This window comes from Parabacteroides sp. PH5-46, from assembly GCF_029892785.1.
Lineage (GTDB): Bacteria > Bacteroidota > Bacteroidia > Bacteroidales > Tannerellaceae > DFXE01.
Map to the genome: position 1 here is coordinate 1 of NZ_JARXXA010000005.1, position 57671 is coordinate 57671.

At 41.3% G+C, this 57671-nt stretch carries 47 protein-coding genes, 1 tRNA gene and 1 pseudogene; 28 read left to right on the forward strand and 21 right to left on the reverse strand.

Annotation, left to right across the window (positions count from 1 at the left end; translation table 11 throughout):
* Positions 1-91 precede the first annotated feature (91 nt).
* The 4 genes and pseudogenes from M2470_RS06300 to M2470_RS06315 all read left to right on the forward strand — a co-directional run.
* Positions 92-439: pseudogene (locus M2470_RS06300) on the forward strand (aquaporin); the annotation flags it as partial.
* Between the two features lie 187 nt (positions 440-626).
* Positions 627-2684, forward strand: a complete 2058-nt coding sequence (locus M2470_RS06305) for an acetate--CoA ligase (RefSeq protein ID WP_280744199.1) — start codon at positions 627-629, stop codon at positions 2682-2684.
* 43 nt (positions 2685-2727) lie between these two features.
* A complete protein-coding gene (locus tag M2470_RS06310; protein ID WP_280744200.1) occupies positions 2728-3060 on the forward strand; it encodes a hypothetical protein in 333 nt (110 codons plus the stop codon).
* Positions 3061-3106: 46 nt separating this feature from the next.
* On the forward strand, positions 3107-3781 hold the full coding sequence (locus M2470_RS06315; protein ID WP_280744201.1) for an OmpA family protein: 675 nt from the start codon (positions 3107-3109) through the stop codon (positions 3779-3781).
* 60 nt (positions 3782-3841) lie between these two features.
* Here M2470_RS06315 and M2470_RS06320 read toward each other — a convergent pair whose 3' ends face one another.
* The 3 genes from M2470_RS06320 to M2470_RS06330 all read right to left on the reverse strand — a co-directional run bounded on the left by M2470_RS06320 (position 3842) and on the right by M2470_RS06330 (position 7082).
* Entirely contained in the window at positions 3842-4690 is an 849-nt protein-coding gene (locus tag M2470_RS06320; RefSeq protein WP_280744202.1) for a hypothetical protein, read from the reverse strand.
* 127 nt (positions 4691-4817) lie between these two features.
* Complete coding sequence (locus M2470_RS06325) at positions 4818-5189, reverse strand: DUF3244 domain-containing protein (protein WP_280744203.1); 372 nt, start codon at positions 5187-5189, stop codon at positions 4818-4820.
* Positions 5190-5273: 84 nt separating this feature from the next.
* Positions 5274-7082: a tetratricopeptide repeat protein gene (locus M2470_RS06330; RefSeq protein ID WP_280744204.1), complete on the reverse strand. Its 1809-nt coding sequence runs from the start codon at positions 7080-7082 to the stop codon at positions 5274-5276.
* Between the two features lie 235 nt (positions 7083-7317).
* Here M2470_RS06330 and M2470_RS06335 point away from each other — a divergent pair, with 235 nt between their 5' ends.
* From M2470_RS06335 to galE, 9 genes are all read left to right on the forward strand, one after another.
* A complete protein-coding gene (locus tag M2470_RS06335) occupies positions 7318-8865 on the forward strand; it encodes a DUF3078 domain-containing protein (protein WP_280744205.1) in 1548 nt (515 codons plus the stop codon).
* Positions 8866-8965: 100 nt separating this feature from the next.
* Positions 8966-9400, forward strand: coding sequence for a SoxR reducing system RseC family protein (locus M2470_RS06340; protein ID WP_280744206.1), 435 nt, complete (start codon positions 8966-8968; stop codon positions 9398-9400).
* Positions 9397-10254, forward strand: coding sequence for a Fe-S cluster domain-containing protein (locus tag M2470_RS06345; protein WP_280744208.1), 858 nt, complete (start codon positions 9397-9399; stop codon positions 10252-10254). Before M2470_RS06340 ends, M2470_RS06345 begins: the two co-directional genes overlap by 4 nt.
* 14 nt (positions 10255-10268) lie before the next feature.
* Positions 10269-11600 carry an electron transport complex subunit RsxC gene (gene rsxC, locus M2470_RS06350; RefSeq protein WP_280744209.1) on the forward strand — a complete coding sequence of 444 codons (1332 nt, stop codon included), beginning with the start codon at positions 10269-10271 and terminating at the stop codon, positions 11598-11600.
* A 12-nt stretch (positions 11601-11612) separates the two neighbouring features.
* Complete coding sequence (locus M2470_RS06355) at positions 11613-12572, forward strand: RnfABCDGE type electron transport complex subunit D (RefSeq protein WP_280744210.1); 960 nt, start codon at positions 11613-11615, stop codon at positions 12570-12572.
* A gap of 2 nt (positions 12573-12574) precedes the next feature.
* On the forward strand, positions 12575-13231 hold the full coding sequence (locus tag M2470_RS06360; RefSeq protein ID WP_280744211.1) for an RnfABCDGE type electron transport complex subunit G: 657 nt from the start codon (positions 12575-12577) through the stop codon (positions 13229-13231).
* Complete coding sequence (locus tag M2470_RS06365; protein ID WP_280744212.1) at positions 13224-13808, forward strand: electron transport complex subunit E; 585 nt, start codon at positions 13224-13226, stop codon at positions 13806-13808. Before M2470_RS06360 ends, M2470_RS06365 begins: the two co-directional genes overlap by 8 nt.
* 14 nt (positions 13809-13822) lie before the next feature.
* Positions 13823-14395, forward strand: a complete 573-nt coding sequence (rsxA, locus tag M2470_RS06370; RefSeq protein ID WP_280744213.1) for an electron transport complex subunit RsxA — start codon at positions 13823-13825, stop codon at positions 14393-14395.
* A gap of 20 nt (positions 14396-14415) precedes the next feature.
* Positions 14416-15450, forward strand: coding sequence for a UDP-glucose 4-epimerase GalE (gene galE, locus M2470_RS06375; RefSeq protein ID WP_280744214.1), 1035 nt, complete (start codon positions 14416-14418; stop codon positions 15448-15450).
* An 83-nt stretch (positions 15451-15533) separates the two neighbouring features.
* Here the strand turns inward: galE and M2470_RS06380 are convergent, their stop codons facing one another.
* Complete coding sequence (locus M2470_RS06380) at positions 15534-16169, reverse strand: HAD family phosphatase (protein WP_280744450.1); 636 nt, start codon at positions 16167-16169, stop codon at positions 15534-15536.
* A 433-nt stretch (positions 16170-16602) separates the two neighbouring features.
* On the opposite strand from M2470_RS06380, the gene M2470_RS06385 reads away from it, so the two are divergent.
* A complete protein-coding gene (locus tag M2470_RS06385; RefSeq protein WP_280744215.1) occupies positions 16603-22932 on the forward strand; it encodes a hypothetical protein in 6330 nt (2109 codons plus the stop codon).
* A 20-nt stretch (positions 22933-22952) separates the two neighbouring features.
* Here the strand turns inward: M2470_RS06385 and M2470_RS06390 are convergent, their stop codons facing one another.
* The 5 genes from M2470_RS06390 to M2470_RS06410 form a co-directional block, all read right to left on the reverse strand.
* Entirely contained in the window at positions 22953-24203 is a 1251-nt protein-coding gene (locus tag M2470_RS06390; RefSeq protein ID WP_280744451.1) for a DUF1015 domain-containing protein, read from the reverse strand.
* 16 nt (positions 24204-24219) lie between these two features.
* Positions 24220-24576 (reverse strand): four helix bundle protein, encoded by a 357-nt coding sequence (locus M2470_RS06395; protein ID WP_280744216.1) that lies wholly within the window; start codon positions 24574-24576, stop codon positions 24220-24222.
* Between the two features lie 74 nt (positions 24577-24650).
* Positions 24651-25577, reverse strand: coding sequence for an NAD(P)-dependent oxidoreductase (locus M2470_RS06400; RefSeq protein ID WP_280744217.1), 927 nt, complete (start codon positions 25575-25577; stop codon positions 24651-24653).
* A gap of 2 nt (positions 25578-25579) precedes the next feature.
* Positions 25580-26647: a 3-phosphoserine/phosphohydroxythreonine transaminase gene (gene serC, locus M2470_RS06405; RefSeq protein ID WP_280744218.1), complete on the reverse strand. Its 1068-nt coding sequence runs from the start codon at positions 26645-26647 to the stop codon at positions 25580-25582.
* A 47-nt stretch (positions 26648-26694) separates the two neighbouring features.
* Positions 26695-27969: a replication-associated recombination protein A gene (locus M2470_RS06410; protein WP_280744219.1), complete on the reverse strand. Its 1275-nt coding sequence runs from the start codon at positions 27967-27969 to the stop codon at positions 26695-26697.
* A gap of 452 nt (positions 27970-28421) precedes the next feature.
* Between M2470_RS06410 and M2470_RS06415 the strand changes: the two genes are divergently transcribed.
* From M2470_RS06415 to M2470_RS06480, 14 genes are all read left to right on the forward strand, one after another.
* Positions 28422-30026 (forward strand): DUF6377 domain-containing protein, encoded by a 1605-nt coding sequence (locus M2470_RS06415; protein WP_280744220.1) that lies wholly within the window; start codon positions 28422-28424, stop codon positions 30024-30026.
* Between the two features lie 96 nt (positions 30027-30122).
* Positions 30123-31376 carry a site-specific integrase gene (locus M2470_RS06420; protein ID WP_280744221.1) on the forward strand — a complete coding sequence of 418 codons (1254 nt, stop codon included), beginning with the start codon at positions 30123-30125 and terminating at the stop codon, positions 31374-31376.
* Positions 31377-31983: 607 nt separating this feature from the next.
* Complete coding sequence (locus M2470_RS06425) at positions 31984-33984, forward strand: FISUMP domain-containing protein (RefSeq protein WP_280744222.1); 2001 nt, start codon at positions 31984-31986, stop codon at positions 33982-33984.
* Positions 33985-34023: 39 nt separating this feature from the next.
* Positions 34024-35997: an FISUMP domain-containing protein gene (locus M2470_RS06430; protein ID WP_280744223.1), complete on the forward strand. Its 1974-nt coding sequence runs from the start codon at positions 34024-34026 to the stop codon at positions 35995-35997.
* A gap of 438 nt (positions 35998-36435) precedes the next feature.
* Positions 36436-36966: a DUF5004 domain-containing protein gene (locus M2470_RS06435; protein WP_280744224.1), complete on the forward strand. Its 531-nt coding sequence runs from the start codon at positions 36436-36438 to the stop codon at positions 36964-36966.
* An 8-nt stretch (positions 36967-36974) separates the two neighbouring features.
* The gene (locus M2470_RS06440; protein WP_280744225.1) at positions 36975-38111 is read left to right on the forward strand and encodes a hypothetical protein; all 1137 of its coding nucleotides are present in this window, start codon (positions 36975-36977) and stop codon (positions 38109-38111) included.
* 18 nt (positions 38112-38129) lie between these two features.
* Positions 38130-41060 carry a TonB-dependent receptor gene (locus M2470_RS06445; protein WP_280744226.1) on the forward strand — a complete coding sequence of 977 codons (2931 nt, stop codon included), beginning with the start codon at positions 38130-38132 and terminating at the stop codon, positions 41058-41060.
* Between the two features lie 20 nt (positions 41061-41080).
* On the forward strand, positions 41081-42592 hold the full coding sequence (locus M2470_RS06450; protein ID WP_280744227.1) for a RagB/SusD family nutrient uptake outer membrane protein: 1512 nt from the start codon (positions 41081-41083) through the stop codon (positions 42590-42592).
* A gap of 9 nt (positions 42593-42601) precedes the next feature.
* Positions 42602-43855, forward strand: coding sequence for a glycoside hydrolase family 71/99-like protein (locus M2470_RS06455; RefSeq protein WP_280744228.1), 1254 nt, complete (start codon positions 42602-42604; stop codon positions 43853-43855).
* A 5-nt stretch (positions 43856-43860) separates the two neighbouring features.
* Positions 43861-45864, forward strand: coding sequence for a glycoside hydrolase family 97 protein (locus M2470_RS06460; protein ID WP_280744229.1), 2004 nt, complete (start codon positions 43861-43863; stop codon positions 45862-45864).
* Between the two features lie 128 nt (positions 45865-45992).
* Positions 45993-46502 (forward strand): hypothetical protein, encoded by a 510-nt coding sequence (locus tag M2470_RS06465; protein WP_280744230.1) that lies wholly within the window; start codon positions 45993-45995, stop codon positions 46500-46502.
* A complete protein-coding gene (locus M2470_RS06470; protein WP_280744231.1) occupies positions 46486-47040 on the forward strand; it encodes a PepSY-associated TM helix domain-containing protein in 555 nt (184 codons plus the stop codon). Before M2470_RS06465 ends, M2470_RS06470 begins: the two co-directional genes overlap by 17 nt.
* 70 nt (positions 47041-47110) lie before the next feature.
* Positions 47111-47184, forward strand: a tRNA-Arg gene (locus M2470_RS06475).
* Between the two features lie 177 nt (positions 47185-47361).
* Positions 47362-48498 (forward strand): site-specific integrase, encoded by a 1137-nt coding sequence (locus tag M2470_RS06480; protein ID WP_280744232.1) that lies wholly within the window; start codon positions 47362-47364, stop codon positions 48496-48498.
* A gap of 99 nt (positions 48499-48597) precedes the next feature.
* Here M2470_RS06480 and M2470_RS06485 read toward each other — a convergent pair whose 3' ends face one another.
* The 12 genes from M2470_RS06485 to M2470_RS06540 all read right to left on the reverse strand — a co-directional run bounded on the left by M2470_RS06485 (position 48598) and on the right by M2470_RS06540 (position 57437).
* On the reverse strand, positions 48598-49005 hold the full coding sequence (locus M2470_RS06485; RefSeq protein WP_280744233.1) for a type II toxin-antitoxin system HicB family antitoxin: 408 nt from the start codon (positions 49003-49005) through the stop codon (positions 48598-48600).
* A 22-nt stretch (positions 49006-49027) separates the two neighbouring features.
* Entirely contained in the window at positions 49028-49222 is a 195-nt protein-coding gene (locus tag M2470_RS06490; RefSeq protein ID WP_280744234.1) for a type II toxin-antitoxin system HicA family toxin, read from the reverse strand.
* A gap of 338 nt (positions 49223-49560) precedes the next feature.
* Positions 49561-50019: a hypothetical protein gene (locus M2470_RS06495; protein ID WP_280744235.1), complete on the reverse strand. Its 459-nt coding sequence runs from the start codon at positions 50017-50019 to the stop codon at positions 49561-49563.
* Between the two features lie 23 nt (positions 50020-50042).
* Positions 50043-50450: a structural protein P5 gene (locus M2470_RS06500; protein WP_280744236.1), complete on the reverse strand. Its 408-nt coding sequence runs from the start codon at positions 50448-50450 to the stop codon at positions 50043-50045.
* 17 nt (positions 50451-50467) lie between these two features.
* The gene (locus M2470_RS06505; RefSeq protein WP_280744237.1) at positions 50468-50890 is read right to left on the reverse strand and encodes a hypothetical protein; all 423 of its coding nucleotides are present in this window, start codon (positions 50888-50890) and stop codon (positions 50468-50470) included.
* Entirely contained in the window at positions 50871-51341 is a 471-nt protein-coding gene (locus tag M2470_RS06510) for a hypothetical protein (RefSeq protein ID WP_280744238.1), read from the reverse strand. Before M2470_RS06510 ends, M2470_RS06505 begins: the two co-directional genes overlap by 20 nt.
* Before the next feature lie 41 nt (positions 51342-51382).
* Positions 51383-53845: a hypothetical protein gene (locus M2470_RS06515; RefSeq protein WP_280744239.1), complete on the reverse strand. Its 2463-nt coding sequence runs from the start codon at positions 53843-53845 to the stop codon at positions 51383-51385.
* Between the two features lie 11 nt (positions 53846-53856).
* On the reverse strand, positions 53857-54669 hold the full coding sequence (locus M2470_RS06520) for a hypothetical protein (RefSeq protein ID WP_280744240.1): 813 nt from the start codon (positions 54667-54669) through the stop codon (positions 53857-53859).
* A 255-nt stretch (positions 54670-54924) separates the two neighbouring features.
* Complete coding sequence (locus M2470_RS06525; RefSeq protein WP_280744241.1) at positions 54925-55227, reverse strand: hypothetical protein; 303 nt, start codon at positions 55225-55227, stop codon at positions 54925-54927.
* A 91-nt stretch (positions 55228-55318) separates the two neighbouring features.
* On the reverse strand, positions 55319-55981 hold the full coding sequence (locus M2470_RS06530; RefSeq protein ID WP_280744242.1) for a KilA-N domain-containing protein: 663 nt from the start codon (positions 55979-55981) through the stop codon (positions 55319-55321).
* A 167-nt stretch (positions 55982-56148) separates the two neighbouring features.
* Complete coding sequence (locus M2470_RS06535; RefSeq protein ID WP_348524616.1) at positions 56149-56679, reverse strand: antA/AntB antirepressor family protein; 531 nt, start codon at positions 56677-56679, stop codon at positions 56149-56151.
* Positions 56679-57437 carry a KilA-N domain-containing protein gene (locus M2470_RS06540; protein WP_280744243.1) on the reverse strand — a complete coding sequence of 253 codons (759 nt, stop codon included), beginning with the start codon at positions 57435-57437 and terminating at the stop codon, positions 56679-56681. Before M2470_RS06540 ends, M2470_RS06535 begins: the two co-directional genes overlap by 1 nt.
* Positions 57438-57671 lie beyond the last annotated feature (234 nt).

The following is a 57671-nucleotide window of genomic DNA, read 5'->3' on the forward strand; positions in this document are numbered from 1 at the left end:
AAATACAAACAAAAAATTGCCTATATCATTTTACGGATACAGACAATTTTATTAAGTGAAAAACTTAAAGCCGCTTTTTAAGGGGTGACTAATTAATTTCCTGACTGAGCTGATCGGTACATTTGTACTGATGTTTGTTGTCTTCTATATTACCGGAGGAGAGATTACATGGCATGATACAAACAGCACATTGCCGGTAGGATTAGGCTCGGTTGGCGCTATCCCGGTTGCCTTTACGGTTTGGGTGATAGGCCTGTCTTTAGGAGGGCCTACGGGCTATGCCATCAACCCGGCACGCGATCTGGCGCCTCGCATTATGCATGCCATTTTGCCTATCAAAGGAAAAGGCAGCAGCCATTGGGAATATGCCTGGATACCCGTATTGGCACCCATTGCCGGAGCAGCCATTGCCGCAGCTCTTTACTACGCGCTGAAATAGTTCACAAGCCAATAAAAATAGCTCACGAGCCGATAAAAACAGCTCACGAGCTATTTTTATTAGGACACGTCCCATCGATTGGTTGAAAACGTGCAAAATGTAAACAAAAAAGCCTAAAAACAGCCCAAAAATGGATAATTATACTATATTTGTAGCTCTAATTACCATTTAAAACAGTCAAAACGTTATGATCAATCGAGAATTAATAAATCCGCAAAGTATCGTTGTTGTTGGAGGGTCTAATAATGTACATAAACCGGGTGGTAGAACTGTCAGAAACCTATTGGACGGAAAGTACAAAGGCGAATTATATGTTGTAAACGCCAAAGAAACAGAAGTACAAGGGTTGAAATCATACAAGCACGTAAAAGATATCCCCGAAACAGAGTTGGCCATTATATCCATACCGAACACCGCCTGTCCGGAAGTGATGGAGGTACTGGCAAACGAGAAGAATGTAAAGGCCTTTATCGTAGTATCTGCCGGCTTTGGCGAAGAAACAAAAGAGGGAGCCATCCTGGAAGATAAAATCCTGAAGATAGCTAACGATGCCGGGGCATCACTGATTGGCCCGAACTGCATCGGGGTAATGAACATGAACTACCACGGCGTATTTACACAGCCTATACCTGAATTTCATCCCGACGGAGTAGACTTTATATCCAGTTCCGGAGGTACCGCCTTGTTTATCATGGAATCGGCACTGACTAAAGGTTTGCGCTTCTCATCTGTCTGGACAGTGGGGAACTCCAAGCAAATCGGTGTAGAAGACATCCTGGAATATATGGATCAGCGCTTCGACCCGGTATTCGACTCAAAAATAAAGATGATTTATGTGGAAAGTATTAAAGATCCGGATAAATTACTCTATCACGCCTCTTCCCTGATTCGCAAAGGATGTCGCATAGCAGCCATTAAAGCAGGAAGTACAGAATCCGGCAAGCGAGCTGCCTCTTCTCACACAGGAGCTATGGCCAGTTCAGACTCGGCAGTAGAAGCCTTGTTCCGCAAAGCCGGAATCGTTCGCTGCTTCAGCCGCGAAGAACTGACGACTGTTGCCAGTATCTTTACCCTGAAAGAAGTAAAAGGAAAGAACTGCGCAATTGTTACACACGCCGGAGGACCAGCCGTAATGCTAGCTGACGCCCTATCAAAAGGACGCATCAACGTTCCGGACCTGAACGGTCCGATTGCCGACGAATTAAAAACAAAACTATACCCAGGAGCTGCCGTAGGAAACCCGATCGACATTATCGGCACAGGTACTCCCGAGCATCTGGCAACTGCCATCGACTACTGCGAGAACCACTTTGAGAACATAGACCTGATGATGGTTATCTTCGGAAGCCCGGGGCTGGTTAAACTTTATGACGCATACGAAGTCTTACATAAGAAGATGGAAGAATGTGAGAAACCTATTTTCCCGGTTCTGCCATCTATTGTAACGGCTAGCCCGGAGGTAAAAAGTTTTATAAAGAAAGGACACGTGAATTTCTCGGACGAAGTAACATTAGGTACAGCCCTGTCGCGCGTGATCAACACGCCAACACCGGCCAATGCAGACATTCAGTTATATGGAGTGAATGTACCTGAGATTCGCCGTCTGGTAGAATCACTGCCTGATGGATTCCTGAGTCCGGATGATGTGCGAAAAGTTCTTGCTATGGCCAATATACCAATGGCAGAAGAGATTGCTTCAGCAGACAAGAAAGATCTGATAAACTTTGCCAAAAGGGTAAAATACCCGGTAGTAGCCAAGGTAGTAGGCCCTGTACACAAAAGTGATATAGGTGGAGTAGCCCTGAATATCCAAAGCGAAGAACATCTGGTTTTTGAATATCAGCGAATGATGAAGTTACCAGACGTTACAGCCGTACTAGTGCAGCCGATGCTGAAAGGACAAGAGTTGTTCATCGGCGCAAAATACGAAGACCGTTTTGGTCACATTGTACTCTGCGGTCTGGGAGGTATCTTTGTTGAAGTATTGCAAGACGTATCATACGGCTTGGCTCCGCTTTCTTATGAAGAGTCATTCTCCATGATCCGGTCGCTACGCGGTTATCCGATCATCAAAGGCACGCGCGGACAAAAGGGCATCGACGAGCAGCAGTATGCCGATATCATCGTACGCCTGTCCACCCTATTGCGCTTCTCTCCGGAAATAAAAGAAATAGATATCAATCCGATCGTAGCAACCGAAAGAGGATTATTTGCTGTTGATGCACGAATCAGAATCGAAAAGTAATTGTATATTTGCAGCATATTTATAACCAATAAACAGAGGCTTTATGAGCGAAAAAGAAGATTTGTTTGATTACGACGAAGACGATGCGGTAAGGTTTATTCAAAATTATCTTCCTCTGGATCTGAAAGAAAAGTTCAGTGACGACGATATTGTCTATATACTGGATTTGGTCTACGATTTCTATGAGTCAAAAGGTTATATCAATGATGAAGAGCAAGATGATGACACTGATGTAGAAATAGATGAAGAAGAGTTGATCAATTATGTAGTAAAGAATGCACAGAAAGACGGTATAGGGAAATTTGAGCCCGACGACATCACGTTTATCGTGCAGGGAGAACTGGAATATTGCGATTCACTCAACATATTTGACTAAATTTTGTTATATAGTAAACAACATCGTTTTAAAATTAAGAGAAGTTATGAGAAATTTGAAAGTATTGGCTGTTCTAGCCCTTTGTATGGCCGTATTGTTCTCCGGTTGCGGAGCGAGTAACACAGTTAAAGGAACCGCGATTGGTGTAGGCGGTGGTGCCGCTGTAGGCGCTGGCGTTGGTGCATTAGCAGGTAACACGGCATTAGGTAGTATTATTGGTGCTGCTGTAGGTGGTGCTGCAGGTGCTTTAATTGGTAAAAAGATGGACAACCAGAAAAAAGAACTGGAAGCTGCTATCCCTGAAGCTACTGTTGAGTCAGTAAATGATGGAGAAGCATTAAAAGTTACCTTTGATTCAGGTATCCTGTTTGCTACTAACTCAAGTACCGTTAGCGAAGCTTCAAAAACTGCCTTGCGCAATTTCGGAAGCAGCTTAAAAGGTAATCCTGATACGTATATCAAGGTTATCGGTCACACAGACAACACAGGCCGCGTAGACTATAACCAGACATTGTCTGAAAAACGCGCTCAAAGTGTTTACGATTATCTGATGAACCAAGGCGTTCGTAGCGACCGTATGACATACGAAGGAAAAGGAATTCACGATCCTGTTGCCGACAACAGCACAGCTGAAGGACGTTCTTTGAACCGTCGCGTTGAAATCATGATCATGGCAAACGAAAAAATGATTCAGGAAGCTCAACAAGGAACTCTGAGATAATTTATAATCAAATCTAAAATAGAAAGGCTACTTCAATTATGAGGTGGCCTTTTTTTATTTCTATTCTGAAATTAGTTTAAGCAAATTTTCAGCTAATTTACTTTTATGAACGAGGTATTGGCTCCAGTAATTGTCTTTATTATCTTCAAATGAGATATTTAATTTATATTTAGCATTGATAGGTTGAGGAGCTTTGTTATTTACCTCCCATGAAGGGATCACTAATAGTTTATCTTCAATATCCAGTGTTTTTTTATTGAAAATAAGTCCTATAATATAAAGGCTTTCATGTGCATGGAACGTATTTGCTGAAATTGTCAAATAGGTTTCATTACCCTCTCTGTTTATGCTACGTGACTTGATCTGTAGATATACCGGATGAAATACTCCTTTGTGCATCACGATTAAATCAATCCCATTATCATCTATCACCGGTTTAAATACAGATAACAGCCCTTGCCCCCGGAGGAGGATATACTCTTTAACTCGATCTTCAGCTATATTCCCTTTTACGTAATTAGATATTTTATCAAAACAGGAATCATTATTATCTTCCGTTAGATCCGGATCTTCATTTGTTTCATCAACGATATCAACTTGGTTTTCATAACGAAAAATATTAATATTTCCTTCTTCATCGCAACGGCCTAAATTTATTTTATCATCAATAATTGCCAGCCAAACCATATCATAAACCAAAAGGTCCAGTGTGTCATAAAGATCAGAGAGTCCATACAGCCAATTGCGAGTGGCATTATATTTTATCTTTATTTCTTCCTTTTCAAAATAGACTACTAACTCACTGTTTTCCTTTGGAAAAAAATTGCGTAAACCTATAGGCACATATAATAAGCCATTTTCCCTTTCGAATGGAATAATCTTACGTTTAAAAAAATCATCAAACTCCATAATCACTCTCTCTAACAGATAGATTCAGCAAATTTATAATTCATTAGTAGATTAACAAATAAAATACACCCGAAAAACAGAAAAACAACTGTTCTCGGGTGTAAGTCTTCTATCAAAACCTAAAAAATTACGGCCCAACGCTAAATCGTCCTGTCAAATAGCCGTAAAAATGACTAATTACTATTGTGTAATCCCGTGGTTGATCATCTAAATATATAGGATGAGTATATCCAGGCGCATTAGACGATATGCAATCCTGATACACAATATTTCCATTACTGTCTGACACCACAATCGTCAGATTTTGCAAAGGATCTGCCATATAAACAGACAATACATTATCAAAAAGATAAATCCTCGGACGAACCGGGTCTATAGAACGAGTTCTATTATCCCCCCACTCACCTTCAACTGGTATATCTTTTTCTTTTTCATCCGCCAGTAAGGTCATAGGAAATAACATGAGGAATAATACCAATACACGAACAAAACTTTTCATATTGAATTAATTATGTTTAATCAGCAAAGTAAAAAGATTAAATTTGAATTTATACACAAATCAAAGTGACAAAAAGTGACAAATTTAAAAATGATTTGTTTTCTGCCATTCAAACATATCAGACAGGAAACTGTCAAGATCTTTAGCGCTTCCCTTTTTTCCAGTGAGTCTTTCATATAGTCGCTCTTTTCGCTTTGAGATAGCAGAGCTTGTTTTATTAAGTAAAAGAGCAATTCGCTTTACTGGTACTCCAATCATGACTAAACAACAAACCTTCAATTTCTCATCATCTATTGTAGGTATAACATTTCTCAAATAAGATACCATATTAGGGTAAATACGATCTATCCATATTTCTAATTGTATCCAGTCATTGCTTGTTATTCTTTCGTTTCCAGAAATAAATAATTGACGAATTGGGCTTTTACGAAATTCTTCATTCCATTTTTTTTGCAAACTCCGCTTTTCTTTATCTTGTTTAATTTCACTATCCAGTATTTTTCGTTGAGCAGCTAATAATTCTCTACTCAACTTATCTGTTTCCTCAGTCAAAGCTTCTTTCAATTTCTGAATCTCCTGTTCTTTGGTTAGAATATACTCTTGACTATGCCTATATTTTTGTTCCCGAATACGTAACTCTTTTTCATTACGCTCCCGTTCAAACTGTCTTTTTCTCCATAAATAGAAAAATAACATAAGTAGAACAGCAAAAGAAGCTATAGTAAATATTCCAAGTCGATAAAACCAAACTGTTTTCCGATACGCTTCCTTTTCATGAAAAGCCCGTTCTTCCTCAATCAATCGATAATCAAAAACACTTTGAATGCGTTGTATATTTTCTGTCTGCTTAATCCTATCTAAAGAATCTTGCAGAGCTCTATATTGTTGATGATAAACTGCATATTGCAACCAATTATGTTTCTGTTCCTCAAGATAAGATAAACTTTGATAAGCACCTGTTTTCGAGTGAATATTTGGAGATTGTATACATAAATTTAGATAATAGTATGCAGAATCTTGTAATCTAATTCTACGATATAAGTCGCCCAAATTAAGATATATAGGAGTCATATCATCTTGGAAAAAGCTCGAATTATAAGCTAATTGAATATATTCTAAAGCCTTATCAAAAACCCCTATCCGTTTATACAAACTCCCTATTTCATTACAAATTGCTACTCTATTTCGTTGTGTCAAAAAAGGCAATGTTTGTTCATAATAAATAATAGCACTATCTAGCTGAGCATTCTTAACATAAATTCGAGCTATATTTTGCAAAGTTCGTCCTGTATTAGTCGAATCTTTAAGATATAAAAAATGTTCTGCTGCTTTCTTTTGAAATATAAGAGCTGTAGGATAAAGATTTTGATAAATGTAAATCAGCCCTAAATTGCTGTAAATCCGTCCCAATAAGGCATGATCTTTTGAGTCTTTGCCGGCTTCTAGTGCTTTTAAATAGTAGTCCTGGGCACGTGGGGAATCGCCTAGATCGTAGCAAATTACGGCGTTATAATACCAGGCTTTCATTAAGCGGGGTTTGTCGTTTGTGTTTTCAAAGTGTTTGACGGCTATCCGGATTAAGGAATCAGACTCATGTTTGACATAGTTTTTGTCTTGCGCCTGTGTGTACAATAAGCACCATAGAGCATATTGTTTGTCAGAAAGTTTTTCTGGAGCTTCTATTCGCTTCAAAATGGCTAGTGCTGTATCGGGCTGCTGTTCCATCAGAACTTCAGCCTTGTCTAATTGAGAATCAATATACTTATCATCATTACAAGCAATGATATAACACAGTATGAATAAGGGTAATATTAACTTTGTAAAAGGTTTCAAGCTTTTTCTTATTTTAATGGACAGGCAAAAATAAGAAAAAATTGTTAAGAAAGAGAACATTAGACTTCGTGTATTCTTTAGAGCATACGAAACTTAATATCTTGAAGTATGCATAGTTTTTTTGAAAAGTATTAATACTTTTTCAGAAAACTATTAATACTTTTCAAAAATCATATGTATAGAAGAGAATGTTAAATTGCAGCTTTTAGGGATGAAAAGATTAGGGCTTGTTATTGTTTTTCCTTATTTTTGCACTTTAAGTATATATCCAGCGATTAATAATCAAGTATTCTTAATGATGATGAAAAGGTATTGTGTAGGTATTGCTTTATATTTATTTGCTACATTCTATTCCGGAGCTCAGGATATTAACTCTTCTCTTGGTAGAACAGGCGAGGCTTCGGCTATTGATACAATCCCGGAAATTATATTTGACGAATCCAGTCTGGATAACGTAATAGACTTAAATAAGCAGTTTGAGAAGCAAAACAAAACCTATTCCATCCCTAAACACAGTAGTAGTTCCAACCTGTTAAGATTCGTAAAGAAAGACGAGCTAAATATCTCTGACGAAGCACTATATTGGGCGAGATTGGTAAGAGATGCATCCAATGCTTTTCACAATTACATGACTTTCAGGGATACAATTATTATCAACGACCTTTTTCTGACTCCTTTGTTCAGAGGTAATATTTTACCAGCCGATTTAACGTTTTATAATAAAGATATAGTCAAACATAAAAGTCCATACGACTTTATGTACAAACCAGACACGACCTTGTTTGCTGACTATTTCAGAAAAAAAGCGATAAATGATTCAACACTCCAGCGTATTGAAATAAACCATCTGGACTATTTCCGCTATTCGGAACGGGATTTGCCAGGAGAAACTGTAGTCACGGAATATATCAGAAAGCCTATCCAGAAAGAAATGCCCATCTTGGTTAAATCTGATGTTAGCTTTGATGATGTAGATGCCCCACAGAAGTTTATTCCCGACAGGCAATACTGGATGTCTTCTTTTGAAAGCGCCCTGCAATTCTCACAAAACTATGTTTCCAAAAACTGGCATAAAGGAGGAAGTAGCAACCTTAATATATATAGCAAAAACTATCTTCGCTATGATTATAAAAAGGATAAAGTACAGATTACCAATGAAGCGGAAATTACCGCCAATATCTATAATGCCCCAAATGATACATTGCGTGATTATAAAATAGGAAATGATATTTTCAAATTCCATAACAATATTGGGTATAAAGCATTCAGCAAATGGTATTATACTCTAGATACTGAGTTTATTACTCAATTATTTACAAATCATGAAGAAAATACACATAAAGTATATTCAGCATTCCTTTCGCCATTCATGTTCAATGCCGGGCTTGGTATGAAATATGATCTGGAGAAGAAATTTACTAAACGTCACAAAAATCTCAAACTAAGTGTCAATCTGGCTCCATTGGCCTATACCTTTAAATATAGTACTAAAAAAGGTCCGGATATGGATTTAGGCAGACATGGATTCGACAAAAAAGACAATCCGGAAGAAGGAGAAAACGCCTATAAAAACGTACAACACATATTCGGTCCGTCTGTACGCGTAGAGATGCTAATGAACTTTAACAGAAACATCTCGTGGCAATCCCGTCTGTATTTCAAAACCAATCTGGACGAAAACTTAATAGAATTTGAAAACACCCTGACATTGGCTATCAGTCGCTTTTTCTCTACTCGTATCTATTTCTATCCAAGGTATGACGATAAGAAAACTGGGAATGAAGACAGAAGTAATTTCCAGTTGAACGAACTCCTGAGTTTCGGATTCAATTACAAATGGTAAGTTAAATATACTTATTGGCTAAATATTATTTGGAAATAATGACATAATTTCCAAATAATACTTACTTTTGCCTTGATTTTGCAATGTCGAGATTACAAACATGAAAGATACAATATGTCATAGCGGGGTAATAGAGAAAATTAGCGATCATACAGTCTTCGTCAAAATTATACAACAATCAGCCTGTGCAGGATGCCATGCCAAATCAATGTGTATGGCTGCCGACAGTAAAGATAAAATCATAGAGATACCTGATACCACAGGTTCTTTCCATGTAAACGAACAAGTTGTTATAAGCGGACAAAGCTCTATGGGGCTTCAGGCTGTTTTCCTGGCCTTTGTACTTCCCCTATTTCTGATCATCTTTGGTATTGCTTTAACAGTTAACATCTACCAAAGTGAGCTTATTGGCGCACTGACAGGTTTATCAATCTTGTTATTTTATTATGGAGTGTTATATATTACACGCGATAAACTAAAAAAGAAATTCATTTTCACCCTTAAAAAACAGAAAACTAATTTATCAATAGCATGATTCTAATCGCCATTATTTCCTTAGGAGGAATCGGAGTTGTAGGCGCGGTTCTTTTGTATGCTGCTTCAAAAAAGTTTGAAGTATATGAAGATCCCCGTATTGCACAGGTTCAGGATGTTTTACCGGCAGCCAACTGCGGAGGTTGCGGGTATCCCGGATGTTCAGGTTTTGCCGCTGCTTGCGTAAAAGCAGAGTCGTTGGATAGTTTATTCTGTCCGGTAGGTGGAGCTGATGTGATGAATAATGTAGCCTCCATATTAGGAAAAGAAGCCAGTACTTCCGACCCGATGGTAGCTGTAGTACGTTGTAATGGAACTTGCGAAGCCCGCCCGCGTACTAACCAATACGATGGAGCCAAAAATTGTGCCATTGCAGCATCCTTGTACGGAGGAGAAACCGGCTGTTCGTATGGCTGCTTCGGATATGGAGATTGTGTTTCGGCCTGTACGTTTGATGCTATTCATATAAATCCGGAAACACTTCTTCCTGAAGTGATTGACGATAAATGTACTGCTTGCGGCGCCTGCGTAAAAGCATGTCCTAAAAACATTATCGAACTGAGGAAAAAAGGACCAAAATCACGCCGTATTTTCGTTAGCTGTATAAACAAAGACAAAGGAGGTATAGCTAAGAAAGCATGCGACAATGCCTGTATAGGATGTAGTAAATGCCAGAAAGAATGTCCGTTTGAAGCGATAACTATCGAAAACAATCTGGCTTATATTGACTACCAGAAATGTCGCTTATGCAGGAAGTGTGTTCCCGTTTGTCCTACCAACGCCATTCACGAACTCAATTTCCCACCCCGTAAGGAAGCTGTCGAGACTAAAGAAACCCAAGAAGAAACAAAATAAAACAAATCTATAATATGCTAAGGACATTTCGAATAGGAGGCATACATCCACCTGAAAACAAACTGTCTGCAGGAAAGAAAATCACGCCTCTTGCTATACCGGAGCAGGTAATTATCCCCTTGAGCCAACATATCGGAGCGCCCGCTCAGGCAGTGGTAAAAAAGGGAGACGTTGTGAAGGTAGGTACCCTAATCGGTAAATCCGGTGGTTTTGTATCTGCCAATATCCACTCTTCCGTATCCGGCAAAGTAAACAAGATTGATAATGCCATAGATGCCAGCGGATACAAACGTTCGGCCATCTATATCGACGTAGAAGGTGACGAATGGGAAGAATCCATTGATCGTAGCAACCAACTGGCAAAAACCTGTGCCCTTTCTGCCAAAGAAATTATCGACAAAATAACAGAAGCCGGTATCGTAGGCATGGGAGGTGCCACATTCCCTACGCAAGTAAAGCTAATGCCCCCTCCCGGAAATAAAGCAGAAGTATTAATCATCAATGCTGCCGAATGCGAGCCCTACCTTACTTCAGACCACTCCCTGATGATGGAAAAAGGAGAAGAGACTCTTTGCGGTATTTCTATCCTGATGAAAGCGATTGAAGTTGACAAGGCTGTTATTGGCATTGAAAAGAATAAACCCGACGCTATCAGCCATTTTGAAAATCTGGCAAAAGAGTATAAAGGTATCGAAGTTATGCCTTTAAAATCAAGATATCCGCAAGGTGGTGAAAAGCAATTGATTGATGCCGTTATTCGCCGTCAGGTGAAAAGCGGATCACTCCCCATATCTGTAGGAGCTGTTGTGCAGAACGTAGGAACAGCCTATGCCGTATACGAAGCTGTACAAAAGAACAAACCTTTGATTGAACGGGTAGTCACTGTTACCGGAAAAAACGTATCCAACGCGTCTAACCTGTTAGTTCGCATTGGTACTCCTATCAGTAAGTTGATTGATGCAGCCGGTGGATTACCAGTAAACACCGGAAAGATCATCGGTGGAGGTCCCATGATGGGGAAAGCACTTATCAGTACGGAAGTCCCGGTAACAAAAGGTAGTTCAGGAATACTACTCCTGTCTGAGGCTGAAGCTGTGCGCAAACCAATGTACAACTGCATCCGCTGTGCCAAGTGTGTAAACGTATGTCCGATGGGATTAAACCCTACCTTATTAATGGATGCGACAGAATTCTCCAACTGGGAATTGGCTGAGAAAAATAATATTGTAGACTGTATCGAATGTGGTTCATGCAGTTATACTTGTCCGGCCAACCGCGTCCTGTTGGATTATATTCGTTTGGGTAAAGGAAAAGTAATGGGTATCATACGTGCCAGAAAGTCTTAAAAACAGCTCTATATGGAAAATAAATTAATTATATCTCCTTCGCCTCACATACACGGGGGCGATAGTATAAGCAAAAATATGTATGGCGTGCTGATCGCCCTCGTTCCAGCCTTTCTGGTATCTTTGTACTACTTTGGGCTGGGAGCCTTGATTGTCACTGCCGTATCGGTGCTATCCTGTGTGATCATCGAATATCTTATTCAAAAATTCCTGCGCAAGCAAGAGCCTACGATCTGGGATGGGTCAGCCATTCTCACAGGTGTTCTTCTAGCGTTTAACCTTCCGTCTAATCTTCCTGTATGGATTGTTATTATCGGTGCATTAGCGGCTATTGGTATCGGAAAAATGCCTTTTGGCGGATTAGGTTCCAACATCTTTAACCCAGCACTGATCGGGCGTGTTTTCCTGCTGATCTCTTTTCCGGCTCAAATGACTACCTGGCCGGTTCCGGAAGCTCTGTCTACGCACTACATGGATGCCGAAACAGGTGCCACCGTTCTTTCCCTGATAAAAGGGGGAACAAACAATCTGCCCTCGTATGCCGACATGGCATTGGGTAACATGGGAGGAAGCCTTGGCGAGGTAAGTGCTATTGCTCTTTTATTAGGCTTAGTATATATGTTGGTACGGAAGATTATTACCTGGCATATTCCAGTTGCTATCATTGGTACAGTTGCCATATTCACCGGTATTATGCACGGAGTAGCTCCATATACGTACGCCAATCCGGCGGTACATCTGCTATCCGGCGGTTTGTTACTGGGAGCCATCTTTATGGCGACTGATTATGTGACTTCGCCCATGAGTAAAGCAGGAATGATCGTGTATGGCATAGGGATAGGAGTACTAACAACTGTTATCCGCCTGTTTGGTTCATATCCGGAAGGTGTATCATTTGCCATCATTATAATGAATGCTCTTACGCCCCTTATCAACAGTTATATCAAACCTAAACACTTCGGAGGGAAATAAGCATGGAAAAATTAAGATCAACATTACCCAATATGCTCCTTTCACTGACCATTATATGTGTGTCTGCCGGAGCTATCCTGGCCGGAGTGAATATGTATACTTCCGGTCCTATCGCCCTCTCTAAAGCGGCTGCTTTGGAAGCGGCAGTAAAAGAAGTAACTCCCGCATTTGACAACAACCCTATAAATGAATGTTATAAAGCTGTTACCTCAGATGGCGACTCCCTACTGATTTATCCGGCTATAAAGGACGGGAAACCGGTTGGCGTTGCTGTAGAAAGTAATACAAAAAACGGGTTTAGCGGAGAGATTAGAGTGATTGTAGGCTTTGACACAGAAGGAAAGATTATCAATTACTCGGTACTCCAACATGCTGAAACACCCGGACTGGGCTCTAAAATGCAAGAGTGGTTCAAAACGGATAAAAACAACCAGAGCGTAATTGGCCGCTCACTTGCTTCAGGCAATCTGCAAGTAAGTAAAGACGGCGGAGAGATTGATGCCATTACAGCGTCAACTATTACCAGCCGGGCATTTCTGAATGCTATCAACAGAGCATATAGCGCGTACAAAGGAACAGACAGCAGTACAGGTGCTACCGAATCAGCACCCGAAGCAACTACCTCATCAGAAACAAAGGAAGGAGGCAACCATGAGTAAGATAAAAGTATTGACAAACGGTATCATTAAAGAAAACCCAATCTTCGTATTATTGCTGGGAATGTGTCCTACATTGGGGACTACTTCTTCTGCCATCAACGGACTGGGTATGGGACTGGCTACAACCTTTGTGCTGGTATGTTCTAATATTGCTATTTCAGCCCTAAAGAATCTGATTCCCGATCAGGTGCGTATTCCGGGGTATATCGTTGTGATTGCCACTTTCGTTACGGTTGTCCAGATGTGTATGGAAGCGTTTGTCCCGGCATTGTATGCCAGTCTGGGATTATTCATTCCGTTGATTGTTGTAAACTGTATTGTATTGGGACGTGCAGAGGCTTTTGCCGCTAAAAACGGCATTATCGCTTCTTCCTTTGACGGCTTGGGAATGGGATTAGGCTTTACTCTGGCGCTCACCTTGCTGGGTACTGTCCGCGAATTACTGGGTACCGGTAAATTCTTCGGATTGACAATCATGCCGGAAGAATACGGTTCACTGATCTTCGTATTAGCCCCCGGAGCTTTTATTGCCTTGGGATTCCTCATCGCTCTTGTAAACAAACTACGTAAAGCCTGAAAATACTTCATATTATGGAATATATATTAATCTTTATAGCTGCGGTTTTCGTTAATAACATTGTATTAGCGCAATTCCTGGGTATCTGTCCTTTTTTAGGTGTATCCAAAAAAGTAGAAACAGCTGTAGGCATGGGAGCCGCCGTTACCTTTGTACTTACTATCGCTACAATTGTAACCTTCCTTGTTCAGAAATACGTATTGGATGCTTTCGGCCTTGGTTTTATGCAGACCATTACGTTTATTCTTATTATCGCGGCATTGGTGCAAATGGTAGAAATTGTATTAAAGAAGGTATCCCCTGCCCTATACCAAGCGTTGGGTGTATTTCTTCCGCTGATTACCACCAACTGCTGCATTCTCGGGGTAGCCATTCTTGTTATCCAAAAAGATTATAATTTGTTACAGGCAATCGTATATGCAGTGTCTACAGCCATTGGATTTGCCCTAGCTTTGATTATCTTTGCAGGTATCCGAGAACAACTCGCTATGACGCGTATACCGGAAGGAATGAAAGGAACGCCAATCGCATTGATTACAGCCGGACTGCTGGCCATGGCCTTTATGGGTTTCTCGGGAATTGTATAACCTGACATTAAAAAGGGAAAATGAAGAAAAAAATCTTAGTAACGGGAGGAACCGGATACATCGGTTCGCACACGGTAGTAGAACTCCAGGCTGCAGGCTATGAAGTAGTAATTGTAGATAATTTATCCAATTCCAATAAGGATGTGATAGACGGTATAGAGAAAATATCCGGTATCCGCCCTATATTCTATGAAATGGATTGTAACGACAAAATCGGTTTACAAAATATATTTGTAGAACATAAAGGAATCAAAGGAATCATTCACTTTGCAGCCAGTAAAGCCGTAGGTGAATCGGTTCATAAGCCTTTGGAATACTATCGTAACAATATCGTTACATTACTCAATCTTTTGGAAATTATGCCCGAATACAATGTAGAAGGAATTGTGTTCTCTTCTTCTTGTACGGTTTACGGACAGCCCGACATTCTTCCTGTAACAGAAGATGCTCCTATCAAGCCAGCATTATCTCCTTATGGGAATACCAAGCAGATAAACGAAGAAATTATCCGTGACGCGATCTATGCCGGATTACCTTTCAAAAGTATTATTCTTCGTTACTTCAACCCGATAGGTGCTCATCCAAGTGCAGAGATCGGCGAGTTACCCAACGGTGTACCTCAGAACCTGGTTCCTTTTGTAACGCAAACGGCTATGGGTATCCGCCAGGAGCTAAGCGTTTTCGGCGATGATTATGATACTCCCGACGGCTCATGTATCCGTGACTACATAAATGTAGTAGACTTAGCCAAAGCGCATGTGATAGCTATCAACCGTATGCTGGAAAACAAATCAAAAGACAATATGGAGATATTCAATCTCGGTACCGGACGTGGCGTATCTGTTCTCGAACTGATCCAAGCCTTTGAGAAAGGAACAGGCGTAAAAGTCCCCTACAAGATTGTAGCACGCCGCGAAGGGGATATAGAAAAAGTCTGGGCAAACCCCGAACATGCCAACAATGTATTAGGCTGGACAGCCAAAGAAACGGTAGAAGACACCCTAATCACTGCCTGGAACTGGCAACTGAAACTCCGCGAACGCGGTATACAATAAAACAGGAAGCGTCTCAATACAAAACGAAACCTGTCTGATAAAAAATAACTCCCGTCTGAAATAAAATCAGACGGGAGTTATTTTTATCGGGTCTCCTGAAGGATTTTATCGATTGGATTTCGCCAGTCTTCACCGTTTAGCGGTTGATAAGTATACATGCCTAATGATTTTCCAACTTCAATGTTCTTGGCTCCATCGTCAACAAACAAAGTTTCCGAAGGCAGCATTCCGCTGTCTTTTATCATATATTCAAATATTCTTGAGCTTGGTTTCGTAACACCTACTTCATAAGAGGTGTACATCTTGTCGAAATAATCATTTATCGGGCGTCCGGCTTCCGAGAATTTGTTGGTTCGTGCCCATTGCTCCTGAATGATAGGGTTCGTATTGCTTAGCAAATAAACCTTGTACTTTTCTCGTAATTGGGTGATGAAATCCAGTTTATATTGAGGTACGTCTACCACAAATCCCAGCCATGCCCAAGCGATCTGCTCAAAAGTCAAGTCTTTTCCGGCATGCGCCCTCAACTTCTCACAAAACTCTTCTACACTAATCTTCCCGTCTTCTATCTCCAGGAAGATACCTTTTTGCTCATATGCGTCCAGTAGTTCGTCCGCATCTTTTACACCTATTTCTTTAAAACGACGGATAGGTTCCTGACTGTCGAGGTCTATAATCACACCTCCCAAGTCAAACACAACATTCTTTATTGCCATAATTTGATTATTATTCGGGCATAAAGGTACGAAATTAAAGAGAGGTGTGTCAGAAGGTAGACCATTATTTCAATGACCCACATTGCATTTGAAAGCAAACATCAGCTATCACATTCTCAAATTTATTATTTTTACGCATATTTGTGCAATTTTACCATTATTATTTATGCAATTAGAAATATTCACATCCTTTTTTTATATATTTGCTCAATATTTCTATTTCGAAAAAGTATAATAATTAGAGACTAACTAAAAAAGGATAAGGTATATGACCGATAAAAATGAGCCCTCAATATTAACAGGAAGTTAAACCTGTATTATTTATTGCACTTTCAACAAAAGCTTCTTAAATGTGTTTTACTTCTATTGGGAAAGAAGAAAATCCCATTATTGAAGCATATCTTTTTATTCCAAACTAATCTATATAAAATGTAATATGAAAAAATATTTGATAGCTAAAACAACCCTATTATTCTTTGCCCTTACTTTTACAATCTTTCAGGTAGGAGCGAGGGATATATATGTTTCGCAGAACGGAACAGGAAATGGTTCAAGCGACACTAGCCCAATGAGCTACAGTACGTTTTATTCTGATATAATAATGTCATCAACTTCTGTTACGTCAGATGCAAATGTGAACATCTATTTTCAACGAGGCGCACCGTATTCTATAACTGCTTCATTTACTCCAAGCGTTTCAACAGGATTTAACAATTCGATATGGAATAGCAAAAAGGTTACTTTTGATGCATACGGTTCAGGGGATCCAGTAACATTTACAAGTGATTCCGGAATCTCTTTTCTTAATTTATATCTTAGGCGTACTGACGGAACGCGCCTGACGCTTACGTTAAAAAATATCTTTATTGATAATTTTAGTAGTGGCAGTAATAATTTGATTATACTACAAAACGGATATAATACTCTGAACTTAAATGGTGTTACGATAAGAAATATTAATAATAGCGGGCAACGCTTGTTTCACGTAAATTATGCAGGTTCTATCTTAAATATTTCTAATAGTAGTATTATTTCCAATAATATAGGTGCATCAACGAATCTTATCTATGTTCAGTTAGGGACTGCTACTATATACAATAATACTTTTTCAGGTAATACAACCGGAGGTTTTTTTATAGCCCAATCTTCCGTGAAATTCTTTAACAATACAGTATATAATTCAGGTGTAATTACTTTAGGAGCTGCAGCTGTACTCATTAATAATATTATAGTTAGATATCCATTTACCACCGACAACACATATACTGTTTATAATAACAATACAGCCTATTATGCAAACTCTTATAGAAATACACAAACCTATAGTGGATTTTTGTATTTTAATGCTAAAGGTAATTCTGGAGGAACAGATATTTCAACGATGTTTAACCAACAGTTTAATACAACATTAAGCACCGATACAGAACCTGGCAAACAGGTTCATCGTTTTCTTACTATTGGGGCTTCTGAAGATGTGATATTAGGGAAAGGGGGGAGTTTAACTTCTTTATATTCAGACACAGGTGTATCAGATCGTGACATAGATATGTCTATTGACCAAGATAGCGAAACAAGATATAGTCCAATCTCAATAGGTTCGATAGATTTACTTAGATTTCAAGTTAATATATTGGGAGTTATTTCCAGTATATACGACAGTAATGGAAACCCTTCTGCACCACAAACTGTCAATTACGATTTGTCTCAGTTAATTGCCCAATACCCTAAAGGGATATCAAAAACAAACGTAACTTTTTCAGTATCTACAAATAGTTTGAGTAACGGTACGATTTCAAATCCTGTAGGCTCGATGGTTACTTTTACTCCTAATACTTCTCGTAATGCAGAGTATTTTGAATTTGATGTTACTGTCTCCGGAATCGACCAGTATGGTTGTACGCATACTAAAACATTCTCTGTAAAAACATTAGTGTATGACAAAAGCACATATCAACCATCTACTTTATTGCCTCCACCTGGATTGAATGATCCACTTGATTATCCGCAAACCTGCTTTGATGAAATGGGACAAATAGAGTTTAAATCAAGGCGAATATTTTATGGCAGCGATAATTCATCTACACCAATACATACGTATATGATTCCCTTGGTGGGAAGTATTGATGGTGATGAATACCCTGAGATTGTAGCGATGGAAACCACAGGAAGCTCAAACCCAACTATGAGAGGTATACGTATCTATAATGGGCAAAATGGACAATTGATATCAGCTATATCATTTGGATTTACATTTGCTCGTGGAGAAGGATATCATACGCCTCCATCCTATATGGCTTTAGTGAATACAAGAAGAGCCGGGAAAAATTTAGCTACTGGTGAAACAAAACATGCGGAGTTGATTCTTGCAACATCATATGATGTAAGCCCATCTTCCTCTTCAGGTTATTCAAGTTCAGTCATTTCATATGATATAATAAAAAAAACTGATGGAACATATAGGTTAGAAAGGGTCTGGAATAGCAAATACCATTCTTCGAATGAGACTCAATTATCTAAACCTATACCTCAAGTATTAGATTTTGATGGAGATGGTAGAGCAGAAGTTTTAGTTTATAATAAGATTTTTGATGCGGAAACTGGAGATTTATTAGTAACGTTAGGGACTTTAACTACTTCAGCAGGTACATCTGTACATGTTGGGAAAGACTATGGAGCAACCCGAGGACCTGGAGGTGACAGAGCTATTAATTTTAGTAGTACCTATGATATGAACTTTGATGGAAAGTATGATTATATAGCGGGTGGAAACCTTTACTATGACATTAACTTATCTGATGGAACTTCAAGCCTTGTTAATGCTGCTTCTGCCTTGAGTATTCCCGATGGTCGTACGGGTATTGCAGACATAAATGGTGATGACATACCTGATGTTGTAGTAGTAAAAAGGACAGATGACAGCGCATCCTCAGGTACAGTTCGTATTATTGTTTGGAATCCTGGTTTTTTCCAGATGACAGAATATACGCATAAAGGAAAACCAATATTGGATGCTCAAGGAAAACTACAAAGAAGCGCCCAACCAACGCCATATATAATGGCTGATATAACAGCACCCTTAAGTGCTGGTAGTAGTAGTTGGGGTAATAATTCTTATGTGCACATTGGTGATATTGATGGAAGAGAACAACGTGTTGTTGAGAATGGGGTAACCAAAGTATATCGTTTACCGGAAATAGCGGTGTTAGGTGGAAGTTATAATTACGCCTCAACCACTGTTGCACGTCATCCTAACTTGAATGGAACAAGTGGTATTCCCACCACCGGAGGTACTCGCGAGGGAGATATGGTTGCCTTTACATGGGATGAAACAGCAACAACAACTAATCAACGGCTCAAATTATCTTTTGCTTTGGAACACCATGACAGATCTGCAGACACCGGATTTACTCTATTCGATTTTGATAATGATGGGGTTCAGGAGATATGTTATAAAGATGAAGAAACAATTCGTATTATAAAGGGAAATGTACCTAAAGCAAATGCAGCTTCCACTGTATTTTCTCAAGGGGCTAGAACTACTACAGGTTTCGAATATCCTGTGATAGTTGATGTAAATAATGATGCTTCCGCCGAAATTATTACAATTGCAGCATCTGCAGGTGTCAGTTATTCTGACTCATATGATGGATATATACAAGTTTTTGGGACAAATGGAGATAAATTTGCTCCGGCTTGGCCTGTATGGAACCAGTTTATGTATTCTCCGTTTAAAATAAAACCGGATCTAACAGTTCCCACACCTGCAGAGCGGATTACTAACCCACTTCAATATAAATACAGCAGAAAGGCGTATAATGATAAGGGGGATATGAAGGTAATGTACGATTATCAACCTTTTAATGGGAATATATTTCAGGCCGCTGATTTTATGGTAACCCAAGATGCTGGTGATCCGCTAAATAATTATTATGAACCGATTGTTTTCCTTACCGAAGCTTATATTGTCGATAGCGACGATCCTGATGTAAGTAAAAGGCCCAAATTGATGACTGGATATATAGATGTAACTATAGGAAATCATTCGACTGCTCAAACAGATATATCAACCAATACGCCTGTTATGGTGTATAAAGGCTCTATAGCTAAGGCGAATATCGTTGGAAAATATGAGTTAGCAGGATTATATGAAGTGATTAATAACAATACAGTTGCTTTAGTAGATGAAGCTATTCCTGCAGGCCAGGAAATCCGCATTAGAGTTTCGGATGTAGGGATTGATGATCCTGAGGTAGTGTACTATATAAGGTTAGGCGATGATAGTGATACAAACTTGAATGATACCTGGAAATTCGGATTAAATTCATTAAAAGACGGATCCCCCGATCCTAGTCAAGGGATAGGTGTTGCTAGTCGTGCTTTCAGGGATTGTTCCTGGGATGATCAAACGGCACGTGCGGCTAAGTCTAATGTATTTCCTGATGCAGCAACTGTACAGGAGTATATGGCAGTGATAATTGATCTACTTAGTAATGATATTCTTCCTGATAATGTATTTTCAACAGGCTTTAGTTTATGTGACTCAATCGTGCCGGGTTCAGGACCTCAATCAGGACAAATCACTTGTGTAGGGCAAGGGCGAAATTCAAAAATTATATACAGCAATAATGGAGCAAGTGGTTTGACAGATGGCGTTGTAGATAAGTTTCAATATCGATTTAGATTTACAGATCCTGCATCCGGAGAATACCGAGATAGAACTACAACTGTTTATATCTATGTATTACAAAGTGCAACAGGTTCATTTGCGACTTGTTATTCCACAGGACAGTATCCTATAAAATTAAGAGTGAAGCCTACCGGTACACAATTTTATTGGTATGATAGTAAGGGTAATTACTTGGAAGGTCCAACTCCAACATATATTGTCCCTAATTTAACAGCAAATGTTACATACTATGTTCAACCAAGGATACCCAGCACGAATACAGAGTATGAGAGCTTGAGTTTCCCCAAAGGAAAGTTGACCGTCTCACTACTCACTCAATCCCCAACGGATTATATTTCAATGAAATGGACAGGCAATGTTGATAGAAACTGGCATGATCCTCGTAACTGGGTAAAGCTAAAGAATGGAGTGGAAACACCTGTTACATATGTACCTACTACTTGTGTAGATGTTATTATCCCTTCAGGATTAACCAATTATCCGGAGCTGACAAGTGATGCTTTCTGTAACAATATCATCATAGATGACCGTGCGATGATTGCTAAAATTAATTATCTCGACTACAAAGGTAATGCTCACATTAATCTGAAGCTGAAAGCTACTGAACGAAACAGGTTCGTAATGTGGTCTGCTCCGTTATTGGATATGTATTCGGGTGACTATCATTTTAAGAAGAGTGACGGCAGAACTCCTCAGTGGGGAGATGTATATATGAACTTTTTCCAAAATACGAATCCTGATAATAATGGAGCTGCTGTAGGTAATTATTTTACAACAACCTTCAAACATCTTGGAACGCGACTGTCACTTGGACAAGCATTTAATATTAAAGTAATCAATACTACAGCCAATAAGGATAGTGTTTTTACTTTCCCACGGACTGAAACAGAATATACGGCTAGTGATAACACACCGTATGTTGGACTTACCCGAGCATATAGTGGACGTTTTATTTCGGATAGTGTAATTATAAGAAATAATAAAATTCCAGTATCAGGCGATATATCAGGGTACAATTACGTACAGGTAGTCAATCCGTTTATGGCCTATTTGGATATTAGGAAATTTCTTAATAATAACACCGATCTGGAGCAATCTATTAAGATATGGAGTGGAGGAACAAGTTCCGATCCGAATAGTAGTACAGGTGATCTGATCACGATTAAGCCCGATTTAACCGAAGGTCAACGATATATCATTGATAATGCTGATGAGTGGTTTAACACAAATACTAAAAATGCAGGTCTGATTGCTCCGCTACAATCATTCTTTGTCAAAAAGAACAATGCAAATACTACACTTGGAACATTGAATATGAACCCCGACTGGACAACTACAGTTAATTCCTCAAACACTGGCGATTATGTATTACGTGCTGCAACGGAAGAAACAAACACTCTTCGTATCAAGGCTACACAGAATGGCGTCTCCAGTGCTACGGCATTGTTCTATCATCCGGAATCGTCGCCTAACTATAATAGCAAAGAGGATGCCGGCAAGTTGTTCTATTCGAATGCCTCTGTTGCCGTTTATTCTTTCTCTCCGACGAAAGATCCTTTGGCTATCAACTCAAGCAACGACTTCCAGAGCACAACAACTAAATTGGGGCTTCGGGTGAAAAATGCAGGGCAGGTAACATTTGATTTCTCCGGTATGGCTACGTTTGGATATGATGTGTACCTAATTGACCATGCACTGAATAATAAACAGATTGATATTAAGGCGAATCCGTCATATACTTTCATGGTAACGAAGGCTTCGGCTAATGATAAGGTAATTGAGTTGAACGATCGTTTCAGCCTGAGTGCAGTGTACACAGGTATTGGTGTGGGTAACGAAGCTATTTCTATAAGTGAATTGAATGTTACTTCAACAGACGGATATATCCATATCCAGTCGAAAAGTTCCATCAGCAGTTTGCAGATATACAATATCTCGGGGGCATTAGTTTATAGCAGCAACAAGCTATCTAATAACTTCCGTATAGCCGTTGACGGACAACAAATATATGTTGTAAAAGCCAAAATAGGCAGCAGCTATCACGTTGAAAAGGTATTTGTAAGGATGTGTCAAAAGTGACACATCCTTCTCTTTTTCGATTAATTGTCCAGCTTATGGACTACCAGGCCCGAACGGAGTTTGGGTTCAAACCAGGTTGTTTTTGGGGGCATGATGTTATCTGTATCGGCAATGTCGATCAATTGCTTCATCGATACGGGATATAGTGCCAGGGCTACCTTCATTTCGCCGCTATCCACGCGTCGTTTCAGCTCGCCCAAGCCACGGATACCACCTACAAAGTCAATCCGCTTGTCCGAGCGCAGGTCTTTAATACCCAGTATCTCGTCTAAGATCAGATTGGAGGAGATCGTTACATCCAGCACTCCGATAGGATCATTATCATTATACGTTCCCGGTTTGGCAGTCAAGGAATACCACTTTCCGCCCAGGTAGAGGGAGAAGTTGTGCAGAGCTTTCGGTTTATATATTTCGGCTCCTTTTTCTTCTATTGTAAAGTTTTGCTCTAATTTAGTCAGGAATTCCTGCTCCGACAAACCGTTCAAATCCTGTACTACACGGTTGTAGTCAATGATTGTCAACTGATTGGCGGGGAAGCAAACGGCCATAAAGTAGTTGTATTCCTCGTCTCCTTTATGGTTGGGATTCTGCTTGGCTTTCTCTGCACCTACCAAGGCAGCAGCAGCCGAGCGGTGATGTCCATCAGCAATATACATAGCCGGAATCTGAGCAAACAATTCTGTGATATGAGCAATATCTGCTTCATTATCAATCAACCAAAGTGTATGTCCAAAACCATCTAGCTCTGCAACGAAGTCATACTCAGGAGTTTTTCCTGCATATTTCTTCACGATAGCATCCAGTTCCGGATTGTCCGGATAGGCAAAGAATACCGGTTCTATATTGGCATTGTTCACCCGAACGTGTTTCATACGGTCTTCTTCCTTATCCCGGCGGGTCAGTTCGTGCTTTTTGATTTTACCCGTCATGTAATCATCTACATATGCGCAAATCACCAGTCCATACTGTGTATGTCCGTTCATGGTTTGTGCATAGACGTAATACATCTCTTTAGGGTCCTGAACCAGCCAGCCCTTATCCTGAAATTTTTGGAAATTTTCGGCTGCTTTTTCATATACCTCCGGAGCATGCTCGTCGGTTCCAACCGGAAAGTCTATCTCCGGCTTAATGATATGATAAAGAGACTTCTCATTATTCCCTGCTTCTGCCCTCGCCTCTTCCGAGTTCAATACATCGTAAGGACGTGAAGCTACTTGTTCAATTAGTTCTTTTGGCGGACGTAATCCTTTAAAAGGCTTTATAATCATAATTATTAATTGTTAATGATTAATTATTAATACTTTTTGTCTTTTTAATTATTGCTGTTATTAGTTTCATAAGCTCCTCTGCATCATTATAAATACTAGAATATGCTTTTTCTGAAATATAATCAGTTTTATATAATAGTTCTAACCAATAAAGACTTTCATTACATTCTTTCTGAGCAATAGATAATTTATGAATAAAATCAGGTTTACTTTCCGCATGTTCGCTCTCTCTTTGCATCGCGCCTATGGATGTTCCTGACCGAAGAAGTTGTTTTGATAATACAAACTCTTTTTCTTCTGTATTCAAATATTTATATAGCTTCACTATCCGTAAAGCAAAACGAAAGCTTTTTTCTTTTAAGGGATTTGGTTTCATTTTTAAATTGCCAATTATCAATTGTTAATGGTTAATCGAGTATTAATTAACCATTAACAATTTATCATTAATCATTAAATTTTGTTTACACAAAATTTAGTATTTCCATTTTGAATGAAATCGGCGATTTGGTTGGCGGCGGCGATACCGGCGTTGATGTTTGCTTCGGCTGTTTGAGCACCCATTTTCTTGGGGGTAGCGAAGTAACGGTCGGGGTATTTTTCTGCCAATTCCGCATCATTCGATGGTTTGATATCGCTGATGTATTTGAAGTCCGGACGTTCTTCAAACATCTTTGCCAAGCCTGCATCATCCATTACTTCCTTGCGGGCTGTATTGATGATGGTAGCTCCTTTGGGCATGGAGTTCATCAACTCAAAGTTGATCGAACCTTTTGTTTCAGCTGTTGCAGGGATATGCAGTGATACGATATCGCATGTCTTGAACAATTCAGCAGTAGAGGCTAATGCCTTCACGCCATCGTTCTCAATAGTAATCGTTGGGGTGTACGCATCATAGGCATACAGCTCCATATCAAAGCCTTTGGCTATGCGAGCTACATTCCGGCCTACATTACCATACGCCAGAATACCCAGCTTCTTGCCTTTCAGCTCCCATCCCGAAGTGCCATTGAAGAAGCCACGGGCTCCGTACACCAACATGCCCAGTACCAGCTCGGCTACGGCATTGGAATTTTGTCCCGGAGTATTCATTACCACTACCTTATGAGCGGTAGCTGCTTCCAGGTCTACATTGTCGTATCCGGCTCCGGCACGTACTACAATCTTCAGTTGCTTGGCGGCATCCAATACCTCTTTATCAATGATATCGCTACGAATGATGATGGCATCTACATCCTTTACGGCATCCAGCAACTGGGCTTTTTCTGTATATTTTTCCAGCAGCTGAAGTTCCATACCGGCACCTTCTATTACTTCACGGATACCTTTCACAGCTATCGCTGCGAAAGGTTTATCTGTTGCTACTAATACTTTTGTCATAATTAATGCTGTTTTTCAAATTCTTTCATGCAAGCTATCAGAGCTTCTACACTACTCTTTGGCATTGCGTTATACAAAGAGGCACGGAATCCACCTACCGAGCGGTGACCTTTAATTCCCACCATTCCGGCAGCAGAAGCGTAAGCGCCAAAGTCTCCTTCCAATTCTTTGTACTCTTCGTTCATTACAAAACATACGTTCATAATAGAGCGGTCTTCTACAGCTACAGTTCCTTTAAACAGCTTGTTACGATCTATTTCATCATACAGGATAGCTGCCTTTTCCAGGTTTCTCTTTTCCATTTCTTTGATACCGCCCTGTTCTTTATACCACTTCAATGTCTGCAAGGCAGCAAAGATAGGGAATACGGGAGGTGTATTGAACATGGATTCTTTCTTGATATGCGTACGATAGTCCAGCATTGTAGGGATGGCACGATCTACATGTCCCAGAGCGTCTTCCTTCACGATAGCCAGTGTTACGCCGGCAGGTGCCAGGTTCTTCTGTGCTCCAGCATAGATGATATCGTATTTGGAAACATCCACCGGACGGGAGAAGATGTCTGATGACATGTCGCACACCAGGCGAACCTTCATATCCGGATCATAGCGCATCTCCGTTCCATAGATAGTATTGTTCGATGTAAAGTGGAAGTAATCAACATCTTCCGGCACATTATATCCTTTCGGGATGTAAGTATAGTTTGCTGCTTCTGAAGAGCCTACTACGTCTACTTCACCAAACAGCTTAGCCTCTTTAATGGCATTATGCGCCCAGGTACCTGTATCCAGGTAGGCGGCTTTCTTTTTCAACAAGTTATAAGGTACCATACAAAACTGTAAACTTGCGCCTCCACCCAGGAACACTACGTCGTAACCTGCCGGCACTTCCAGTAGTTCTTTAATCATAGCCCGTGCTTCTTCACAAACAGCAACAAATTCTTTCCCTCTGTGGGATACTTCAAGGATTGATAATCCTGTCCCTGCGAAATTCTCTACTGCTGCGGCAGAATTCTTGATAGTGTACTCGCTTAAAATAGAAGGTCCTGCAGAAAAATTGTGCTTCTTCATACCTGTTGTTTTTTTAATTAAAAAGTTAATATATTTTTAAATACGCTTTAATATCTGTCTCCCCATAAGCGCTTCATCTGATCAATCAGCTTTTGCTCGGCGGGGTTGGGCTGACCTAGCCAGATCCTTTCGTCCTGCAACTCTGGTGGCAGGAAGTCTTGCTTAACAAAGTTGTTCTCATAACTATGAGCATACTTGTAATCTTTTCCATAATTTAATTCTTTCATTAATTTAGTTGGCGCATTCCTTAAGTGAAGCGGAACAGGCAAATTCCCGGTTTTTTCCACTAATTCTATCGCCCCGTCTATCGCCATATAGGCTGAGTTACTTTTGGGGCTTGTTGCCAGGTAGATGGTCGTTTCCGCCAGGATGATCCTTCCTTCAGGCCATCCGATTTTTTTCAAGGCTTCAAAACAAGCATTAGCCAGTAATAGAGCATTCGGATTCGCTAATCCGATATCTTCCGCTGCCGATATAAGCAACCTGCGGGCTATAAACTCCGGGTCTTCCCCACCGGCAACCATTCGTGCCAGCCAGTAAATCGCTGCATCCGGATCGCTTCCCCTTATCGACTTGATAAATGCAGATATGATATCGTAATGCATCTCTCCGCCTTTATCGTAAGCCGCCGGGTTCTCCTGCAAGCGTTCTACTACTTTAGCATCCGTTATTTCAATGGTATTATTTCCTTCTTCAGCGCCTACTACAAGCTCCAGAATATTCAGTAGCTTGCGTGCATCCCCTCCTGAGTAGCGTAGTATGGCGTCTGTTTCCGTTAAAATAATCTCTCTTTCTTTCAGTAAGACATCTTCCTTCAGCACTTTGTGCAACAATGCCAGCAGGTCTTCCTTGTCTAGTGACTTTAATGTATATACCTGGCAGCGAGACAATAGCGGCCTGATCACTTCAAAGGAGGGATTCTCCGTAGTAGCGCCGATCAGGGTAACTACTCCCGTCTCTACAGCTCCCAGCAACGAATCCTGCTGTGACTTACTAAACCGATGAATCTCATCTATAAACAAGATAGGCGATACCGTATTAAAAAAACGGTTAGACTTGGCCTTGTCTATCACCTCTCTCACATCCTTTACACCAGAGCTAATGGCACTTAACGTATAGAAGGGGGCTTCCAGCTTATGGGAGATTATCTGTGCCAGGGTAGTTTTCCCTACTCCCGGAGGTCCCCACAATATAAAAGAAAGAACCCGCCCTGCATCAATCATTTTACGTAATACTGCCCCCTGTCCTACCAAATGCTTTTGTCCGATATAATCATCCAGAGTCTTCGGACGCATTCTCTCCGCTAAAGGTTGACTCATCATGCTACAAAAATCGTTTATTTTATTTAGTTTTCAAAGGATATATTCGGGAATTTTCACATGAAACGAATGTTTTAACAAATCGCATCTATCATATAGTCACCACATCATGCAAACTAAACACAAAACAAACTGAAATATAAAAATTTTAACGCAATTCAACCATCTATAATTGACATTTTGACACCTCGACATTACACTATTAAGCTTATCATGAGTGCCTTTGCCTTGCAACAGAGCACATAAGTAAGTTGCTGGGTCACAACTGTAACCCACGTGGTTCACAGCTGTCGACCAGCTGGGTCACAACCGTCGACCAGCTGGGTCACAGCTGTCGACCACCAAATTCACAGTTGTGACCCAGCAAAAATATGTCGCAGTTTATTTTTAACGACTACCTTCTCATGTAAGAAAAGATATTATCTTTGCCGTTATCTGTTTACCAATCTTTGCCAATGAGAATTACTTGCATCATTATACTACTATTCTATATACTCAACGCGCAAGCTGCCCAGCCGGTGGATACGCTGCTTGCCGAATTGGACCATTATATTTACTTAAATGATTCTTACACTGAGGAAAAAGAACAGAAAATAGCCGATATTAAAAAGAACCTCGACCAGCCGTTTTCCACTCAGGATAATTTGTTTGAGACATATATACAGTTGTTCGACGAATATAAATCCTACAAATACGACTCGGCTTACAGCTATGCCAACCGCTCATTGGAAATTGCCTTACAGGTAAAGAATCCCGTTTACAAGATTAAGTCGAACGAGGCTCTGGTGTTCTGCTTTCTCTCTTCGGGCTTGTTTAAAGAAGCCTTCGACATGATGTCGTCTACAGACGTATCTACCGCCTCAACCGCCATCAAGCGAGAGCATTACAACCTATGGGCCCGCCTCTATTACGACATTGCCGATTATAATAATGAAGACCCCTTTCGCAGCGAATATATAGCGAAGGGGAATTTATACAGCGACTCGGTTTTACATATCCAGTCGATGCAGGATATAGACTGGTGGTACGCCTACGGTTTGCAGCAACTGAAAAAAGAAAACTACCAACGCGCCATCGAAGCCTTTACTACATTAATTAATATAAAGGATATAGACGACCACCTGTATGCCATCACGGCATCTACGATGGGTCATGCCTATTCGGCGGTAGGAAACAGGGAGCAGTCTAAGATATGCCTGATACAGGCGGCGATTGGCGACATTAAATCGGTAACAAAGGAAACAACAGCCCTTCGCAACCTAGCGGTATTATTATACGAAGACGGGGATATACAACGGGCCAATAAATACATCAAGCTGGCACTGGATGATGCCAACTTCTACAATGCCAGGCATCGCAAACTAGAGATTGGCTCCATACTCCCGATCATTGAGCAGGAACGCTTTGAAGCCGTTGAGAAACAACGGAATGTACTTATACTGTCGGTTATCTCCATCTCGCTATTATTCGTACTACTACTGGTGGCAACTGTTATTATCTACAAGCAAATCAAGCGGGTACGAAAGGCACGTAAAACCATTGGAGAGCAGAATGAGCAGTTGATACTGACAAACAATCAGCTAACGGAAGTAAGTAACATTAAAGACGAATACATCGGCTATTCCTTCTACATGAACTCTGGATATATAGACAAACTGGAAGGACTATACAAGCTGGTAAACAGGAAAATAGCCGCCCGTCAGTATGAAGACCTCCGTTCGTCCTTCAAGGAATCAGACCTGCAAAAAGAACGGAAAAACATGTATTCATCCTTTGACGAAACCTTCCTGAAGCTATTCCCCAGCTTCATCCAAGCCTACAACAACCTCTTCCAGCCGGACGACCGGGTGATACCCGAAAACAGCAAAAGCCTGACCGCCGAAATGCGCATCTTCGCCCTGATCCGCTTAGGCATTTACGAAAGTGAACGAATCGCCCAATTTTTAAACTATTCTGTCAATACCATCAACACTTACAAGACAAAAGTGAAAAACAAATCCATCGTCCCCAACGAACAATTTGAACAAAAAATAATGGAAATCCGCTCCGGGAAACAGTAAACATTTAACAGCACGTACGCTGCGTCATATACGTGCCATTAAATACGAATTTATTATTTTTGTAGATATCTATATCTGTGAAAAAAACGATGTAATATGGCAACAATTGCGATTTTTCTGCGTCCTTCAGCGAAGGGGGCAGCTTTTCCGGGAAGTGTATATATCCGTGTAATTCATAGGCGGAAAGTATTAACTGTTACAACGCCTTACAGGCTGTATGTGGGGGAATGGGATGTTGGAAAAAGCCGGGTGGTGTTTCCGCCAGGGACAGAGGCATCCCGCAAAGCGTATCTGCGCGAGGCAGTCGAGAAGATCCGACAGGATTGGAAACACCTGCAGGAACATATCCTTCTGCTTGATTCAAAGGAAATTGCCTATACCGTATGTGATGTACTGGATATCCTGAGATATCGAAGTAGCAGGTGTATGTTGAAAGCTTATGCTAGCTGTAAGGCTACCGAACTTCAATTGCAAGGACGTGAGCGAACCGGTGAAGCCTACCTATCCGCCGCCCGCTCCCTACTAAGGTTCAACAATGGACGGGACATCCCCTTGTCAAACCTAGACGCCTCCCTGATGCGTCACTACGAAGCCTGGCTGAAAGGGGGCGGACGCTCGCTCAACACCGTCTCCTTTTACATGAGAAACCTCCGTGTATTATTGAACCGGGCAGTCAGTGAGGGATTGATTGAAAGCCCTGTCATAAACCCCTTCTCCCAAGTCTACACCGGGGTACAAACTACCCGCAAACGAGCCTTGAGTAAAGAAGAAATCAGGATATTAGACAAACTGGACTTTACACGTGATAATAAGGCTGAAAAGAATAGCGGTTTACGTCAGGCCTTGGATATCTTCTTGTTCTGCTTCCATGCAAGGGGCATGTCCTTTGTGGATGTGGCCTATCTGAAGAAGTCCGATGTGCGCGAAGGGCTTATCTCGTATATTAGGCGTAAGACAGGACAATTGCTCGAAATCCGCATCACCCCTGCCATGCAAGCGCTTATCAACCGCTATACGGAAGTAACAGCAGGCAGCCCCTTCCTTTTCCCCCTGATACGGGAAGCGGACAAGCCTCTGAGGCGGCAGTATCTGTCGGCTCTGAGGCTACAGAACAGCCACCTCGACCGGATCGCCCGCATGGCAGGCCTGCAAAAGAAGCTCACAACGCATTGCAGCCGACACTCATGGGCAACGATAGCCAAAGGCGAACACCTCCCCCTCTGGGTTATCAGTGAGGGATTGGGGCATTCCAACGAGAAAACAACTTATGCTTACCTCGCCTCCTTCGAGCAAACAGTGCTTGATAAAGCGGTAGAAAAGGTATCACGCGCCATAAAAAAAGCGGGCTAAAAAAGGCCCGCTAATTGACAATTATTCGTACGTTCTACAAGTATTTCTTAATCTCCCTCACTTGGTAAGTGATGGGGCTACAGGGGAAGTAATCCCGTAATCTGCTGCAAACGTAGCCCTTTCTTTCCGTACGGTTGTTAACAAAACCGTCCCATTGTTTAACAATAAGGTCTTTTGCATCAAAGACGCACAACCTTGATGAATTCCACGTAGAGGTAAAGCCGGAACGTGGGGAAGGAGAATATAACCTCCAAGTCCGCCCTCATCGAGGGCAGAGGAGAAGGACTGCATCCTATCCCCCACGTTCCGGCCTATGGCCTGCACATGGGGTTAATCAACATCATACGTCTTCGACGCAGACATGCCATCCATTCAGAACGCGTATGTTTATAAGAAAGCTATTTTTACATACACAGAATATTCTTTTAGTTTATATATAAATAACTGTAAAACAGATAAAAGCACACACTACTTTCTCCGTCCCCCATCACTTACCAAGTGAGGGAAGAGGGGAAGGCTTGTAAAAGCCGGATGGATAGAGGGGTTTGCCCTCCTCCGGTTTGTGATAAATGTTATATTGATTATAAACCATTGACTATTAACACCAATGAGAGAATGGAATGTTTTTCTATGTATTGTGCTGTGTAGCCTGCTATTCATGATGCCGGGCTGTAGCAGCGATGAAACCGTATTTTCTTCATCTCCCGAACAGGAAGGCGAAGGAATAGTGACCTTTACACTACCCTTTACACAAAAAGGAGCTGTGTCTTACGCGATAGCCGGAGAGAGTGAGAATGAGCTTTCCGACCTTAGTATTTATATGTTTAATAATGACACCAAAACACTGGATCAAGTGTTTCGTACGAGTAAGAGCGAGATTGCGCTTGAAGGTTCGGGTGCAAACCAAACGGCCAAGATTAATGTAACAGGCAAAACGGGTACAAAAATCTTCTACTTTGTAGGTAATGGCGAAGGGCGCTCTGATGACCTGGCAAAGCTCAATGCAGGCGCCACCAAGGAATCGGACTTTATCGAGGCAATCACCGACAAACATGCCGATCCTCTGGCTACGCCGCTGCTGATGTCGGGCAAAACAACCATCACGGAAATAGCCACCCCCGGCAATGTGCCCCTGGAGTTGGAAGTGAAACTCTTCCGCCGTGTAGTACGTTTGGATATAGACAACGACCCAAAAGAGTCCAACTTCGATGTAAAGAAGATCCTGGTTTCCAATGCCAAGCTGCGGGGTTACATCTTCGGCAATGCTACATCTAGCCCTGCAAAGACCATCGAGGAAGCCAACTATGAGCCTATCGAGATTTCGACCAAAACGCCTCTGCCCCCCGAACGCCTGGATAGCGTCTTCTACCTCTACCCAACGACCATAGGAGCAGGCAAGACAGAGATCGCTCTGGAAGGTATCTTCAACGGCGAAACAAAGGTATACAACCTCAATATCGCTGACCTTCAAACCGTAGCCAACAAACGCTACATAATAAAGATAAAGAAAGTAGAACTGAACAAAATCGATGCAGCAATAACAGTAGTAGAGTGGGAAGAAGGAGGTGAACAGACAGCCAATCCCGAAACCGACCTGGTTACCTTCTCAGCCATAGACCATAGCGCAGTACCCGGAATCGTATGGACGGGAGATGAAACCTACGACCTGACAGGCGTAACCGCTGCAGGCAAACTGACCTTCACCACTACCTCTTTCAACGAAAAAGGTACAATAGCTGAAGTAAAATACAATCACGGAAACGCCTCTACCTACAGCGATTTAAAGATAAACACCCCAACTCCCGTATTAACCTACAGCAGCGCCTCCTACCAACAGGAATATGAAATAGATATCCCCAATATAAACGGAAGCAAAGTCCCTGTAGAAATGGAGATTACGCTTCGTAACGGAGCCAACCCCGACCAGAAAAAGATTATTACACTGTATGTGAATCGCTATGCAGATACCAAGTTATATCCGGTAATGGTAGGGGGACTCTACTGGGCTCCAATCAATGTAGGTGCTACGGAGATAGGAACTACAACGGATGTAAAACATCATGGCTTATTATACCAATGGGGAAGAAGCTATATCGGCTTTATTTACGAATCAGGTATAAACCCAACAGATACTATAACAGGTCCGATGAGTGCAACAGATGCCATGTCGGGTAAAGGAAAGGGTAAGTTTATCACAGGAGCAGCTGCTACAAACTACGATTGGTTGACTCCTAAGAACAATAATCTTTGGAATGGAACGAATGCGCAAGGTCCTTGCCCCCAAGGTTGGCATGTTCCTACCAAGGCAGAGTTTGAAGGAATATTTGAATTGTTTAAAAACAATAAGTTTGAGGACAGTCCTCGTTTATCATTGGTTAACGGAGGTCTGGAAGTGAAAGGCGACAATGGAACGGATATTCTCTACCTACCTACTGTAGGGGTAAGGAGCAGCAATGGTCTGTCGATCAACCAAGGTGTTGACGGTGTATATTGGTCGTCTGATCATGAAGGTGTTCTCACCGTACGGTTCCACTTCCTTTCGTCAGGCATGAATCTGGCAGGCAACTACCATACAATGGCTTACCCTGTACGCTGCGTGCAAGATTAGAAATAAAAACATTGAATATCAAATTTTAAACATAAAAAAATGAAAACAAAACATACAAAACTAACAATATTATTAGCTGCTCTGGTGCTGATGTTGGCACCCTCTTGCAGCCAGGAAGAAGGTTATATAGACACACCTCCCAGAGTTGAACATGAAGGATTTATCACCTTCCGTCTTCAGGGAAAAAGACAACCGGTAAGCTATGCAACAATAGCTACGCAGCAAGAGAATGTGGTAGACTCGCTGGAGATCTATATGTTTAATGACCGCTCGGCTGAAAGCAAACCAAACTTGTTGCAGAGTGTCTTTCGCATAGGCAGTACGGATCTGAACCAAACGAATGCAGACCTGGAGACTACCATAGATGTAACCGGACGTACGGGTAAACATATCTTTTACTTCGTAGCCAATGGCAAGGACAATGCTTCGTCTTTGGCAAACATCAATGTAGGGGCTACTACGGAAGAGGACTTCCGCGAGCGGCTGACGAACATACAGGCAGACCTTATCAAGTCGCCACTCTTGATGACAACCCGTCAGGAAATCGTGGATATCGAAAACCCTACGGATGACGAGAAAAAGGTAAAACTCTATCGCCGCGTAGCACGTTTTGATGTAGAAAATGATGCTTCCGATACCAACTTTACCATTGACAACATATTGGTAGAGAACATAAAACAGCAAGGCTATGCCTTCGGAGACGCTACAGGCACTCCCGCACAAACCCTCACCACCGGAAAGCTCCCGATGATCAAAAACAATGATCCGTCAGACTTCAACAGCGGTACCCCGGTAGCCAGTGCATTCTACCTCTACCCAACCAAATTGGAAGACGGGCAGACTGTAATCTCCTTCGAGGGTGAGTTTATGGGCGAACGCCGCATCTACAGCCTGAAAGGCGGCACAGAGATAGAAGCCAATAAGCGCTACATATTGAGGGTAAAGAAAGTAACCCCGAACACCCCCTCCCTGACCATAGAAAGAGAGGATTGGACCGACGCCGGCGGCACCTACGAAGCTGAAGCCGAAGAAGATGATATGGAAATAGTCACTTTTGAGCTGACACCCAACACCGGTATCAAAGTAACAGGCAAAACCTACGACATCACCGATGCCACAGCCAACGCCACCCTTACCATCCCCGTAAAAACCTACAACAAATCAGGTACCCGCGCGGATGTAACTTTCCTGGTGGGTAGCTTAAGTGATTTGAATGGTTTCAAGGTAGAAAGCACAGAACCTACCCTGACCTACAGTGCCGGTTACGAGCAGATACATACAATAACCATTCCAAAACAGACTCCTCCCATGGAAGTCCGTTTGATGGTTGAAATCGTAAATGAAAGTAGCCCCGAACAACGAGATACCATCCACATCTACAATACGTATTACCCGGGCACAGGCCTGAAACCAGTAGTATTCAAAGGTGTAACCTGGGCTCCTGTGAACGTGGGTGCCACGGAGATTGGTAATAGTGCAGAACTGAAGCATACTGGCTACTACTACCAGTGGGGACGCAACAAGAGCTTCGTCTATGGTTCAACAGGTGATACCCAGCCAGGCCCAGTCACTTATGCACAGGCTATGGATATCTATAAGGACAAGTTCATCACAACAGACGCCGTGCCCAGTGACTGGTTAAACACCAAAAACGACGAGTTATGGAGGGGCGACAACCACCGGGGACCCTGTCCCGAAGGCTGGCGCGTACCGACTGGGGATGAGTTCAAACTTATCCAAACGGCCTACGGCAACACCTATAACAGTACGGTAGCTTTTAGGAGCAACCGCCTAGAGATCAAAGGTGAAAATCCGGGAGAAACGCTATTTATTCCTACCACGGGTATTCGACACGTGAATGGTCCTTGGGAGCGCCAGGGCACGCACGGTTACTATTGGGGGTCGGAGTCTGACGGTCCGAATGTCTCGAGACTGAGATTCGACGCTTCGGTACTGTCCGCAGAAGCGGGCATCCGTGGGCTCGCCTTGCCGGTGCGCTGCGTACAAGAATAAAGAAATTAATCATTGATCGTTAAACGTTAATCGTTAATGATAAAGATTCGTTTTAATAGTATAATGTTTTTGGTTAATTAGAGTCGTGTGGACAGGGATGTTAGCACGACTCGCAATAATAATTCAATAATTGAATGACTGGATAACTGATAGCTGAATAACTCAGCAACTCAGTTATTCGGTTTTTCATTTTATAAAATTACATCATTCATTGTAAAATACAAAATCGCTATGCGATTTCATATACAGCCATTTATTTCGGTTATATTTTTTAGGTTACAACAAAATAACAAACATTTTATAAACAACAACTTAGCAATAATACTTTGCGTAAAATCATTATATTTTTCATTAGTAAATTTGTTCCGGCTGTCGGGTCGGGTAGTTTTGCAATCATTAGAGTTAATACTTATTTACTAATTTTAAAACTACAGACCCATGAAAGCATTGAGATCTTTGTATGCCTTTCTGCCATTCCTGTTTTTTGTTATGTGCTTTGCCGCATGTAATGATACAGACGATGGTTCGTATGTAGCCCCTATTACCACGTATGAAAAGATAAAAGGTACCTGGGCGCTGAAATCACTCAAACAAGTAGACGAGATTGCTGCTGCAAACTCGCAAAAACCAAGCGAAATGACCTTAACAGACCAGTTTGGTTTCTCATCCTTTACGATTGCATTGAATGTAGACGGAAACAATGAGCCAACAAACTACAGCGTAGGCGGAAACGCCCCTCAGCTGTTTGCCAAAGAAGGCTATTGGGAGCTGGATTATCCTTTCCCTAATACCGATGCCACTCCGAACAACATTATACTGTATTCGGATGCCGGGAAAACCCAGGTAACCGGTAGATTGGCTATTACGGCTACTCCCGGCGGGACCCAAACGTTAGAATTTAAATATACACGCAAAACAAAAGGGGTAGCCTTTGTATCTTACGTGTATCAGTTATCACCGGCTAATTAATAAGAACCATGAGAAAACTAATATCTATATTATTGACTTTTACGGCTGTATTACTACCGCTAAAAGCATTTGCAGCCGACGAAATGGGAGCACCTGCCAAGGTATGGACATATCCCGTAATATATGCTTTAGACCAGGAAGTAAGCTGGTATTTCGACATGAACGGAACAGGCTTCGGCGAGGGTGAAGACCTTTATTTATGGGCTTGGTCGCCTTCTGAACCGGATGCCGGCAACTGGGAAAACTCTTCTGAATTTGCCAAGTTGGATTATGTAGGCAATGGGGTATATAAGAAAACCCTCACTCCTACAGCATATTTCGGTGTACCGGTAGCAGACATCGAAAGCTCTGCCGGATTCTGGATGCGCCTCAAAAACAAGAGCGGAGCAGGACAGAGTGATGTAATCAGCGCCCCCTGGTCGGTAGCCGAAATCAGAGGCTTTAAAGAATCAGGCAATCTGGTACAGATATTCCCCGAAAAATTCTATCTGGACGAACCCCTTTCACTTCTGATCAATGCAGAGAAGGTATGGACCGGAGGCGTGCAGGGAGGCTTAGTGGATATGCCATCTATTCACCTGCATAGCGGTTTGAATAACTTTGATGGAGCTGCGCTTGTTGAATACCAGGCATGGGTACCCGAAATGATAGAAAAAACCAAGTTCACACTCATTGGCGACAATATCTACAAAATCGACTTTATTCCAAGAGAATACTATGGTGTAGATGAAGACTACGTGATGGAAAACATTCAATTCGTACTTCCCGGAACAGATTGGGGCAAAGTAGGAACAGATGAAGGAGGAAAAGACTTTCTGATCCTTGCTCCCGGTGTACCTATTCCGCTGGATCCTGAATTTTATTTCTTCCCCAGAAGGATCTCTTCTCTGGATATCCTGACACTGGTACGTACCAATAACGAAAAGAACAGCAAGGGTTTAGTATATACAATCACAGCCGGAAGCAAAACAATCAAAGGTGAATTTACCGGAGCGAAAACAGAGATGAAGGCTCATATCAACCTGCTGCAGGAACTATCAAGCATCAGCAATCTGTCTAAGATAACCCTTAAGTTGCAACATCTGGAAGGGGCTGACATACTGACAACTGATATCCCTTTAATTCCTATCTCGGAACTTGAATAACATTAATAATGCTGTAAAATGAAAATACATATCAAACATACAAGCCTTATTTACTTCTTTATCATGCTTTTCGTGATAGGAGTAAGTCAACATATACAGGCACAAGACATCACTGTAAATGGTGTTGTAACAGATAAAAAACAGGAGCCGCTACCGGGCGCCAACATCCGTGTAGCCGGTAGTAATACAGGTACAATCACTGATTTCGACGGAAAATTCTCCTTGTCTTGCCCGGCCGGAAGCAATCTTGAAATATCATACATAGGCTACGTGACTCAAACAGTCAGAGCAGCAAGCAACCTGAAAGTAGAATTAGACGAAGATGCCGTAGCACTGGGTGAAGCAGTAGTAGTAGGTATCGGATACGGAACCATGCGTAAATCGGACCTGACAGGAGCCATTGCTTCTGTAAACAGCGACGACCTGAAAAAGGGGATCGTTACATCAGCCGAGCAACTCCTGCAAGGTAAGGTAGCCGGTCTGAGCGTAGTACAAGGTTCGGGAGACCCGGCTTCGGGAGCTACCGTACGCCTAAGAGGGGGTACGTCACTCTCTGCCAGCAACTCGCCTTTGGTAGTAGTAGACGGTATACCGGGGGTAGACTTTAACACCGTTCAGCCTTCTGAAATCGTGTCTATCGACATCTTGAAAGATGCCTCTTCTGCCGCTATCTACGGTTCACGCGGAGCCAATGGTGTTATCATCGTAACCACCAACCGCTCTACCAGCAATGTAGAAAGACGCAGTATTGAATATAACGGATATGTAGCCGTAGGACAGGTAGCGAATCACATGGACCTGCTATCTGCCAACCAATGGAGACAGTATGTACGCGGCAATAATATCGCCAATGCCACCGATTACGGAGGCGATACCGACTGGCAGAAAGAGCTGGAACGTACAGCTGTATCTCATTCGCATAACCTATTTATCAACAACGTAACAGCCAACAGCGGATTAAGCGCTTCCATTACATATCAGGACAACCAGGGAGTAATCAAAAGAAGCAATATGGACAGGCTATCAGGTAGTGTTTCCGGCCATCAATACGCACTAGACAAGCGCTTAAAAGTAGAGATTGGCGTAAGTGGTACCGTTGACAACTGGAACCCCATTGACACGCGTATCTTTGAACGTGCGGCCAACCTGAACCCGACCGTTCCCGTAACAGACAGAAACGGCGAATACACCTCTATCGGTGGTACAAACACCGAAAACCCTGTGGAGTTACTCAACAATCGTACATTTGATGATTCCCGCCACCGCTTCTTAGGATACGGAAAAATCGAATTTGAAATCATCAAAGGCTTGAAAGCTGCCGCTAACGGTTCGTATGAATATAACTCACATCAGAGAAGAACATACGTCCCTACTTACGCCGTAATGGAAGGTAAAGCAGAGAAAGGACGCGGAGAGCGCCATCTGGGAGACTACAAGAACTACCAACTGGAAGCCTATCTAACCTACGATGTGACATTCAACGATATTCACAAGCTGAATGTAATGGGTGGATATTCATATCTGCGCAATACGTATGAAGGCTTCGGAGCAACCCGCAGAGGCTTTGATACAGACCTGTTTGAGTACAACAACCTGGCTGCCGGTTCCGACTATCGCGCAGGAGACGTATACTCGTACAAAGGACAAGCCGACCTGATCTCTTTCTACGGACGTGTAAACTACAACCTGATGGGTAAATATATGTTTACAGCTACCTTACGTGATGACGGTTCGTCTCGTTTCGGAAAAAACAACAAATGGGGTTTATTCCCTTCTGCCTCTGTGGCATGGCGTGTATCTGACGAAGACTTTATGGCTTCTACCTCCTCTTGGTTAGACAACCTGAAACTCCGCTTTGGTTATGGGGTAACCGGTAACCAGGACGGTATCGGCGAATACAAATCATTGGCTATCCTGGCTGCCGACGGAGCTTCTTACTATGACGCAACCACCGGTACCTGGAAGAAATCTTATGCTCCGAACCAGAACACCAACCCTGACCTGAAATGGGAATCTACTGCTCAGCTTAACCTGGGGATAGACTTCGGCCTGTTCAGCAGAGTAAACGGTAGCTTGGAGTTCTACCACAAGAAAACAACCGACCTGCTCTGGACATACCCGGTAGCACAACCTCCGTACTTAGTAGGTACCATGTTGGCAAACGTAGGTGATTTGACAAACAAAGGAGTTGAATTAACCCTGAATGGCAACATAATGGAGACGAAAGATTTCACTTGGGATGCCAACTTTAACGTATCCTATAACGACCAGAATATCGACAAATTATCCAATGAAGCCTTCCAGGAATCAGGCTTGAAGACCGGATCATTGCACGGCTTACGTGGTATGTCAGGACAATACGCACAGATCGTAAAAGAAGGTTATCCTGCCGGTGCATTCTATGGACCTAAATGTCAGGGGATAGACGAGAACGGAGCCTATATCATTAACAGAGACGAAAACGGCAACCCCGTAGACGAATACTTAGGAAGCGCTCAGCCCAAAGTGAACATAGGCTTTGGTATGAACTTCACATACAAAGATTTCGACTTAGGCTTCTCGACCTATGGTATGTTCGGACAAAAAGTGTTGAATGCAACAGGTATGAGTATGTATGACCCTACCCGCTTGCCTTCACAGAATGTTCCCGACGACTTCCTGAGCAGCGGCATTAAAACAGATCCTTTGTTCTCTGACTATTGGGTAGAAAATGGTTCTTTCTTCCGTTTACAATCCGCTACATTGGGCTATACTATCCCTAATACAAAGAAGTTTGGAATGCAGAAAATAAGAGTTTATCTGACAGGTGAAAACTTATTTGTTATAACCGGATACAGCGGTGTTGATCCTGAAGTAAATATCAACGGATTAGATGATCCCGGTATCGAACGCTTCAACGCGTATCCACGCCCCAGAACATTCTCTTTCGGACTAAATGTAACTTTCTAATCTCCTAAGATATAACATATATGAAAACAAAAATATTTTCAACAATAATAGCCTCATCCCTCTTATTCGGTGCTTGTACCGACCTGGATGAAAAGTTGTATGATAAAGTTCCTATGGACGACTATGGGCAAACATCGTCTGAAATTCAAACAATCGTAGGTGGCGCTTATGCTACTTTGAGAGGCTTCAGCGACTCTGACCAAGGAGGCACAAATTGCTATCCTACTTGCGAATATGTGTTCTTCCTGGACGAATGTGTGTCCGACGAAGCCTGTATCCCTACTCGCGGTACAGACTGGTACGATGGCGGACGCTATCAACAGGCTCAGTCCCATACCTGGGATGCCAATAATGTGATGATATTAGGTACCTGGAAATATAGCTTCCAGGGTATTGCAAACGTTAATTCAATTATCTATCAGGTAAATAAATCGGGATTAACAGATCATGATAAAGAGGTAGTAAATGCAGAGTTACGTGGTATACGTGCTTACTATTACCTGCTGTTGCTGGATCAGTTTGGAGATGTGCCTATTGTCACTGATTTTGAACAGGTAGGACTTCCTGAGAAGTCAAGCCGCAAGGAAGTTTTCCAGTTTGTAGAAAGCGAACTGAAACAAATTATGGACAACCTGCCTACCGGTATTATCTATGCCCGTTTCACACAAAATGTAGCCAACAGTTTACTGGCTCGTCTGTATCTGAATGCAGAAGTGTATGTAGGAACGCCTCGTTGGCAAGACTGTCTGGATGCCTGTGATAAGATTAGTGGTTATGTGTTGGAAACCGATTATTTCGAAAGTTTCAAGACTGCTAACGAAAAATCAAGAGAAATTATCTTCTCTATTCCTTATGATCACAAAGAAGGAACTGTAGGGAACTACCTTCATTCTATGACCTTCCATTACAATCAGAAATATGCCTTCTCTCCTACCGGAACCTACCAATGGTGCGGTAACGGAATCAGCGCTCAGCCGGGACTTTACTCCTCTTTTGATGAGAATGATATTCGTCGCAAATCGCTGTTGATCGGTGAGCAAATCAATCTGGCAACAGGTTCGGTTGTGATGATGGATAACGGCAACCCGTTGATCTACACAGAAGAAATAGAAAACTATACCAACGCCCTCCAAAACGAAGGAGCTAGACTATACAAATATGAAGTATTGGCTGACGAACAGTGGGAACGCGACCACGACTGGGTAGTGATACGCTATGCCGAAATATTGATGATGAAAGCCGAAGCTAATTTCCGTTTAGGATTCCAGGCTAACGCTATTCCATACGTGAATGAGATCAGAAGCAGAGCCGGACTTCCCGCTGTAGATACAGTAAATGAAGAAGTGTTGGACAACGAATGGAAACATGAGTTTGTATTTGAAGGACTACGTCGTACCACCAATATCCGCTTCGGTACATTCTTTGAGCCTTGGTGGGAAAAAGGAGCTACTCCTGCATACAGAAGTGTATATCCGATTCCACAAACAGTGCTCGACCTGAATCCTGCCCTGAAGCAAAATCCGAACTATTAATTGAGATCAATGAAAACTGTATTGCTATATCTGTTGGGTTTGCTTTTCCTCCTACTTTCCATATCCTGCGGAGATGGAGACAAAGACGACGATCCGGGTAAAGGAGAAGAGGAGTTCGTCTTACAGGAGTTCGACCCGAAAGCTGTGAGTAAAAGCAACCCGATGAAGCTGTATGTCCATTACATGCCTTGGTTTGAAACCAAAGAAAGCAACCAAGGCAGTTGGGGACAACACTGGACGATGGGTAACAAAAACCCCGACAATATAGACAGTAACGGAAAGCGGGAAATTGCCGCTCATTATTATCCGCTGATTGGCCCTTACGCATCCGGCGACCCGCACGTAATCGAGTATCATCTGTTATTGATAAAATATGCAGGGATAGACGGTTTGCTGATCGACTGGTACGGAGTACGCGACTTATGGGACTATCCGGCCAACAAACGAAACACAGAAGCCTTGGTGAAGGCTCTGGATAAGGTAGGACTGGGTTTTGCCATCGTTTACGAAGACCAGACACTGCGGGAAGGGCTTGATGCCAACGGAAAAGTATCACAGGCTAAAGCAGATATGCAGTATCTGGAGACAAATTTCTTTGGCAAAAGCAACTACATCCGGGTAGACGGTAAACCTTTGTTACTCGTCTTTGGACCACAGGAGCTAAAGACTCCGGCTGAATGGACATCCGTTTTCAGTATCCTGAAGACTAAGCCGACATTCCTTACCCTGTATGCCCACTCGGGAGCAAGCAACAATGCAACAGATAAAAATGCAGCAGGCGAATACATCTGGGTAGACGCAACTTCTATGGAGAAAAAATATGCTAGTAAGAATAGTTTTGACGTGTTTATCGGTGGAGCGTACCCCGGCTTTAACGCCTTCTATGATGAAGGCGGCTGGGGTAGCGACCCGCTAAGCCCTATCAACCATGAAAGCGGAGCCTTATTCAAACGGTTGCTCGACATGGCTAAAACCGAAAACATGGATTACCTGCAACTGATCACCTGGAACGACTTTGGCGAAGGTACGATGATAGAACCCACACAGGAGTTTGGCTATACCTTCCTCACCGGATTGCAGCAGTTTGCCGGGATACCGTATAACGAAGCAAACCTAAAAGGGATACATACCCTGTATGAACTGAGGAAGAAAAGCGGCACAGACCAGCTTACCAAAGATAAAATCTCGCAGGTTTTCTACTATCTGGTATCACTCCAAACTGATAAAGCTACCCAGCTAATCAATAGTTTGACAAATGAATAAGTAATATGAAACAACTTTTAAATATTGTATATCTGCTATTCCTACTCATCGCATTTGCCGGATGTGGCAAAGAGCAGAGTTACATAGTCAGTTCCCCGGACGGGAGTATACAACTGTCTGCTGAGATAGAAGATGGAAAAATCTATTACAGCATCAGCAGGCACTCCCTCCGTATTATAGACAAATCGCAGTTGGGATTTGTCTTTAAGGAAGGGAACTTTGACAGGAATTTCCGTTTGGATGAGGTACAGTACGGCTCTTTCAGTGAAACATGGGAACAGCCCTGGGGAGAAGAGCTTACAGCAGATAATACATACAACCAAATGACAGTCTGTCTGGAGGAAAAAGACGGACTTAAACGGAAGTTGTCGGTCATCTTCAGAGCATTCGACGATGGTATTGGGTTTCGCTACCACTTCCCGGAACAGGAAAACCTGGCAGAGTTCATCATCCTGGATGAGCTGACGGAATTTGCTGTATCAAAAGAAGGGAAAGCCTGGTCTATACCCGCCTATCATACCGAGTATTATGAAGGATTGTACAAGGCTTCAGACATCAGTAGCTTAGATACGGTATGTACCCCTCTCACCATCGAATTGGGAGATAGCCTGTACATCAGCATCCATGAGGCAAACCTGAAGGATTATGCCGCTATGAACCTAACACCTATGGGTAAGACAAGCCGCTTAAAAGCAGATCTGACTCCCTGGTCTACCGGAGAGAAGGTATTTGCTAAAGCACCTTTCTCTACACCCTGGCGCACAATCATACTGGCAGATAAACCGGGCGACCTGATCGTATCACGTCTGATGCTGAACCTAAATGAGCCGAACGAGATAGAAGATATCTCCTGGATACAACCCGGACGATATATCGGTATATGGTGGGGCATGCACATGGAAAAGTACACTTGGGGGCAAGGTCCTAAACATGGTGCTACTACTAAAAACACCAAGTTGTATCTTGACTTTGCTGCTAAGCACGGATTCTCCGGCGTATTGGTGGAAGGATGGAACTACGGATGGGATGGTAGTTGGAGCCAGCATGGCGATCAGTTCAGCTTTACCAAGCCCTACCCCGACTTCAATCTGGACGAGCTGTCCAAGTATGCAACCATCAAGAATACGCATCTGATCGGACATCACGAAACCGGTGGCGCTACCATCAACTACGAAGCACAATTGGATTCGGCATTTTCCCTCTATCAGAAATATGGGATAAATGTTGTAAAAACGGGCTATGTAAACCCCTTACTCGACAAAAAGGAACGACATAGCAGCCAGTATGGGGTTCGCCATTTCCGCAAGGTAATAGAAACAGCCGCTAAATACCGCATCATGATCGACAATCATGAACCGGTAATGCCTACCGGACTTCAACGTACCTATCCGAACCTGATGACGCAGGAAGGCGTTCGCGGACAGGAATACGATGCCTGGTCTGCGGACGGAGGAAACCCGCCGGAACATACAACGATCATCCCCTTTACGCGGGGATTGGCCGGTCCGATGGACTTTACTCCGGGAACTTTCAACTTTGACAATCCGGTTTTCCCCAACACACGGGTGCAGACTACCATCGCCAAGCAACTGGCACTGAATGTCATTATCTTCAGCCCGTTACAAATGGCGTCGGATATGATCGAGAACTACGAGAACAGACCTGAGTTCAGCTTCATAACCTCTTGTCCGAGCAATTGGAGCAAGACTGTTGTTCCCGAGGCAAAGATAGGCGAATACGTCACCATCGCCCGCAAAGATAGATCTACAGAAAACTGGTTTGTCGGAAGCATCACCAATGCGAAAGAGCGAATGCTGAACCTTCCTCTTTCTTTCCTGGATGAAGGAGCCAAGTATAAGGCTATCATCTATAAAGACGCTCCGGATACACATTACAAAACAAACCCGTACCCGGTAAGCATCGAAGAAGCGGAAGTTACTTCACAAATGCAACTCAACATCCGGCAGGCCGCAGGAGGTGGTACAGCTATTATGCTTATTAAACAATAACCTTTTACTCAAATAATAGACCAAAAATAAAGTAGCAGGCAGAAAAGGCCTGCTATTTTGCTTTTAATAAAGAATTTTATACATACATTTGTGAATCTGATATTATTAACAAAACAACTCCAAACGTTATGTATAAGCAATTTTTATTCTTCACTATTCTGATAACCTGCTTCCTTTCCTGTAATAACAAAAGTGGTTCAACGGCCGGTAGTACCGTTTACGAAGTAGAGTCGTTGCTATCCGTAGCCGAACAGCAAGTAGACAAAGATATCATGATACAGGGTATGGTAACGCACGTATGCAAACATTCCGGTAAAAGGTGTTTTATTGCTGCCGAAAACGGAGAAGAGTCCATCCGGATAGAAGCCGGCGGAGAGATCACAGCTTTCGACAAAAACCTGATAGGTTCAAGCATTAAGGTAAAAGGTACTCTGAAAGAAAACCGTTTGTCTAAAGAGTATATCGACAATATGGAGAAAGATGCTCAGGAGAAGCTGGATAAGGAAGAAGTAACATCCGAACAATGCGAAGCCGAACTGAGCAATGTAAGCGAAATGCGCAACTGGATGAAGGAACATAACAAAGATCATTACGCGATCTACTATATTAACGGAGAAACGTATGAAGTGGTCGATTGACAGCAAGGGGCTTGTCCGCTGGCTAAGAATATTGCACCGCGACATTGGTTTTCTAGCTGTAGGCTTATGTCTTGTATATGCTATTTCCGGTATACTGCTCAATCATCTGGACGGAACAGATCCGGCTTTTAAAACCCGGAGCGGAACACTTTCGTTCCCTCCCGAACTAGATAATGAAGCATTAACCCAGCAATGGAACCGGCATGAAACACTTCCTCCCGCCAAAAAGGTCATGCCGGTAGACGAGGCGCATGTACGAATCTTCTTTGAAGGAGGCATAGGCGTATACAATCTTCCCCTGGGAACCGTAGAGTATGAAACATATACCAAACGTCCGTTTATCTACTGGATCAACAAACTTCATTATAACCTGGTAAAAGGGTGGACTCCTGTAGCCGATATATTCTCTATAGTCCTCATCTTTCTTGCTATCTCCGGGCTATTCCTCACCAAAGGAAAGAAAGGGTTAGCAGGCAGCGGAAAGTGGTATCTGCTGGCAGGTCTGCTCATCCCCATCATCTATATCCTGTTTATTTAGCAGAAACTTTCTTTCTCACCTATTTGCATATAAAAATAAAAACGCTACCTTTGCACCGAAATTAAAGGCCGGTCGGGTAGCTCAGTTGGATAGAGCAACAGCCTTCTAAGCTGTGGGTCTTGGGTTCGAATCCCAACCTGATCACGTTGAAACCCGCTTCAATAGCGGGTTTTCTTATTTTATGCAGGTTTGATCAGGGTTTAACCAATCCGCAATTTTGGCTATTCTGGCTGTTTTGGCTGTTTTTTCGCACTATTTCTACTTCAAGTGCGAAAAGTAGTGCGAAAATCTTTATATTTGAAAATCAAACACTCTGAAATCATGGATAACATTCAATTACGATACGTATTTGACAGGAGAAATGTATCTAATAATGATACAAAAAGAGGCTTGCTCCAAGTGGAAGTAAGGCTGACTGGCAAAAATGAACGGATACTTATTTCTACAGGAGTATATCTTTACAAAAACCAATTTTCAGAAAAAAACGGATTCACATGTAAGAATCACGAAAATGCAATACTTGTAACAGCGAACGTCAGAAATATATTTCAGAAAATAGAATCTTTCGTCTTATCTGATAAATGCAAAACACTAAAGGATGCCAAAAATTGGAATGTTGAAAAGGCAAGTACCTATTCTCTTATAGAATTTATCAGATCGGAGCTGTTAAAAAAGGACATTACCTTAGATACAGCAAAACACCACAAGGTTTTAATGAGGCAACTAGAGGCTTTCGGTAAAATAAAGACATTCCAGGATTTAACATTTGAAAATATACACGATTTTGATGCTTTCCTCAGGAAGACCATAAAGGCGTCCTCTACATTGAATAAAAGGCATTCCAACCTTAAGCATTACGTTCAGCTTGCTTTAAACAAAGGGTTAATCACAACTAATCCGTACAACAATTTCAAGATGCCGTCTAAAAAAAGCAAGGATCCTACTTTTTTAACAGAGGAAGAAATGCAAAAAATAAAGAACTGGGAGCCTGTAAATGAAAAACTAAGCTATGTGAAGGATCTTTTTTTATTCCAGATGCTCACCGGCCTCGCATTCGTAGACCTGTCGAATTTTGACAAATCAATGATATCAGAAATGGACGGGTATAAGATAATCAGGTCTAACCGGCATAAGACGGATGAATCCTTTATCTCCCTATTCCTTCCGGAGGCAGAACAGATCGCAGAGAAATATGACTACGTACTTCCGAAATTAAGCAATCAAAAGTATAACGACTACTTAAAACTACTCGGAGTTGGCGCAGGGATAGCTAAAACCATCACATCGCACGTTGCAAGGCATACCTATGCCACCTATTTGCTGAATAAGGGAATACCAATAGAAACCGTCAGCCGGGCTATGGGGCATAGTAGCATAAAAATGACAGCCCATTATGCGAGATTGTTAGGAAAAACCGTAATAAAAGACATGTCTATTTTGCTTGAGAAAAAGACATGATACCAGAAAGTTATTGATGATATGAGGAAGCTATTATAAAAAGCCCCCAGTCCAAAGACCAGGGGCAAGCTGTAAAAAGTTCAAATGTCAATTAAAAACTTATAGTTCTACAGCCAATAATTCTTTCCCTAAATCATGCAAGGCCTGCTCAATCTTTTTCGCCTGTGATTCTCTTGGCTTGCTTATACCGGAGGCGTAGCGTTGTATTTGCCTTTGATTAATTCCCGTAAGTCTCTCTATGGCTGCATTTGTAAATATACCACTATAATGCCTTAACAAACTTTCCGGGTCGAAATGATATACTAATTCGTGTTCTGAATTAAAAACTTCCGGTATTTCGTCACCATCTTCACGCATTCCTTCCAGATGAAAACATACAGCTTCCGCCATTTGATCTTTAAGCTCCTCAAATGTTTTTCCTGTAGCAACTGCAATTCCATCACCAACATTGACATGTGCAGAATAATTTTTCTCTGTCATTCCTACTGTAACTACTACCTTTTCCATATTCGTTTTGTTTTGGCAGGGCTTATTTAAGCCCCGCCTGTTTTAAAATACTTTTTGCCGTATTTGGGTCTAAATCATCACTTAGTTTCCCGGGAACGGTTACTTTCCCTTTTTTTGTCGGGTGTTTGAATTGTCGATGATCACCCCTTGTTTTTGAGAGAAACCATCCATCCGATTCAATAAGATTGATTATCTCTCTAACTTTCCAGATTTTCATGATGTAAAGAACTATTTGTTTTTAATTGACACAGTAAAGATAGTTGTAATATTACAACTATGCAAGTGTTTGAACAATTATTTTTACTGGAAATGAAATATTTAACATTTATGACAAAATAAATTCGCCCGAATCTCACGATCCAGGCGAATATAACCAATCCCTTAACATAAAGTTACGTTTTTATGGTGCAAAGGTAGTGGTTAGCTGTGACTTATAAAGCAACTGTGGATTTATTTTGATTCTATTTTCGTCAAATAACCGTCAAATAAAACAAAACCGCCCCACTTTCCCAAGCAAGGCGGCTAAGACTAACCATAAAAATCATGGACAAAAAGTTATTGTTTCAAAAACCTAAATCCAAGATAACCTAATCCTATAATCAATAAAACAAGTGAAATTTCTCCTATTCTTATCCTCGCAGACTGCCACCAGGATAGTTCTTTTTCTACCTTTTTAATAACTTCTACCGGATAAGGAGCCGGAATACTGTCTATTCTGTGTCGTTCGATGTATTGTATTTCAACCGGGATTAAGACCGGAAGCATAGATAAGCTATGATTAAGCCGCCCTTCCTTTATTTCAGCCCAACTGTAGGCGTATTTGTTAGCAAGGTAAGACATAGAGTCAGGAACAGAAACAGAGTCTCTAATAAGTTCCAGTTTCGTTTCTACGATGGTATCCTTTACAGTAACGGTTTCGGTTGTTACCCTCTCTACCGGTACATACACGGTCTTTGTCTTGCATCCTATTGCTAGAGCGACAAAAATAGCAGCTAGTATTATAATTTGTTTCATCTGATAGTTTTTTTATTAACGTGCTATAAAAGATTCCACCCGGCATAAATATCAGCCATATCAGGCTCTCTTCCATTCTCCACAAATGCCATAGCATAGACAATATTACACATGACATCCCGACTGAATGATATCTTCTGATAAGCGTCCAGACCCGTTTTTGCACTTACTGTTTTTATGTAGACATCCGTATGGTTCTCGTTTGCCGGAGCCCAGCGGCTTATGATCTTGTCAATCGTATCGAGCTTGTAGTTGTTTATATAGTTCTTTAGGATCCGGAACATAGCCCGGTATCCGTAAGCCATGTTCTCGAATTGCTTGAATGACGTATCTTGAGACGGGACTATTTCGCCAATAAACTTATCGCTGTTTATCCGTATGTTTCCCGGATTGCAATTCCTGAATCCCCTTGGTATTCCTTTTGTAGACATTATTCTCTATTTTTTTGTTATATCTTCCCGTAATAACTGAACCATCCCAGGTGTTCGTACTCTTTCCCGCCGCTTTCGAGGTCGTATGCCTGCATCTCCATAGCGTTAGTGTAATATGCCCCGTTCCATTCTTTCTTTCCTGTAAGCGCACGTATAATAGTGGATACGATGTATTCAAGTAGATACATAACATAGAATAGCGAGGACGGTAGCAATAGCCAGCCTATTCCGTACATGATTGTAAGATAAACAGCCGGGATAAGGCTTACGAAAAAGCAATCTAAATATTGAAACTGGTGTATTTTTTCATGCCGTTTCATCCTTCCGGACACTTCGCCTTCTTTCTTTTTGAAAAAGACAGCTCCGAGCAGCATTATAGCTGTTTTGCTTTTAGGTAGAAGAATCTTTGCGATCCTGCTGTTATAAAACATTGTTTTCATTTTTATTTTTTTTGGTGATTCCTAAATATTCTGCTACTTCCGGAAGCTTCTTAATCATCTGTAGTCCGAGGAAGTAATCAAGAAAAGCTATGATATTGTTTCCCGGTGCAAGCTCGTGTAGGTTGCGAAGGATATTGCTTGTGTAGAAGTAGATAAATACGTATGTCAGTACCTTCACGATATACAGCGCTTCATCAAGGTCGTCCATTCTTTCCCCTATAAAGAATGCGCTCGCTATTATAAGGAGATAGAGCGCAAGGAATGCGACAGATAATAGCAGCTTCCTTAACCTCAGGCGGTCGTTGTTTCGGATTATGTCGGTCAGTATCCCGAAGAAGATATCAAGCACGAACATATATCCTAAAACTATGATCGGGTTATATACAGGTTGTAGATAGTTGATTATGCTTCCTATCATTCCGGCTACTGTTATCTTTATTAAGTCCCACATATTGATTTATCTTTTCAAAAAACTTCAAATCGTTCCCAAATTTAGCTAATTCCCAATTCTGCATTAAATACGCCATCATCAATAGCCTGTTGATATATGAGAGTTGTTGCATGTCCATCCGTGTCGGTAACCCCGACTTGTTTTACGATAGTATAAACCCCTGCATTCAACAGGGCGTTTGCAATCTCTTCGTATTGAGCGACACCGCCAAATTCCGCCCGAAACGTATTGTCAGACCCGTAATACATATAAGTATTAGGAAATCCGACTTTCACTTTATCATCTCCTATTGTGAGCATTCCCATCTTATACCAATCATTCCCTTTAATGTATTCAAGTAAATTAGCATCATCCGAGCCGTCAGCAGCCATCCCGTAAGAATTGCGAATTATTGCTCTTCGTGCAGGTGAATTATTCCAAATTATTTCAATACCGGGGACTGGACCAACGCCAAGACCAAATACTATTGGGAATGGCTTCCTATATAATAGTTGCCCCATTGTAAGCCCTCCCATACTTGCACCCGACAATATCACAGATTGATGTAAGTTATAAGTAGATTGTAGGTAATTATAGAGTTTTATCACCCTTGTAACAGTTTCACCATTGCCCCAACCGGTATTTCCGGCAAAAGGTTCTTGATAAGAATCCTGAATCTGAATCGAAGCCAAAGTAATACGATGTTCTCGAAACCATTGTAAGGCACTTGCTGTCGGCATAGCACCGTTATTTGTAACATTAGAACTATTTCCAAGAATGAGAATAAACAACCAGTCAGGTGTATTGTCAGTTTGAAATCCATTTGATGTAATCAGTCTACAATTTATCCCTTCCAATTGAAACACTGTATCGGAATACCCGGACGGTTTAGCATCAGCAGGAGATTTAAATACTTTATCAGACAGTAGGGTGTCAAATCCGTAAAATGTATTATAATTTGAATTAGTTGTAAGTTTATCTGGAACGGCATTCCAATCTACAGTTATGTAGCCTGTAACACCACTTCCGTCCCGTTCTGTAAATGATAGGGTTTCCAACGCTCTACCTCTAACTGTTTCCGGCTTTTGCCAGTTTGATTTAAGAATATAACATACTTGATTAGCACTCGCGGAACTGACAAGGGCATTAATATCAGTTACCTTACAGACTGTAATTACGGTATTGCCTCCAACATTTATATTTACGCTTCCAATCGCAAGCCTATCAGCTACTGGTTTGCCGTCAGATGTGATCAATACTAAATCAATAATGAAGTCTTTTATCCATAAATTCTTGCCAAATGTGGTAAGTGAGTGAAATACGCTTTCGTTAGAAGGTATAGATTTCAATGCTAATTCTTGAGAAGCAAGACTATTTATTATTGCTGATTCAATTTGTAGTGGATTAACAGAGTCGTAAGAACTAAAGCAAATATATTTAGTACCTATTGGTGCAACAATTAGTTCTCGACTAATTATATCATTTACACCATTCTTACCTGCATGTTGATTTCCAAGAATAGTCTCATTCGCATCAAGGAATATAGCGGCGTAGTGATTTGCACCTCGCATACAGCCGCTATATAGTAAACTTTCATCATTATAAGCTATCTTTATTGATGTAAATCCAGTAGCATCTATTTGGGTAGTGCCTTCAAATACTTTACCAACATCAGGCGTTAAATCAACCACGGTCGATGGTGTTTTAATTCTTTCAACTGCGTTAAACACAACATCAGCCTGGATAGGTAAATTAGTGCGTTTTAATTCCGATTCCTTTTTTATATTGTCGTTTTTAACATAAAAAGAAACTACCTTATCAGATGGTGTAGTTTGGGTGTCTGCTACTTCTTCAATGCATAAATCATCAGGCATTGGAAGAATATAATTGGAAGAGATATAGACTGTATTAGATGTCGTTTTGAAGGATACCCAGCTTCCATAATTTGAGCCGCCGGAATTTATTGCAGTAATAAATGAAATGAAGTTTTTGTTTGAATCGTATAAACCTACTCTGTAAGCCTGTCCTATTCGTGAGATAATATATTTTTGATTTGCTTTAACAGGAAACATATAAACACAGCCTTGTGATGCGTTATCCGCTAATATGCCAGATGGATTAATATATTTGCCATCAATGCAATATTTTCTTCGTAAAATATTATTCCCATTCTCAAAGGTGGTTTCAATATCATTCAAATCGCGACCTAATTGAACTATTTCATCCTTAGATACTACATCTGTAGGAATTATAGATCCAATATCATTCCATGATGTTCCATCAAATGTCCAGTAGCTCCCAGTATCAATAGCCTTCCAGGTGTCTCCCCTTGATGGATTTTCAATTATCTTGATGTAATACAAGCTGCCCTTCTCTCCTTTAAGAATTATTCCTAATAGTATGTTTTGCAAATAGTATACAATATCTCTAAACAGACTTCCTACGCGTGTCGACGTATTCATTTCTCTCGACATCTCGTTCATTATAGTTACAGCTCGAGATAATAGTTCATTAAAATTAGCCATTCTATTTTTATTTAATTAAATGTATTATCATAAGTTGTATCAAAAACACGATATGATTTACTTGAATATATTCTGTCTTCATCTGGCTGTTCAACATCAAACTTGAATACATATAATGGATAATAGTCTGCAATGTGTTCTATGGTGGGGATTGAAGCCTCGCTTCTCACAGTCTCTACCCCATCTATTGCGATATCTGATAAATTAAATATGTGATTTATTTTATTCCCCACCCATACTGGAACTCCTTGTTTTGTTCCAATAGTTAATATGGATATCTCATATGCATTAGAGGATAATTGATGCGGATAGTATCGCTGGTCTCTGAACATTTCGTTATCTACTGCTTGTTTTTTATCACCCGGATAAAATCCTCCATCTACTCTGAAATTAAATATCTTTCTATCTCCGTTGTTTCCGTAAAAAAATGTATTATACTCGTTGTGCCTATGTGTGTAACTTATAAGAACAGTATTTTCTAATTCCTCTTTTTTGAGAATGAATAATTCAGTAGACGCTTCTTCGTATCCGTTTGTAAGCGTAAATATGTATAATCCTTCCTTATTAATCGAAAAAACCACTTCATATATTCTTTCGCTATCATTCCCAGGCATTATATATATCAATTCTACATTTACTATAGTTTCTATACCATCATAGTTTATATATTTAGCCGAGAAATTAGACGATAACCCTTTGAATTGAATACGGATCTCTTCATTTATAGCGAATTTTTGTATATAACAAACATCTTGTTCGAATGGCGTCTTCCAGTACTCTTTTCTTCCAAGATACAAGCTGCTAAATTTTGAATTCACTATCATGTTTTTTTTTACAAAGCTATCGAGACGAAGATTATCATATATTTTTATTCCAGTTTAGTTTTCTACATGTCGAAAACTTTCTATATGAGCTTAGTCCGTTTATATTGCAAAGCTACCGGAGGTGTGTTTTGGTTTTGATGGTTTTGCGGTTAGTTTTTGGCGGATGTAGTAAAAGTTTTCCCCGCCGACCTTCACAGGGGAGCGAGGAAATACGGATGCCTATTGTGGAAGTTTGCGTCCGTAGATTCGTATGGATTATTTTATACCCATCAATAACCTGTTTGCAGCCGCAATAGCATGAGGAGTTCTATGTAATTCTTTCTTTTCATCCTCAAACAAAACTCTCGCCGCTTCAATTTTCGCCTTAAGTCTAAATTCAGGGAACGCATTACCTATGAGTTCTTCTTCCAGGTATTCAGCTACCGCCTTGAATATAGATTGAAGATAAGGATTGTCCATCGCCGATTCTGGGAATAAAAACTCGCTTGTTTTTACTTCTTCTACTTTTGCCAGTTTGTTGTTTGTATTTACAAAACCGATTTGCTTTCTTGTTGCCATAATTTTTAAATTTATATGATTGTTTTTGTGCTAATTCCGAAAAAGTTGACATAGGTTTCCCCGTGACTGAAAATCAGTTTTTAAAAAAATATTAAGCGATCAGCTCTTTAGGCTGCCACTTCTTTTGCCATAAAGTCCTTAGGTAATCTATCAGGTGGTCGTAAGATTTAATAAACCCATCTCCAACAAGCTGGGCGATCCTTCTTTCAAGTTCAAAAAGTTCCTTCATCTTTGCTTCGTCAGCCTGCTTATTGCGTATGTCTGATTCATGCAGATTGTAAACAATGTAGTTGACAGCCCTTGCTACTCTTTTTATTGATTCGGCTGTCATGTTCTTTTCGACAAGCGTAGCGATAGCACCGGACATTTCTTTGTAAGCGTCTCCAGCTTCATTTCGGAATAGTATTAGTTGGTCGTAAACGAAGCGAAGTACTTTTACTTTGAATGTTGGATTAAGCCACATGGCGAAGTCAATGAATAATAATGGGTGCATCCAAGTGCCAGCATTTGAGCCTCTTGATGCTCTTGATTTTACATAGGCGGAATTTTGCGTATGTAAATTTTCCTCTGATATTAAGGCTTTTATAAACTCTTTCGTGGAATCATTATCAAAGAATTTGGTTATCTCTTTTTGTTGCCCGCTAAAATTATTCCATTGCTTTAGTAATGTCGTGGCATTGAACATTCCGTCTGATGTTCTTTGCAAAACATCAAATTCGCCCATTTTTCTTGTTAAAACCTGATTTGTTTTCATATATTTGTACTGTATTTGTATCCGCTTTAGGTAATCCGTCCAAAGATTAATGCCTATTGCGGATTTGTAATTCAGAAGAGAGGTTCGGTGCCGTCTAAAGCTTGAGCCTCTTTTCCTGTTAATAAATAATTCAACGATCTCATAATCTTTAGTTATATGTTTTCGGATTAAGAAAGCTTCAGTCGACGCTTGTTATTCGGAAAACCGAACGAAAGCGCTTCTCCTTTGTCTACAAATTCAAGGCTTAGCTGACGGAAGTCCATGCGGTCGATGAAATTTATGTCTTTAACCAGTTCTTTCCGCTCTTTTAGAAGACTGCTCAGGGTAGCGTCTATTTCTCGAATGCGATTCGATTTGATAAAACGCCTCTGCGCGCTTTCCTGTGCTTGGCGTAGTTGATTGTTAAAAATCTGCTTAAGCGCTTTCTCGCAGGCAATAAAGTAACGACGAGCCTGTTTCCCCTTAGAGCTTCCTTCGACCATAGATAATTCTTTTGCCATGTCAATAGTAATTTCGTATTCTATCTGGGTCGTCGCTCCAATTTCTCGTTTCATAATTTTATGAAGCGAGACGTAGTCCTGTCCTTCAATAAACCCATACTTCTTGATTCGCTCCTTTATCCAGTCTGCGAATTGTTGTTTGCTTCCAAGAAAATCAGTTTTAAAAAAAATATTAATACAATGGTTGATTGAATTTATTAAATTGAAATTCTCTTATATTTCATCAAAGCATCCTTAACGACATTCGCCGCATTCCGCGCGGAAACCTCACATTGAGCATCTCCATGGCGATCATTCTTTTCAATGTCATCAGATGCCAACGCCTCAGAAAAACTAATTGCCTGCAATTCAAGCATAGGGAGGTTGTCACGGATGCTTTTACTTTTTTCAATACCATATTTTTGCCTTACAACGTTGCTTGTCCCGCCAAATAAAGGTTGGTAGATTGCATTTGTACAATTACGATAGCCTTCTTTTCCGCATCCGTGAGCGGCCAGTATTGATGTGAAAGTATTTCTAATACCCTTTCCTTCCAGGCGTTTTGCTATCCATTTATCTGTTCGTCCCTGTCTTTTGTATCCTCTTATACCTCTGTCAATAGCGAGGTCGGGGTTATTCTCTTCCTCTATGCGCTGGAAGAATACTTCGTTGACGAGGACACCTAAATCTTGATCAAGATATTGCGCATATTCCAACGCTATTTGTTTGTGTCCGTAAGAACCACCTGATTTTCCACGTTTTATTTTTATAAGGTAACTGTCGGTTACCTTTAAAAACTTCGACAGGGCATGGATGAATCCTTTTGTCTGTTCATTTCCCAACCAATGCTTAGGGGCTTTAGACTCAACACTCCCTGCCGCTTTCCACAGGTCGGTAAGGCTTAACATTTCGCCTTCTTTTCCAATATTGCTTAAAATATTGGCGTCATACTTTCTAATCTCATTTTTCTTTGCCATATTTGTACTGTATTTGTATCCGCTTTAGGTCGACTGCCAAGAAGAACCTATTGCGGATTTGTTTTTTAAAGGCGAAAGGCAAAGGGTTTTTGATGTCCTAAGGTGGCAACCTACATCTAAACCCAATGCCTTTCTAAATTTCTTCTCTTCGGTGGTTGCCACACTCCCGATTTGTTATTTCTGATGCAAGTGTAATTAATAGTTTAGTCATATAAAAATCAAATTGTTAACGTT

Excerpts from the sequence above, each read along its gene's own strand:
- M2470_RS06450 (WP_280744227.1), top strand. The coding sequence starts at position 41,081 with ATGAAAACAAAAATATTTTCAACAATAATAGCCTCATCCCTCTTATTC.
- M2470_RS06510 (WP_280744238.1), bottom strand. The coding sequence starts at position 51,341 with ATGTGGGACTTAATAAAGATAACAGTAGCCGGAATGATAGGAAGCATA.
- M2470_RS06365 (WP_280744212.1), top strand. The coding sequence starts at position 13,224 with ATGAGTAAGATAAAAGTATTGACAAACGGTATCATTAAAGAAAACCCA.
- M2470_RS06430 (WP_280744223.1), top strand. The coding sequence starts at position 34,024 with ATGAAAACAAAACATACAAAACTAACAATATTATTAGCTGCTCTGGTG.
- M2470_RS06330 (WP_280744204.1), bottom strand. The coding sequence starts at position 7,082 with ATGTTCTCTTTCTTAACAATTTTTTCTTATTTTTGCCTGTCCATTAAA.
- M2470_RS06415 (WP_280744220.1), top strand. The coding sequence starts at position 28,422 with ATGAGAATTACTTGCATCATTATACTACTATTCTATATACTCAACGCG.
- M2470_RS06355 (WP_280744210.1), top strand. The coding sequence starts at position 11,613 with ATGGAAAATAAATTAATTATATCTCCTTCGCCTCACATACACGGGGGC.
- M2470_RS06495 (WP_280744235.1), bottom strand. The coding sequence starts at position 50,019 with ATGAAACAAATTATAATACTAGCTGCTATTTTTGTCGCTCTAGCAATA.
- serC (WP_280744218.1), bottom strand. The coding sequence starts at position 26,647 with ATGAAGAAGCACAATTTTTCTGCAGGACCTTCTATTTTAAGCGAGTAC.
- M2470_RS06540 (WP_280744243.1), bottom strand. The coding sequence starts at position 57,437 with ATGGCAAAGAAAAATGAGATTAGAAAGTATGACGCCAATATTTTAAGC.
- M2470_RS06465 (WP_280744230.1), top strand. The coding sequence starts at position 45,993 with ATGTATAAGCAATTTTTATTCTTCACTATTCTGATAACCTGCTTCCTT.
- M2470_RS06460 (WP_280744229.1), top strand. The coding sequence starts at position 43,861 with ATGAAACAACTTTTAAATATTGTATATCTGCTATTCCTACTCATCGCA.
- M2470_RS06505 (WP_280744237.1), bottom strand. The coding sequence starts at position 50,890 with ATGAAAACAATGTTTTATAACAGCAGGATCGCAAAGATTCTTCTACCT.
- M2470_RS06385 (WP_280744215.1), top strand. The coding sequence starts at position 16,603 with ATGAAAAAATATTTGATAGCTAAAACAACCCTATTATTCTTTGCCCTT.
- M2470_RS06445 (WP_280744226.1), top strand. The coding sequence starts at position 38,130 with ATGAAAATACATATCAAACATACAAGCCTTATTTACTTCTTTATCATG.
- rsxA (WP_280744213.1), top strand. The coding sequence starts at position 13,823 with ATGGAATATATATTAATCTTTATAGCTGCGGTTTTCGTTAATAACATT.
- M2470_RS06455 (WP_280744228.1), top strand. The coding sequence starts at position 42,602 with ATGAAAACTGTATTGCTATATCTGTTGGGTTTGCTTTTCCTCCTACTT.
- M2470_RS06435 (WP_280744224.1), top strand. The coding sequence starts at position 36,436 with ATGAAAGCATTGAGATCTTTGTATGCCTTTCTGCCATTCCTGTTTTTT.
- M2470_RS06480 (WP_280744232.1), top strand. The coding sequence starts at position 47,362 with ATGGATAACATTCAATTACGATACGTATTTGACAGGAGAAATGTATCT.
- M2470_RS06320 (WP_280744202.1), bottom strand. The coding sequence starts at position 4,690 with ATGGAGTTTGATGATTTTTTTAAACGTAAGATTATTCCATTCGAAAGG.
- M2470_RS06525 (WP_280744241.1), bottom strand. The coding sequence starts at position 55,227 with ATGGCAACAAGAAAGCAAATCGGTTTTGTAAATACAAACAACAAACTG.
- M2470_RS06395 (WP_280744216.1), bottom strand. The coding sequence starts at position 24,576 with ATGAAACCAAATCCCTTAAAAGAAAAAAGCTTTCGTTTTGCTTTACGG.
- M2470_RS06315 (WP_280744201.1), top strand. The coding sequence starts at position 3,107 with ATGAGAAATTTGAAAGTATTGGCTGTTCTAGCCCTTTGTATGGCCGTA.
- M2470_RS06360 (WP_280744211.1), top strand. The coding sequence starts at position 12,575 with ATGGAAAAATTAAGATCAACATTACCCAATATGCTCCTTTCACTGACC.
- M2470_RS06325 (WP_280744203.1), bottom strand. The coding sequence starts at position 5,189 with ATGAAAAGTTTTGTTCGTGTATTGGTATTATTCCTCATGTTATTTCCT.
- M2470_RS06500 (WP_280744236.1), bottom strand. The coding sequence starts at position 50,450 with ATGTCTACAAAAGGAATACCAAGGGGATTCAGGAATTGCAATCCGGGA.
- galE (WP_280744214.1), top strand. The coding sequence starts at position 14,416 with ATGAAGAAAAAAATCTTAGTAACGGGAGGAACCGGATACATCGGTTCG.
- M2470_RS06340 (WP_280744206.1), top strand. The coding sequence starts at position 8,966 with ATGAAAGATACAATATGTCATAGCGGGGTAATAGAGAAAATTAGCGAT.
- M2470_RS06425 (WP_280744222.1), top strand. The coding sequence starts at position 31,984 with ATGAGAGAATGGAATGTTTTTCTATGTATTGTGCTGTGTAGCCTGCTA.
- M2470_RS06485 (WP_280744233.1), bottom strand. The coding sequence starts at position 49,005 with ATGGAAAAGGTAGTAGTTACAGTAGGAATGACAGAGAAAAATTATTCT.
- M2470_RS06530 (WP_280744242.1), bottom strand. The coding sequence starts at position 55,981 with ATGAAAACAAATCAGGTTTTAACAAGAAAAATGGGCGAATTTGATGTT.
- M2470_RS06490 (WP_280744234.1), bottom strand. The coding sequence starts at position 49,222 with ATGAAAATCTGGAAAGTTAGAGAGATAATCAATCTTATTGAATCGGAT.
- M2470_RS06335 (WP_280744205.1), top strand. The coding sequence starts at position 7,318 with ATGATGATGAAAAGGTATTGTGTAGGTATTGCTTTATATTTATTTGCT.
- M2470_RS06420 (WP_280744221.1), top strand. The coding sequence starts at position 30,123 with ATGGCAACAATTGCGATTTTTCTGCGTCCTTCAGCGAAGGGGGCAGCT.
- M2470_RS06515 (WP_280744239.1), bottom strand. The coding sequence starts at position 53,845 with ATGGCTAATTTTAATGAACTATTATCTCGAGCTGTAACTATAATGAAC.
- M2470_RS06470 (WP_280744231.1), top strand. The coding sequence starts at position 46,486 with ATGAAGTGGTCGATTGACAGCAAGGGGCTTGTCCGCTGGCTAAGAATA.
- M2470_RS06310 (WP_280744200.1), top strand. The coding sequence starts at position 2,728 with ATGAGCGAAAAAGAAGATTTGTTTGATTACGACGAAGACGATGCGGTA.
- M2470_RS06440 (WP_280744225.1), top strand. The coding sequence starts at position 36,975 with ATGAGAAAACTAATATCTATATTATTGACTTTTACGGCTGTATTACTA.
- M2470_RS06410 (WP_280744219.1), bottom strand. The coding sequence starts at position 27,969 with ATGATGAGTCAACCTTTAGCGGAGAGAATGCGTCCGAAGACTCTGGAT.
- rsxC (WP_280744209.1), top strand. The coding sequence starts at position 10,269 with ATGCTAAGGACATTTCGAATAGGAGGCATACATCCACCTGAAAACAAA.
- M2470_RS06520 (WP_280744240.1), bottom strand. The coding sequence starts at position 54,669 with ATGATAGTGAATTCAAAATTTAGCAGCTTGTATCTTGGAAGAAAAGAG.
- M2470_RS06345 (WP_280744208.1), top strand. The coding sequence starts at position 9,397 with ATGATTCTAATCGCCATTATTTCCTTAGGAGGAATCGGAGTTGTAGGC.
- M2470_RS06400 (WP_280744217.1), bottom strand. The coding sequence starts at position 25,577 with ATGACAAAAGTATTAGTAGCAACAGATAAACCTTTCGCAGCGATAGCT.
- M2470_RS06305 (WP_280744199.1), top strand. The coding sequence starts at position 627 with ATGATCAATCGAGAATTAATAAATCCGCAAAGTATCGTTGTTGTTGGA.